This window comes from Stappia sp. P2PMeth1 (assembly GCF_900185735.1).
Classification (GTDB): Bacteria; Pseudomonadota; Alphaproteobacteria; order Rhizobiales; family Stappiaceae; genus Stappia.
In genome coordinates this window covers 1-56,589 of the sequence record NZ_FYAW01000008.1, presented here as the reverse complement: position 1 = coordinate 56,589, position 56,589 = coordinate 1, and the positions used below count along the sequence as shown (strand labels likewise).

Below are 56,589 nucleotides of genomic sequence, written 5' to 3'. Positions count from 1 at the left end.
CCGAGATCGCCGGTACGCTCGGCATCGTCCTGCATGACCACATCATCGTCGGACGCGACGGTCATGCAAGCTTCAAGGGCCTGCAACTCCTCTAGGCCTAACCCCGGCTGGGCCGAAAACACCCGCTGTTTCAAGGGCGTGCGCCTGCCATTGAGGCAGCGTGGCCGAAGTTGAAGCTTGATCGCTCGCAGGTGGCGGCGTAGCGTTCCCTTGGTCGAGACGGTGAGGCAGGGCTCACCCGACACAGGAGGCCCGGCCACGTCTGTGCGCCCGGGAGGAGGGCTTGATCAACCTTACCTTTCTGGAGACGTTCGTCTGGGTGGCGCGGCTGAAGAGTTTCACGCTGGCCGCCGAACGGCTGAATGCCACGCAAGCGGCGGTCTCCTCACGCATCGCCGCGCTGGAAGCGGAACTCGGCGTAAAACTCTTCGTCCGGGAACACCGGCGCCTGTCGCTGACGCCGCAGGGAGTCGAAGCCCTGGCCCGCGCCGAACCGCTGCTGAGAAACGCCCGCGTCTTCGTCGACGAGGTCAGTGGCACTCAGGGCATCCGGGGAACCTTGCGGATCGGCGTGATCGACACGATCACCTACACCTGGCTGATCGACCTGATCCGCGCCGCCAAGGACACCTATCCCGACCTTACCCTGGAGTTTTCCGCGGAAACGAGCCTCAAGCTGGTGGAACTGCTGCGCGCCGGAGAGATCGATCTGGCACTTATCATGGGACCGTTGCTCGAGCCCAGCTACGCCAATATCGAGCTCTGCACCTATTCCTGCCATTGGGTCGCCTCTCCCAACCTCCGTTTCCCGCCAGGGCCCGTCAGCCTGGAACGCCTCGCGGACTATCCAGTGATTTGCTTCCCCAAGAACAGCCAGCCGCACGCGCATATCACCCGCTTCTTCCAACAGAACGGGCTCGAGACCGCGCGTTTTTTCGCCGCCAACTCGCTCGCGACGATCATCCGCATGACCATCGACGGGATCGGTGTCGCCACCATCCCGCCGATCGTCGCCCCACGTGAACTTGCTCGCAAGGAACTGGTGCTGATCGAGGCCGAGCAACCCATCCCACCCATGCGCTTCCACGCCACCTGGTTCGACGGACCGGCGCGGCTCGTCCCGGCCACCATCGCGGAGCTCGCGCGGGACATCGCCCAGGATTTCGTGCAACGCGCCGACCCTGCTCTCGCCTGAGCGCGGTTCTCGCCACCTACGTCCCGTCTCGGCCGGACCGGCCAAGGCGATACGGTCTTCTCCAGGCGAGGCCCCACCATTAGCCTGCAAAAGAAATTCTTATGAAGATCCCAAAAATTTCCCGTTGGACACCGGATCGGGGAGGCTGAACCATGCTTGTCGGAAACAGTTCATGAAAGAGGCTGAACGTGAAAGTCGCCCTGATACAGATGAATTCCCAGTCCGACAAGCAGGCAAACATCGCCCAGGCTGAAGCGCTCGTCGCCGAGGCAGCGAAGGACGGGCCAGACCTTATCGTCCTTCCCGAATATTGGGCGATGCTGGGCGAAGGCCCCGAAGAATTCCACGCCAGCGCCGAGGAATTCCCGGACGGCGACGCCTATCGCGCGATGCAGGACATGGCACGCCGCCACGGCATCACGCTGCATGGCGGATCGATTGTCGAGAAGGCCGGAAACGCCCATCACAACACCACGCTGGTCTTCGCCCCCGATGGCAGCGAACTCGCGCGCTATCGCAAGATCCACCTGTTCGACGTCGACGTTCCCGGCGGCATGAGCTATCGCGAAAGTGCCACGATCGCGGCCGGCGACCAGGTCGTCACCTATGAGGTGAACGGCACCACCGTCGGCTGCGCGATCTGCTACGACATCCGCTTCCCCGAGCTGTTCCGCGCCCTGCGCGACAAGGGAGCGGAGGTGATCGTCCTGCCGGCCGCCTTCACCCTGATGACCGGCAAGGACCACTGGGAGGTTCTCGCCCGCGCCCGCGCCATCGAGACCGGAACCCATTTCCTCGCCGTCGGCCAGTTCGGCACGCATGCCGGCGGCAAGAAGGCCTGCTACGGCCATTCGATGCTGATCGATCCCTGGGGCCATGTGGTGGCACAGGTGGGCGACCATACCGGACATGTCACCGGCAGGATCGACGATGCCTACGCAGCGAAGGTGCGCGCGTCGATCCCCGTCCACAATCATCACGTCCTTTGAAGGAGCCGCGGCCATGTTCGACCTGCGCCCGATGCCCGACCAGATTGATCCCGCGCTGATCGCAAAACTCGAGAAGGTGGAAACCGCCACTGTCGGCCATGTGCTGCACAGCCAGTTCGCCGATATCGGCCTGCGTGCCGTCCTGCCCGAGAAGCGGGTGGCCGGAACGGCGGTGACCCTTCGTATTCCCGGCGCGGATTCCACTCTGCTGCATCATCTGATGTCGCTGGTCCGGCCGGGCGACTTCCTGGTGATCGACCGCTGCGGCGATTCCCATCACGCCTGCTGGGGCGGCGTCATCACCAACGCCGCAAAGCTCGGCGGTGTGGTCGGAGCCGTGATCGACGGTCCGGCGACAGACTTCAACGAGGTGCGCCGGGTCGGCATGCCGCTCTGGTGCCGGGGACCGTCTCCGATCACGACCAAGCTTCTCGGTCTTGAAGGTCTGCTCAACGGGCCCGTCTCGGTCGGCGGCGTCTCGGTCGAGCCGGGCGATGCGGTTCTCGCCGACGAAAGCGGCGTTCTGTTCCTGAAGCCCTGGCAGATCGAGGAGGTCGCCGACCGGGCGCTTGGCATGCAGGAGCGGGAGATCGAACTGCTCGCGCGGTTGGAGAAGGGAGAGCAACTGCCCGAGATTTCCGGGGCGAGCAAGCTGGTGATGAACAAGCTCAGAGCCTGAGACGGAGGCTGCACCGGTACTGGACTAGCGCAAACCAAAGACAAAACGGAGGGGTTTGATAATGTTGAGCTTCAGGATTTCTCTCGCCACTGCCGCGCTGGCGGCATTCGCTTTCGCCGGAAGCAGCACCGCGGCGGTCAGTGCCGAAGTCTGGCGCATGGCGCACAAGATGCCGGCCGAGTCGATCGAGGGCCAGATCTTCCAGGCGGTTGCCGATCGCATCGCCGCCAAGACCGACGGCAAGCTCACGGTCCAGGTCTATCCGGCCGAGCAGCTCGGCAAGGACGAGGCCATCCTTGAGCAGCTCCAACTCGGCACGGTTCACATCTATCCGGAAGGCTCGACCTATCTGCAGAAATGGGTTCCGGAGATCGCCTTCACCGGCTCTCCCTTCCTGTTCGAGAGCCGCGAGCACTGGTCCGCCTTCCAGGGCTCCGATCTCGTCAAGGGCTGGATGACCAAGGTCGAGGCCGAGGCGGGCGTCACCGTCATCGGCGACCCCACCAAGATGGTCCGCGGCCCCTATCGCGTCATGGTCACCAGCAAGCCCGTCACCACGCTCGACGACATCGCCGGCCTGAAGCTGCGCATGCATCCCGACGAGTTGGCGGCGGCCGCCTGGCGGCATCTCGGCGCCGAGGTCCGCACCCTCGCCTGGACGGAGACCTACGAGTCGATCGGACGCGGCATCGTCGAGGCGGTCAACAGTCCCATCGCTCTTGTCGAGTCGATGCGCTTTTACGAAGTCGCCCCGCACATCGTGCGCCATGACGAGTATCCGCAGGGGCTGGCCTTCATGACCAACGCCCGTGCCTGGAACGGGCTCGACGAGACCACGCGCGCGCAGATTCTGGAGGCCTATGACGAGGTCGCGGCAGAGTTCGCCGCCAAGACCGATGCCACCGCGAACGAGTCCCTCGCACGCATGGCGGAAAAAGGCGTGACCTTCACCGTCATGGATACGGGGCCGGTCGTCGCCAAGATGGCCGAGTTCTACACCGGCATGAATGTCGCCGGCACCTTGCCGGAAGGCCTTCTGGACGCGATCAACGCCACCCGGCCCTCGAACTGATGGTCTGGCGCGCCCTTGACGCCGGCCTTGGCTGGGCCGAGCGGCTCTTTCTGGCCGGCGCCAACGGCCTCCTGCTGACGATGTTGGCGATCAACCTCGCCAACATCCTGTCCCGGCTGATCTGGGACAAGGGAATCATCTGGGTCTTCCCGTGGACGGGCGTCCTCTTCGTCTGGGCGATCTTCCTGGCGTTCTTCGTGATCTTCCGCCGCGGACAGGACATCACCATCGATGTGGTGACCAGACGGCTGCCGGCCCGCCCCGCGGCGCTTGTCGCGATCCTTGTCGCGCTCCTCGTCATCGGGCTGATGCTGCTCGTCCTGCGGCAGGCACCGATACTGATCCCGCGCCAGGTCGGGCGGATCGACCTGGTCGGGTTCCAGCGCTACTGGCTGGCCGCCCCGCTTTGGGCGTCCTGCGCCCTGATCGTCCTGCAATACGTCCTGAACCTGCGCCTTGCGGTGATCGGCTTCATCGAGGGCCGCGATCCCCATGCGCTCGCGGAGGCACGCGAATGACGGCCGTCGTCCTTTTCGCCTTGTTCCTGGGGCTCGTCGCCCTGCGCACGCCGATCACCATGGCGATCGGCCTGGCTGTCGTCGCGGCGCTGGTGATGAGCGGCTTTTCGGACATCCTGTGGATCGTGCCGATGAAGGTGCTGGAGAGCGCGTCGAACACCTCACTTCTCGCCATCCCCTTCTTCGTCCTCGCCGGCAACCTGATGAATGCCATCGGGATCACCGAGAAGATCTTCAATCTCGCCAACGCGCTGGTGGGGCATTTCCGCGCCGGACTGGCACAGGTCAACGTGCTGGCTTCCGTCATGCTGGCCGGCGGCACGGGAGCAGCCGTTGCCGACATCGCCGGCCTTGGGGCGGTGGAGATCAAGGCGATGCGGGAGCGCGGCTATACCGCCTCCTTCTCTTCGGCGATCACCGTCGTCTCGGCGATCGTCGCCCCGTTCATTCCGCCCTCCGTGCCGCTCGTGGTCTATGCCTTCCTGTCCAACACCTCCGTCGCCCGCATGTTTCTGGCCGGCGTGGTCCCTGGGCTGCTGATCGCGGCCAGCCTGATGGCGTTCAATCGGGTTCTGGCGACACGGGTGGACTTCCCCCGGCAGCCGCGCGCCAGCGCCAGGGAGATCTGGAAACACACCATCGGCGGCACCTTTGCCCTGGTCGCACCGGCGATCATCATGGGCGGCATTCTCACCGGCACCACCACCGCGTCGGAGGCCGGGGTTCTCGCCTCCGCCTATGTCATTCTTCTCGGGGTATTTTTCCGCACGCTGACCTTCGCCGCCCTGTGGCGGGCGCTCACCGAAACCATCCTGATCACCTCGATGATCATGATCATCATCGGCTTTGCCGGCAGCATGGGCTGGCTTCTGGCGATCGAGCAGATCCCTCAGGATCTCGCCCGGTCCCTGCCCAACCTGATCGATTCCCGGCTGGTGTTCCTGCTGTCGATCATGGCCCTTGTCCTGATGCTCGGCTGCTTCATCGACGGAGTGACGATCAAGCTTCTGCTGGTGCCGATCCTGCTTCCCCTGGTCGATGCCTATGGGATCGACCGGGTGCATTTCGGCATCATCCTGCAGATGTCGCTGATCCTCGGCATCGCCACCCCGCCGCTCGGGATCGGCCTGTTCGTGGTGGCGCGCATCTCGGGGGCGCCGCTCGAAGACATCGTGCGCGCCACGCTGCCCTATTTCATTCCGCTGGTCAGCGCGTTGGCGATGCTGCTGCTGTTTCCGCAGATCTCCCTGTGGCTGCCGAACCTGGTGATGGGGGCCAACTGAGCGACCAGCCGCCCCCCCCCGTCCGGACGCAGTCACGCCAGCAGGATCATCAGCACGCCGGCCGTGATCACCACCATGCCGGCGATCTCGCGCGGCGTGTCCTTCTGCCGGAACAGGCGCAAGGAGACGATCTGGGCAAACACGATCTCGATCAGCGCCAATGCCCGCACAAGCGAGGCGCTTTGCAGGGAAAACGCCAGAAACCAGAACTGGGAAGCCAGCGCGCCGAAGAAACCTGCTGCGAGCGATGAGCGCCAGGCGGCAACGAGCTGGTGCAGGACCGCCCGGTCGAAGACGTACAGATAGAGGCTCACGACGCCTGTCTGCAGGGCGAGCGCGGTCACCAGCGTCGTCGACGCATTGATCAGGAAGTGGCCGTCGCCCAGCGCCAGGATGCCGCCCCGGTAGCAGACCGCCGAAACCGCGAACAGCGCGCCGGAACCGAGGCCAAAGGCCGTCGTCTGCAGCCAGCCATTGGTCCAGTGACCGCGTCCGGGCCAGGACAGCAGCACAACGCCGGCCGTCGCAACGAACACACCGGCCATGGCCACCGGCGTCGGCACTTCGCCCAGCAGCAGCACCGCGAAGCCAAGCACCAGCACCGGCTCGATCTTGGTATAGGTGATCGCCACGACGAAGGAGCGGGTTCTCATCGCCGCCAGCATCATCCCGGTGGCAAAGACCTGCGCCAGCGCCCCGGCCGCCGTCCAGGGCACCTGCGCCAACTCCGAGAACGGCGGCGCTTCGCCGGTGGCGAAGACGGCCATGGCAAGGAAGCCCGCCGCGAAGGGCAGTCCGTAGAAGAACCGGACCTGGGTCGCGCCGACGGTGCCGAGGGTGCCCGTCAGTTCCTTCTGCATGGAGTTGCGGACCGTTTGCGCGGCCGAGGCGATGAGGGTGAAGACAATCCAGAGCCAATCGGAGAACACGCCGTGATCTTCTTGCCGGAGGAGAGTGAGCGAGGGGCGAAACAGCTCCGCCCCCCGATTGAGACCTTTGAATGCGCTCAGGCAGCGCTGCTGGCAGGTTCCGCGCCCGCAAGAACCGGACGTTTAGCCCGCCATGGCGTGATCTGCTCGTAGGCGCTGCCGACGGACAAGACAAGACGGTCGTCGAACGGTTTGCCGACAAGTTGCAGCGACAAGGGCATGCCGGCCTTGGAAAAGCCGTTGCACACGCTCAAGGCCGGGTTGCCGGTGGTGTTGAACGGGGTCGTCAGGGACTTGTGCTTGAACAGCCAGGAATGCGGCGTGGCCTCCAGCCGCCCGGCCGGTTCCGCTGTCGGCATGGCGAGAATGTCGACCGTGTCGAAGACCGCCTGCGTCACGCGCGACAACTGGGTGCGCCAGCGCATCGCCTGCACATAGTCCTCCGCCCGGATCAGCGCGCCGCACTGGATGCGGTAGCGGAGGCTCTCGCCGAGCAGATGCGGCGTTTCCTTCAGCGTCTTGTGATGGATGGAATAGAGTTCGGCCATGGCGATCGTCTTCTTCGCATCCGCATAGCTCTCGAGGCTCGGCAGCTCGACCGGAACCACCCGCGCTCCGGCATCGACCATGGCCGAAAGGGCAGCATCGAATGCCTCTCGCACCTCGGCCGACGACGGCGCCTCCTCCTCGAACCAGCGATAGGGCACGCCGATGGTCAATCCGCTCAGCACCCGCTCGTCGAGTTGGGCAAGATCGCCCGCCACCGACACCTCGCCGCTTCCCGGATCGAGCGGGTCGTGACCCGCGATCACCGCGAGCATCATTGCCACGTCCTGCGAGGCCCAGGCCATCGGTCCGGCATGGTCATGGGTGAAACTGTTCGGCAGGACACCGGTCCGGCTCACCCGCCCGTAGGTCGGCTTCAGCCCGGCAATGCCGCAGACGGCAGCGGGCAGGCGGATCGAACCGCCCGTATCCGTCCCGATGCCCGTCGCCGCCATGCCGGCGGCAATCGCCGCGCCCGTGCCGGAACTCGACCCGGCCGGATGGTTATCCCGGTTCCAGGGGTTGCGCGCCGGCGGCGCCACCACGTCCCAGGACGGCCCGCCATGGGCAAACTCCCAGGTTGTCGCCTTGCCGAGAAGCACCGCGCCACCAGCGCGCAGACGCGCCTCCAGGGTCGCGTCCTTCGTCGGTATGTGCTGGGCCAGACTGCGCGACTGGCCGGTGGTCAGGATGCCCTCGGTCTCGACGATGTCCTTGAGGCAATAGGGAATGCCGTGCATCGGTCCCCGGTCGAGTCCCGCAGCGAATTCGCGTTCGGCGCGCCCGGCATCGGCCATGGCGCGCTCTATCGTCACGGTGATGTAGCTGTCGATGAGGTGATCGAGCGCCTCGATGCGATCAAGATAGGCGCGGGTCAGTTCCACCGGGGAGAGCTTGCCGCTGCGAAACAGCGCGGCCGCCTCGGATGCGGTTATGAAATGCAGGTCGGACATGGATGAATCCCCCTCGTCATGCGCTCGGAGCAAGGTCCGTTGTGTCAGAACTTGAGCGGTGAGTAGACATGCGCAGGCTCGTCAGCGAACCCGAAGTCGCGGTTGAGCCGGTCGAGCATCGCCTTGACGTGCTGATAGGCGTCAAACATCTCCTCGAACTGCTGGTCGCTCGGATCGAGGCCGGCATTGCGCACGAGAACCCGAAGGTCCTCACGGCTTACGATTGCGGTGTCGGCATCTGTCATCGTCTGAATCTCCTTTGGTGCCTCGGCGCCATCCCCGGCGGAGATGATCGCGCGTTTTGTACACAATACAGACAACCTGTCGCATCTTGCCGGAGCAGCCACAGCCGAGGGGAGAATGCCACCCCATGCTGCAATGCAAGATAGAAGGTGGGAAGAGTTGCGACACAAAAGCGTCAACTCACCGAAAAAACATAGATTAGCTCTGCGCTTAGGGCATGCCTGATTTTCTCGCAGGCGCACAATTGCTGCGGCGCAAATTCCCGCCACTCGCAACGCTCAATTTCTAAGCCCTTGAGATTCTGCGATCTTTCGTCGATTTAATGTGCACAATATTTCCTCAAACATAATTATTGTATTCAATTATCGCCGTTTCTAGGCTTGAGGCATGGGGTCACGCCGTCAGGCAGGCCGTTGCCCCCACCCATCAGAGCAGGGGAGTCCACTGTGCCAATCAATCCGAACAGAGCAGAACAGGCTGGGCCGCTCGCAAGCGCGACTACGCTCCTCCATCGCCTCGCCAGGACCAGCGCTCTTGCCGTCTTTCTGGCCACCGGAGCCATCCAGATCCTGCCGGCAGGCGCCGAAGAGAGCGTGTTGCGGGTTGCGATGACCGTCGCAGACGTCCCGCTGACCACAGGCCAGGCCAATCAGGGCGGCGAGGGAACCCGTTTCATCGGCCTCGCCCTCTATGACCCGCTCATCGCCTGGGACCTGTCCAAGGCCGACATGCCCTCGGTCCTGCGGCCGGGTCTCGCCACCGACTGGTCGGTCGACGAGGAGACGCAGACGATCTGGACCTTCAAGCTGCGCGAGGGCGTCACGTTCCACGACGGCTCGCCGTTTACCGCCGAGGCGGTGGTCTGGAACCTCGACAAGCTGATCAACAAGGACTCGCCGCAATACGACACCGCGCAGGCGGCACAGGCCTCGCAGTGGTTCGGTGCCATTGCCTCCTATGAGGTCCTCGACGATCTGACGGTCGCCATTCGCACCAAGGAGCCGGACGCGACCTTCCCCTACCAGATTTCCGGCATCGTCTACTCCAGCCCCGCGCAGTGGGAGGCGCTCGGCGGCGACTGGGGCAAGTTTGCCGAACAACCCTCCGGCACCGGCCCCTGGAAGCTGGAAAAGCTCGTCCCGCGCGAACGCGCCGAACTGGTCCGCAATGCGGACTACTGGGATCCCGAGCGGATAACCGCGTCCGACCGCATGATCCTCCTGTGCATGCCCGACACGTCCACCCGTGTCGCGGCTCTGCTGTCCGGTCAGGTCGACTTCATCGAGGCGCCCCCGCCCGATGCCGTGCCGCGGCTGCAGTCCTCCGGCATGCAGATCGTCACCAATGTCTACCCGCATATCTGGCCCTATCAGCTCAGCTATGAGGAAGGCTCTCCCTTCCGCGATCTGCGGGTCCGCAAGGCCGCCAACCTTGCCATCGATCGCGAGGGCCTCGCCCAGTTCCTCGGCGGGCTGGCGGTCCCGGCAAAGGGTCAGGTCAACGAGGGGCATCCCTGGTTCGGCAAGCCGACCTTCGAGATCGGCTACGATCCGCAGACCGCCAAGACCCTGCTTCAGGAGATCGGCCACGGCCCCGACAACCCGCTCCCGGTCAAGTTCCTGATCTCCACGGCCGGCTCCGGCCAGATGCAACCGCTGCCGATGAACGAGTTCATCGAGGAGAACCTCAACGCCGTCGGCTTCAAGGTCGAGTTCGAGGTCTTCGAATGGGAAGCCCTCAGGGCACGTCGGCGGGCCGGGGCCATGGCGCCGGAAAACGCCGGCGCCCATGGGCTCAACAATTCCTGGGCCTTCTGGGACCCCAACATCGCCCTGATCAAGACCTCCGGCAGCGATGAGACGCCTCCGGGCGGCTTCAACTGGGGCGGCTATTCCAACCCTGCCGCCGACGCGGTCATCGCTAAGGCCAAGGTCGCCTTCGACCCGAAGGAACAGGACGCGCTCCTGGCCGAGCTGCACCAGATCATCGTCGACGACGCGATGTGGATCTGGGTGGTGCACGACCTCAACCCGCGCGCGCTCGCTCCCAACGTCAAGGGGTTCGTCCAGGCCCAGAACTGGTTCCAGGACATGACGCCGGTCTACGTCGAGAAGTAGCGCCGTCCCCGGCCGGATCTCCGGTCGGGGAGCCAAGTCCTCCGGCCGGGAAACGCCCGGCCGGGCGGCCACGGCAACGACGTCCGTGTCCCTGTTCGCCGCCACGTCCGCCGCGCACCCCGCGTCCCGCAGCCCGATCGAAGGACATTCGCGATGCTCTTCTATGTCATCCGCCGCCTGCTCTACGCCGTCCCGATCACGATCGGCGTGACGATCGTCTGTTTTTCGCTGATCCATCTGGCCCCGGGCGATCCCCTCAGCACCGTGTTGCCCGACAATGCCTCGCCCGAGGTCGCGGCCCAGATCCGGGCGGCCTACGGCTTCGACAAGCCGCTGCCGATCCAGTATCTCGTCTGGCTCGGCAACGTCGCCCAGGGCGATTTCGGCGTGTCGGTGCAGTCCCGTCGCCCGGTCCTCGGCGACGTTCTGCCGGCGGTCCGCAACACGATGATCCTCGCCTTCGCGGCCGTGCTGCTCGGCTTCAGCTTCGGCATCCTTGCCGGTGCCGTCGCCGGCCATGTCGAGGGCAGCCTTCTCGACAAGGCCGTGACCGCCTTCGCCATCACCGGCGTCAGCGTTCCGCACTACTGGCTCGGCCTCGTCCTTGTCGTCGTCTTTGCCGTCAACCTCGGCATGCTGCCGGCAATGGGCATGGGACCGGGAGGTCAAAGCGGCTTCACCATCGACTGGGCGCATCTGAAGCACCTCATCCTGCCGGCGATCACCCTGGCCGTGATCCCGGCCGGTATCATTGCCCGCTCCGTTCGGGCCACCGTGGCCGAGGTCCGCAAGCGCGAATTCGTCTCCGCCCTGCGCGCCAAGGGCATGCCGAGGCCCCGCATCTTCCTGCATGTCGCCAAGAACGCCGCGCCCGTGGTCCTTGCCGTCTCGGGGCTTCAGTTCGCCCAGCTTCTCGGCGGCTCGATCCTCGTGGAGATGGTCTTCTCCTGGCCCGGCACCGGGTTCCTGATGAACAGCGCCATCTTCACGCGCGACCTGCCCGTCCTCCAGGGCACGATCCTCGTGCTCTCCCTCTTCTTCGTCCTGATCAACCTGATCGTCGACGTCCTGCAGGTCGTCTTCGACCCGCGCATCAAGCGCGCGTGACGGGCAGCCACACGGAGACCAAGCCATGGCCCATGCCACGACAGATACCGCTCTTGCCGGCTCGTACGGAGCCGCGGCGGCGGCCGCCGCCAAGACGCCCGGCTATTGGGGCGGCGTATGGCGCAAGCTCCGGCGCGACCCGGTCACCGTCGTCTGCATGGCGGTCGTGCTCCTGATCGTGCTGGCCGCGATCTTCGCTCCCTTCGTCGCACCCAACGACCCTTACGCGACCAGTATGACGCGCCGGCTGAAGCCGATCGGCACCGACGGCCACCTTCTCGGCACCGACGAACTCGGCCGCGACATGCTCTCCCGGCTGATCTATGGCGGTCGCATCTCGCTGTTCACCGGTCTGACGCCGGTCTTCCTGGCGACACTGATCGGCGGCGGGCTGGGACTTCTTGCCGGCTATTTCGGCGGCCTGGTCAACACCGCCGTGATGCGCACCATGGACGTCTTCTATGCCTTTCCCTCCGTGCTGCTCGCCGTCGCCATCTCCGGCGCCCTCGGCGCCGGCCTGCTCAACGTTCTGATCGCCTTGACGGTGGTCTTCATCCCGCCGATCTGCCGCATCGCCGAAAGCGTCACCACCCAGATCCGCACGGAAGACTATGTCGACGCGGCCCGCGCGACCGGCGCCTCCACCCCGCGCATCATCGGCACGCATATCCTGCCCAACGTGCTCGGCCCGGTGTTCATCTACGCCTCCAGTCTGATCAGCGTCTCCATCGTCGTCGCCTCGGGCCTGGCGTTTCTCGGTCTCGGCGTCAGCCCGCCGCAGGCCGATTGGGGTCTGATGCTGAACACGCTGCGCCAGGCGATCTACATCGCCCCGGTCAACGCGGTCGTTCCCGGCGTGATGATCTTCATCACCTCCATGTGCTTCAACATGATGAGCGACGGGTTGCGCTCCGCCATGGACGTCAAGGACTAGGAGCCAGCCATGCACGACACCTCGCAAGCCGCCACGCTGCCCATCGCCGACGACACCCGAGACCGCGGCGGCCCCATGCAGCCCCTGCTCATCGTCGAGGATCTCAAGAAGCACTTTCCCATCGGTGGCGGCTTCCTGCGCAAGGCTCCCTCGGTCGTGCGCGCCGTCGACGGGGTCAGCTTCCATGTCGACAAGGGCAGGACCCTCGGCATCGTCGGGGAGTCCGGCTGCGGCAAGTCCACGACCGCCCGCCTGCTCACCCATCTGATCCCGCCCGATGCCGGTTCCATCGTCTTTGACGGCGACCCGGTCGGCCCCTATGGCGGCATCACCGTCGCGGACCTGCGCAAGCAGATGCAGATGGTGTTCCAGGACTCCTACTCCTCCCTCAACCCGCGCCTGCCCATCGTCGATTCCATCGCCTTCGGCCCCAAGGCCCATGGGACGCCGACGCGCAAGGCCCGGGCCGATGCCGAGGAACTTCTCGGCCTGGTCGGCCTCAATCCGCGCCAGTTCGCGCGCCGCTATCCGCACCAGCTTTCCGGTGGCCAGCGCCAGCGCGTCAACATCGCCCGCGCCCTCGCCATGAAGCCGCGTCTCGTCGTTCTCGATGAAGCCGTCTCGGCGCTCGACAAGTCGGTGGAAGCCCAGGTTCTCAACCTGCTCGCCCGGCTCAAGGAGCAATTCAGCCTCACCTATATCTTCATCTCCCACGACCTCAACGTGGTCCAGTACATCTCAGACCGGGTGCTTGTGATGTATCTCGGCGAGGTGGTGGAGATCGGCGACGTGGACGATCTCTACAGCGCACCAAGCCACCCCTATACCCAGGCGCTGCTGTCCTCTCGCCCCTCGATGGATCCCGCCCGCAGGCGGATCGCCCCGCCGCTGACGGGCGATCCCCCGAACCCGGTCAACCCGCCGAGCGGCTGCCGCTTCCGCACCCGCTGCCCCCTCGCGGAGCCGGTCTGCGCCGCCAGAGCGCCCGAACTCGCCGCCCTACCGGATCGGCCGGGCCAGAGCGTTGCCTGCCACGCGCGAGGCGTCGGCACCGGCCACAGCCTGTCCCCCGCAGCCTGAACGCACCCGCAGCCTGAACGCAAAGGAGACGTCCATGCCCGCAAGCCCCGCTCTGTCCAGGCAGCCCTGGCTTCCCAAGCGCTGGCGGTCCACCGGCAGCCGGCTGGAGGCGCTTGTCGCGCCGACGCCCGCTCCCGCGCCGGTACCGTCCGAACGCATTCTCCATGTGGAGGATCTGGGTGTCCGTTTCGTCTCCCGCGACGGCGACGTGTCGATCCTCAACGGCGTCACCTTCTCCCTCGACCGTGGCGAGGTTCTGTGCCTTCTGGGCGAATCCGGTTCCGGCAAGAGCGTCACCCTGCGCACCCTGCTCGGCATTCTGCCGCCGACCGCCCGCGTCAGCGGCAGGATGGACGTCGACGGGCAGAACCTCGTCGGCGCCAGCGAAAGCGAATTGCGCCGCGTCCGCGGCTCGAAGATCGCGATGATCTTCCAGGAACCGGCCACCGCGCTCGATCCGGTCTTCACCATCGGCCACCAGATCGGCGAGACGCTGGTCGAGCACAAGAGCTTGTCCTGGGCCGATGCCCGTGCCCGGGCTCTGCAATTGCTGGAGCTTGTCCAGATTCCCTCCGCGCGCCAGCGGCTCGATGCCTATCCGCACGAATTGTCGGGCGGCCTCAAGCAGCGGGCGATGATCGCGCTCGCCCTGTCCTGCGACCCCAAGCTCCTGCTTGCCGACGAACCGACGACGGCCCTCGACGCGACGGTGCAGATCCAGGTGCTGCTCCTGCTGCGCGAGCTGCAGCGCGAGTTGGGCATGGCAACGGTTTTCGTCACCCATGACCTTGGTGTCGCCTGCGAAATCGCCGACCGGGTCGGGGTGATGTATGCCGGCCGCCTCGTCGAGGGGGCCGACGTTGCCGCCATCATCAAGGACCCGCTTCACCCCTACACCCAGGCCCTGATGCGGTCCACGGTGCAGGCCGGCATGCGCGGCAAGGTGCTCGACGCGATCCCCGGATCGCCCCCCGACCTCGCCATGCTGCCGCCCGGCTGCAGCTTCGCGCCGCGCTGCCGCCATGCCCGCGCCCATTGTCTCGCGGTCGCGCCGGACCTGATCCGGCTCCCCGGCGCGGGGGCGGGACATTCGCCGCGCGACATGCGCTGTCACATTCACGGCGATGAGGAAGCCTATCGTGTCTCTGCTCCCGTCACGGCCTGAGCGGCAACCCGCCCTCCGGCTGAATCCCCGCGACCTTGCCTTCGTCGCCCTCGGCCAGGTTGCCGGCGGCGTCGGCGGTGCCATCGCCTGGTGGATCGGCGTTCCGCTGCCCTGGCTGATCGGGGCGCTGGCCATGGTCGCGACCCTTTCGATGCTCGGCCTGCCGCTCGGCACGCGGCGGAGCCTGCGCGATGCCGGGGTTCTCGTATTGCTGACCGGCATCGGTCTCACCTTCACCCCCCAGGCGGCGGAAACCAGCCTGCGGCTGCTACCGATGATCCTGCTCGCCGCCCTCGCGACGCTGCTGATCGGCTGCATTGCCTCGCTGCTGCTGGCGCGCCTCAGCAACATCGACCGCACGACGGCCTTCTTCTGCTCCGTGCCGGGCGGTCCGGCGGAAATGAGCGTTCTCGGCGCGCGGCAGGGCGCGAACATGCCCCCCATCGCCATCTGCCAGCTCATGCGCATCGTCACGCTGGTGGTGGTGATCCCGCCGACAATGGTCCTGCTCGACTTGCATGGCGAACATGTCTGGACATTCTCGGCGGACCCGTTCCACCTGCCGGGCTTCCTGGTGACTATGGGCCTGTCGCTCGCCCTGGCGCTGATGCTGCGGTGGATGAACGTGACGGCCGCCTTCATCGTCGGGCCGCTCGCCGTCGGCATCGCGCTCGGTGCCAGCGACGCACATCTGTCGTCGGTTCCGGCGGAACTGATGATGGCCTGCCAGGTGCTGATGGGCGCCTATCTCGGTGCGCAGTTCCGCCGGGATGTCCTGCGCAGCATGAAGCGTTTCCTGCCGGCGGCGCTGATGAACGTGCTGCTCGTCACGCTCGCCTGCGCCACGCTCGGCTTCCTGCTCCATCTCGTCGACGACGAGAGCATCGCCACCATGGTGCTGGCCACCGCCCCGGGCAGCGTCACCGAAATGTCGATCACCGCGCAGGCGCTCGGCTTCAACGTCCCCGTGGTCACCGCCTTCCATGTCATCCGAATCCTGATCCTGGTCATGCTGATCTCGCCGGCCTTCACGGCGATGCGCGCCATCGGTCTGATCCCGGCCTGCCATGCCGGCCGTCCCGCATCCCCCATCCCGCCGCAGCCCGCCCCCCAGTCGGCGCTGCAACCCCTGCCCCAGTCGCTGTCGAAGGACGCCGAGAAATGAGCCAAACGACCGCAGCAGCCGCGCCGTCGCCCGTTATGCCCGACCATCCGCCGACGGCTGCCGCCGCCGCCCGGGAGATCGCCGCAGGCCGCCTGTCGCCGGTGGATCTGGTCGAGGCGTGCCTCAGGCGTATCGAGGCCGTCGACGGGACAATCCACAGCTTCGTCTATGTCGATGCCGAGCGCGCGCTCGCGGCGGCGCGCCACGCCGAGGCCGAGATCGCGGCCGGGCGCTCGCGCGGGCCGCTGCACGGCATTCCCTTCGCCGCCAAGGACAATTACGACGCTGCCGGTCTGCCGACCTGCGGCGGCTCCCGGCTCATGGCCGGGACGGTGGCCGACCGTGACGCGACCCTCGTGGCGGCGATGAAGAACGCCGGTGCGATCCTGCTCGGCAAGCTGTCGACCTGGGAATACGGCACCGGCAACGGCGGGGAGTATTTCGACCTGCCGATCCCGACGACGCGCAACCCATGGGACACCCAGCGTTTCGCCGGCGGCTCGTCGACAGGCGCCGGCGCCGCGGTTGCCGCCGGCACGACCGTCATCGCGCTCGGCTCCGACACGACAGGCTCGGTGCGCCTGCCGGCCTCAGCCTGCGGCGTGGTGGGTCTTCGGCCAACCCACGGCCTGCTCGACAAGGCCGGCATGATCGCCAACTGCTATTCGATGGACGTGCCCGGTCCGCTCGCATGGACGGTGGAGGACGCGGCTCTCGTGCTGCGCGCGCTTGCCGGCCCGTCGGCCACGGTCGCTCCCGCCCCGACCCGCCCCGCCTCGCTTTCGGGGCTTCGCATCGGCGTCATCCTCGACCCCGGTCCGGGCATGGCCGGTCCCGACGCCGCCCTCGTCACCGCCTTCACCGAGGGACTTACGGTGCTCGAGGAGCTCGGCGCCGAGCTTTTCGAGATTTCCCTTCCCGTGCCTGCGGCCGAATGCTTCCTCGCCGCCTCGGTCATCGGCTCCAGCGAGTCCGCCGCAATCCACGAGGCCGAGCTTCGCGAACGCCCGCAGGACATGGGTTTCGCCCTGCGCGACAAGCTCATGCGCGGGGCGATGACCCGGGCAAGCGATTATCTCGCCGCGCAGCGCGTGCGCCGGATGGTCGCCGATGCCCTCGACCGGACCATCCGGACCTATGACGCGGTGGTGACCTTCGGCGCCTTTCATGTCGCCCCGCGCCTTGGCGTCGAGCCCGAGATGACGGCCTTCACCGCCGACACGATGCTCACACCCTTTTCGCTCTCCGGGCATCCGTCCCTGGTGCAATGCAACGGCTTCACGGGCTCGGGTCTGCCGCTTCACTGGCAGATCGTCGGCCGTCGCTTCGCGGAAGCCGACATCCTGAAGATCGCGGCCGCCTACGAAGCGGCGACCACCTGGAGACTGAGGAGACCGACGCTATGAAAGCCATGCCCAAGCTTGCGCCCGCCGCGCCCGAACTCGTGCATCTGACGATCACGGAGGCGTCCCGCCTGATCGCCGCGCGTCGCCTGTCGCCGGTCGAACTGGTGGAGGCGTTTCTCGCGCGCATCGCCGCGACGGAGGACCGTCTCCACGCCTATATCACCGTGCTTGGCGACGAGGCGCTGGCGGCCGCGCGCCAGGCGGAGGCCGACATCGCCGCCGGCCGCTACAAGGGGCCGCTGCACGGTATTCCCTTCGCCGTAAAGGACAACTACCACGTCGTCGGCGTGCGCACGACCGGCGCCTCGCGCCTGATGCTGGACTATGTTGCCGACGAGACCGCAACGGCCATCGAGCGCCTGACCGCCGCCGGCGCGATCCTGCTCGGCAAGCTCAACACCTGGGAATACGGCACAGGCACCGGCGAGATCCATGACGATCTGCCCTTCCCGCTCGCCCGCAACCCCTGGAACACCGACCGCTTCACCGGCGGCTCCTCGACCGGGGCGGGCGTTGCGGTCGCGGCCGGCAGTGCCATGTTCGCGCTTGGCTCGGACACCGGCGGCTCGGTGCGTCTGCCGGCCGCGGCCGCCGGCGTTCAGGGCATGAAGGCAACCTACGGCGTGGTCAGCCGGGCCGGCATCCTGCCGAACTGCTGGTCGCTGGACGTCGCCGGCCCGCTCACCTGGACCTGCGAGGACAACGCCCTCGTTCTGCGCACCATCGCCGGCCATGACCCGCGCGATCCCGGATCGGCAGACAGGCTCGTCCCCGACTACCTGCAAGGGATCGGCGCCGGCATTGCCGGCATGGTGATCGGCGTGATCCGCGACCTCGGCCCGGATGCCCCCTCGATGCAGCCGGACACCAGGGCGAACCTGGAGGCCATGGAGGCGGTGCTGGAGGACCTCGGCGCAACGCTTGTCGAGATCTCGCTGCCGGCCCCCCTGTCGGGCTATCGCCAGATCGTCGGCGCGATCAACTGGGGCGAATCCTATTCGATCCATGAGCGCGATTTTCTCGAGCGCGCCGACCTGATGGGCAAGGCCCTGCGCGACAAGATGACCGCCGGCTTCACCATGCGCGCCGTCGACTATATCGCCGCCCAGCGCCGCCGGCGCGAACTCGCCCAGTCGACCGACGCCGTCATCAGCGCCTGCGATGCCGTGCTCGCCCCTTGCACGTTCCTGACCGCGCCGACCTTCGACGACCAGGAGACGCTGACGAAATTCACCTTCGGGGCGGCCACCTCGATCTTCAACGCCACCGGGCACCCGGCTCTCTCGATCTGCAACGGCTTCGATGCGGACGGCATGCCCACCAGCGCGCAGATCGTCGGCCGCTGGTTCGACGAGGCGACCGTTTACCGGGTCGCCCGCGCCTATGAAGCGGCGACGCCCTGGCGCGCCGAACGTCCGGTTCTCTAGTCCTGTCCTGCAAGGAGCTTATCCCATGACCGACACCACCCCCTGGACCATCGACGAAATCGCCGCCTATGCCGCGCGCTATGGCCTCACCAGGCTGGAACCTGCGCATCTGGAGCGCATGCGCGAGATCGCCGACAAGGTCGCCCTGGCCAGCGCCGCCATCCCTCGCATGCCGCGCAAGAGCGATGAGCCGGCCCCGGTCTTCCGTGTTCCGCTGACCTGACGCCCTGCCCGCCAAACCTCTCCCTGTTGCACGAGGACTGCCATGGAAGCCTGTCGACTGACTGCAAGCGAGGCGGCCCGCCTCATCGAAAAGGGCGAACTGAGCGTCGAGGACCTGACCCGGTCCTGTCTCACCCGCATCAGCGAGCGGGACCCGGCGGTCAAGGCGTGGACCTATGTCGATCCGGACGCTGCGATCCGGCGCGCCCGCGAACTCGACAAGATCCGCGTCGCGCGCGGCTCGCTCGGGCCCCTTCACGGCCTGCCCTTCGGCATCAAGGACATGATCGACACGGCGGACATGCCGACCACCAACAACTCGCCGGCCTATTTCGACAACCGGCCGAGCCATGACGCGGATTGCGTCAGGGTCATCCGGGCCACCGGCGGCCTCGTCCTCGGCAAGACCGACACGGTGGAATTCGCCGCCGGAGGTCGCAAGGCCCTGACCCATCACCCGATGAAGCCGGGCACCACGCCGGGCGGCTCGTCCTCGGGATCGGGCGCGGCGGTCGGCGACTTTCAGGTGCCGCTCGCCCTTGGCACCCAGACCGGCGGTTCGCTGATCCGGCCCGCCTCGTTCAACGGCGTCTATGCCTTGAAGCCCACCCTCGGGGTCGTCTCGTGGTCCGGCGCGCGGCAATATTCGCCCTCGCTCGACACGCTCGGTTGGTATGGGCGCTCGCCGAAGGATCTCACCCTGGTGGCCAGGGCCTTCCGCCTTCCCGGCATCGACGATGCGGAGCCGGAGAGCATCGGCACGCTGAAGATCGGCGTCGTCCGCAGCCACAACTGGAGCCATGCGGCAGCGGAAGGCGTCGAGGCGCTGGAGCTCGCCGGCCGGCGCCTGGGCGGGGCCGGCGCGACGGTCTTCGATCTCGACCTGCCCGAGGAGTTCTCCGCCCTCAACGACGCCCAGTGGGCGATCATGACGATGGAGGGACGAGCACAGTTCCTCGCCGAATATCTCTCGGGCCATGCCCTCCTGCACCAGGACTTCCGGGACAAGGTGGAGAACCGCGAGGGCATCACACCGGAAACCTATCTCGGCTTCGTCAATCTTGCCGCCCGCTGCCGAGCGCTTTTCGACGGATTGTTCGGCGGTCAGCTCGACGCCATCGTGACGCTCGCCGCGCCCGGCGAGGCGCCTCCCGGTCTGGACACCACCGGCAACTGGGTGATGAATGCAATGTGGACCCTGCTGCATGCGCCCTGCGTTGCCATTCCCTGCCACAGCGGACCGAACGGGCTGCCCGTCGGCGTGCAGATCGTCGGACCCCGGCTGTCGGATGCCCGCATGCTCGCCATCGCCGAGGCCATCGCCCCGGCCCTCGACGACAAACTGGTCGCCTGACCGGAATACAACAGGGCAACACTTGGTCGGATTGCGTACGTTGCCAGCCCTGGCTCCAGCTTGTATAAGGCAGCCCACTCGCAACAAGACGATGGGTCAGGGAGAACCAGGTGGCAACGCGCGGTCAGGAAGTGAAGACGAAACTGCGGGAGCGCCTGATCAACGGGCACTACGAACCCGGCTCGCGGCTCAACGAGGTCGATCTCGCGTCGGAACTCGGCACCTCGCGCACCCCCGTGCGCGCGGCGCTGAACCATCTGGCGAGCGACGGTCTCGTCGTCTATCGGCCCAATGCCGGCTTCGTGGTCCGCGCCTTCAACGCGGACTACATCGCCGGCGTGTATGACGTCCGCAGCTCGCTGGAAGGGCTGGCGGCCCGCCTTGCCGCCGAGGCCGGCGTCAGCGACGAGGCCCGCGGCACCCTGCATCGCCTCGTCGCGGAAACGGACGAGGTGATCGCCCGCGGACCCGACGGACCCGACGCGATCCGCAAGCTGAGCGACCTCAACAACGCCTTCCACCAGGCGATCATTTGCGCCGCGCGCAACGAGCACCTGGCGGAGATGCTCGACCGCACCCGCAATCTGCCGCGCATCGAGACGATCAAACGCGACGTCTTCGACTTCGCCTTCATCGCCCGCGCCCACGAGGATCACGAGTACATCCTCAAGGCGATCCTGCAGGGCCAGGGCGCCCGTGCCGAAGCCCTGTCGCAGGAGCATGTCCGCCGCGGCTCCCAGCGCATGCTGGAGTATTTCCGCGAGCAGGAAATGTCCGAAGCCGAGCGGCGGCGCCCGCGCAGCAAGGGCCGGATGGTCGCGGTCTAGGGCCTGCCCCCAGGGCCCGGCCCCAGGAACGAGGGCCCTTCCGCACCTCCATCCTCCCGACGCGTCCCAGGCGCCTGCCCGGCCGCGCGGCAATACCCGCGCGATCGACCATCCGCCGCACCGAAGCCCTTGTCCGACCGCCGGCGAGAGGCCCCGCGCAACCGCCGAAGTTGCACACATTTATCTTGCCTTTTCAAATATTGTATTCAATCTGAACGGGACGCCCGCCTGTCGGCCCGAGTGGCCGGCGTGCCGTCGATGTTCCCGCCTGCCCTGTCGGCAGCCCGCTTCAACTGGTCCGTTTACGCCCATGAACAGCCTCCTTCCGGCGCACGCCACGGTGCGTCATGGCATCTGCTGGATGATCCTGAGCACGGCCTGCATCTCCTGCGGCAACGCAGTGATCCCGAAGGTGGCCTCCGACCTGCATCCTTTCCAGATCGGCTTCCTGACCAACGCCGCCATCTTCCTGCTGGTCTGGCCTGCGCTGCGGCTTCCGGCCCCGCCGCAGCACCGCACGCGGCGCATAAGGCTTTACGTGATCGCGGCCGCCTTCGGCGGGTTTTCCAACCTGTCGTGGTTCTACGGCCTCGCCCATGTGCCGCTTGCCGAGGCGACCGCCATCAGCTTCGCGGCGCCGATCATCGTCACCGCCTGTGCGGGTCTGCTCTTCGGCGAACAGGTGCATCCGCTCGGTTGGGCCGCGATCTTCGCCGGGTTTCTCGGCGTGCTGCTGATCGTCAAGCCGGGCTTTGCCGTCGTCGATGGCGGCACGATCGCGGTGCTCCTGGCGACCGTCGGCATGTCCGGCCTCTACATCCTGTCGAAACAGATCATGGGCGTGGACAGCACCCGCCGCGCCGCCGCCATGATGACGCTGAGCCCGATGCTGGTCGGCTTCCTGCCGGCCGTCTGGGTGTGGGGGCTGCCCTCGGTCGCCACGCTGGTCTGGATCGCCCTGATCGCCGGCCTGATGTACACCGGGCGCGTGACCATGCTTCTCGCCTTCCGGGCCGCACCGGCCAGCACGGTGATGCAGTTCGACTTCGCACGCCTGCCCTTCAGCGCCGCAATCGCCTATTTCGCCTTTGGCGAAATCCCGGACGCTGTCGCCATGGCCGGGGCCGGATTGATCATCGCCTCCTGTCTCGTCGTGGGATACCGCAGCGGCGCGCGGCCTGCCGCCCTCGACCCTTGATCCAGGACAAGACCCCGCCGGCTTCTGCCACCGTGATGCGGCACGCGCCGCGGCCGAGATGCCATTGGCGGACCGCCCGACCGCCGGCGGACCCTGCGAGTCTTACGTAGCGACACCCTGTCGCACATCGTCGTTGACCTGCATCAACGTTCTGCCACATGCGAGGTCTATGCTGGTCCAGCGGTCGTGGACGACCGCACTTTGCCGGACGCCGAACGGCACCGGCCAACAGGGAGGGAACAGAAGAGTGGCCAAGACCCGCAAGACCGTTTCCGAGGACGCCGTCAACGTGTCCCTCACGCCTTTCGAGACCGTCTACTGCAACCCGATGCTGCTCGTCGGGCGGATGCAGTCCGAGGCATTGCGCGCGACGCTGGAGCGCCAGGTCGAGATGGTCGACTTCCTTCGCCTGCGGATCGAGAAGGACATGCGTCTCGCCGAACGGCTGTTGCAGGCGCGTGAGCCGGGCGAGGTTGTCTCGGCCTGCACCGAATTCTGCAGCGAGGCCGTCGAGGACTACGCGCGGGAAGCCTTCCGCAACGCCAATCTCGTTCCCGAGGTTACCTCCGAAGCCGTGGAGCAGGTTGCCCGCGAAGCGGAAGAGATCTCCGACGAACTCAAGGCGGCCGCTCTCGTCGTCGCCTGACGGGACACGGTCCCTATCTCACGCTGCCGGCAGATCGCGGACATGTTCCGCGATCATCGCCTCTTCGTCCGTGGCGATCACCCGAACCTCAACCGCGCTGTCCGGCGCCGAGATGATCTCCGCACCGTCCGCGTTCGCCGTCTCGTCGAGACGCAAGCCCAGCCAGCCGAGCCGCTCGCAGACGCGCGCGCGGATTTCCGGCGCGTTTTCGCCGATGCCGGCGGTGAAGACCAGCCCGTCGAGCCCACCGAGAATGCTTGCCAGGGCACCCGCCTCCCGCACGATGCGGTGAATGAAGACGTCGACCGCTTCCGCCGCCGCCGGCTCACCGCTCTCCAGCAGCACCCGCATGTCGTTGGAAATGCCCGACAGGCCCAGCAGGCCGGAGCGCGTGTAGAGCAGGCGCTCGGCCTCGTCGACGGACAGCCCCTCCCAGCGCATCAGGTGGAGCAGCGCGCCGGGATCCAGCGCGCCGCAGCGCGTCCCCATGACCAGCCCGTCGAGAGCCGTGAAGCCCATCGTCGTGTCGATGCTCTCTCCGCCCTTCAACGCGCACAGGCTGGCGCCATTGCCCAGATGCGCGGCGATCACCCGCCCGGCATAGAGACGCGGCGACAGCACCGCCAGTCGCCGGGCGACATATTCGTAGGAAAGCCCGTGGAAGCCATAGCGGCGAATGCCCCGGCTCTCGAACTCGCGCGGCAGCGCGAAGCGCGTCGCCACCGTGGGGATCGTCCGGTGGAAGGCGGTGTCGAAACACACGACCTGACGCATATCCGGCCGTGCAAGGGCGATTTCGGGGATCGGCGCCAGGTTGTGCGGCACATGCAGCGGCGCCAGTTCCGCCAGTTCGCCGAGAAGGGCGAGCAATTCCGGCGTCACCTCCTCCGGCATCCGGTGTCCGGCTCCGCCATGCACCACCCGGTGGCCGATGCCGATGAGCCTGCGCCCTGCCAGTTCCCCGTCGATCCGCGCCAGCAGATGCCCGAGCGAGGCATCGAACCGCGCCTCGCTCCAGACTTCGTTCACGATCGTCACGCCATCGGCATCCCTCAGCCGGAACCGCTGCGCCGCCCCGTCCTGGCGCAACTCGCCGCGTCGCCAAGGCAGCAACGCCCCGGTCGCCACAAGGTCGAAGATCGCCAGCTTGAGGCTCGATGACCCCGCATTCAGGGTCAGGATCGCGCCAACCGTCGGGCCACCGCTCACGCTGAGCCCTCGCCGCCGGCCGCTGCCGCGATCCGCACCCGGGCGAGCTTTGCCGCCACGGCGCAGGAGGCGAGCCGCGTGCGTTCGGCATCGGCCCGGCTGGTCAGGATGATCGGCACCCGGGCACCGAGCACCACGCCGGCCGCGTCGGCGCCGGCAAGGAAGGTCAATTGCTTGGCCAGGATGTTTCCGGCCTCAAGGTCCGGCACGACCAGGATGTCGGCCTCTCCCGCCACCGGCGAGACGATGCCCTTTTCCCGTGCCGCCTGCAGGTTCACCGCATTGTCGAACGCCAGCGGCCCGTCGACCAGCCCGCCGGTGATCTGGCCGCGTTCGGCCATCTTGCACAGGGCAGCGGCATCCAGCGTCGAGGCGAGCTTCGGGTTGATCGTCTCCACCGCCGAGAGGATCGCCACTTTCGGCAGTGCAATTCCCATCGCATGGGCGAGATCGATGGCGTTCTGGATGATGTCGCGCTTGATGGCGAGATCCGGCGCGATGTTCACCGCCGCATCGGTCACCAGCAGCGGCCGGGGGTGCCCCGGCACGTCCATCAGATAGACATGCGACAGCCGCCGCTCGGTTCGCAGCCCCTTCGCCCGGTCGAGGACCGCGCGCAGCAACTCGTCGGTATGCAGCGAGCCCTTCATCAGCAGCGAGGCCTCGCCGCATCTGACCAGCGCCACCGCCTCCTCGGCCGCCGCATGGCTGTGCGGCGCCTCCACCAGGCGGAACCGGTCGAGGGCAACGCCCGCCTCCGCGGCCGCCTGCTCGATCTTCTTGCGCGCCCCCACAAGCACCGGTTCGATAATTCCCGCGTCCGCCGCCTCGGCCACCGCGGCAATCGCCGAGGCGCTGCAGGGATGCGCGACAGCGGCGACTGGCGGCACGGTCGAAGCCGCCTCCGCCATCAGCGCACGGAAGCGCTCATGCCGGCTCATCCGGATATCGGGCAGTTCCGCGCGCGGACGGCGGATCTTTTCTTTGGGCGCCTGCACCCGCACCCGGCCCGACGCGATCACCCGCCCCGTATCCGTCCGGCAGGTGCAGGCGAGCACGAGTTCGCGCGTTGACGGCTCCCGCTCCAGCACCTCGAGCGACAGCAGCAGCGTGTCGCCGGCCGCGACCCCGCTGTGGAAGGAGAGTTCCTGTGCCGTCATCACCGTCCCTGGGCCGGGCAGTTCCGTCGCCAGCAGCAGCGACAGCAGGCCAGTGACCAGCGGTCCCGGCGCAGCACCTCCGCCGACAAGGGAGCCGCCCGGCATCGCCCCGCCGGAAATCACCGCCAGCAGATCGATATCCTGCTGGACCAGGGTGCGGCGCATCATCGTGCTGTCGCCGGCCGCGATCTCGTCGAAAGTCCGGTTCTCCACCATGTCCCGGTTGGTGGCGCCTGTTCGTATGTCCATCGGAAGATCGGTTCCGGCTCGCTGGTGTTGGAGGTCGGTCTGGCGACCTGTCATGGGCTGGCCGGGCCATGCACCCGGAAGATCGTCGTGCCCAAGCATGTATGCCCCCTCCCCGGACGCGCAATCCGTCAATCTCCGGACCCCGGCGACGGCGGCGGCCCCGGACGCTGCCAGGCCTCGGCGCAATCCATCTAACCCATTGTCAAATAAAGATCTTTCGACAAAGCCCTTTACGCGGATTAACCAATTGTTGGTGGTCATTTGTTAACAGGAGCCGTGCAACCTTCGGTCGATCTTAAGAGGCCTGCATGGTAGCGACACGAACGGACACCGGCACCCGACTCGCCAACGCCATCCTGTTCCCCGTTGTGGGGCTGGTTCTGCTCGCCATCGCCTTCTCGGTGGCGCTGATCGTCTACACCTCGCGCTCCGCCGACATCGCCGCCCTCAACAGTGAACGGTCGCTCCTGAAGGGCAGTACCAATCTGCAGCTCGAGCTTCTGGCCAAGGAACAGGAGGGCGCTGCGGTCTGGGACCAGTCCTTCTTCTACTCGCGTCCCGAGACGCTGAGCACCGACTGGCTCGACAGCAATGTCGGCCTCTGGCTTTTCTCCAACTACGGACACGACCAGGCCGTCATTCTCGATATCCACGGACGCCCGATCTACAACTCCGTGCGCGGGAAACGGCACCCGGTCGAGGAGACCTCGGGTCTGCTGGAAGACATCGAGCCGCTCATTGCCGGCGTCCGCGCCCGCTTCATCGCCAGCTTCAACCGCCTGCCGTCCGGCCTCTACTACATCGAGCGGCCGCCGAGCGGCTTCACGCGGTCCCTGCACGAAACCGGCATGACGGTCTTCGAAGGCGTGCCGGCGCTGGTTTCGGTGACGGCGATCGGCCCCGAGCTCAAGCAGTTCCTGTCCGCCCGCCGCGCACCCGCGGTGCTGATCAGCCTGAAGAAGCTCGATCCCGCGCGGCTCCAGGGGCTGGCCGAGCGCTCCGGCGTGCGCGGCCTGCGGTCGGTTGCCGACCCCGATGGCGCCTTCGCCAGCATGGAACTGCGCGATCCCCGCAACGCGCCCATCGGCTATCTCGTCTGGCAGGCGCAGAACCCCGGTTCCTCGATCCTCTACGGCGTCGGGCCGGTTCTGTTCTTCCTGGCCGCCACCATCGCCGGTCTCACTGGCCTGGTGCTCTACTACACCCGCCAGAACACCCGACGCCTTGCCGAGAGCGAGGCGCGTGCCCAGCATGCCGCCCTGCACGACAGCCTGACCGGCCTTGCCAATCGCGACTATTTCGCCACCAGTTTCCGCGAGGAACTGGCAAGCTGGCAGGTCGGCAAGGGGTTGCTCGGCGTCATCTACATCGACCTCGACCACTTCAAGGACATCAACGACACGCTGGGACACGCTGCCGGCGACGAGGTGATCCGCGAGGCGGCGCGCCGGCTGCGGGTATTGGTGCCGGAGGGCGCGACGCTCGCGCGCATCAGCGGCGACGAGTTCGCCCTGCTGCTGCCCGGCTGCGAGTCCCGCGAGCGCATCGAGCAGATGCTGAAGCGCATACAGGACCGGTTTGCCGTGCCGATGTATATCGGCGGCAACCATCTGCATATCAGCCTCAGCGTCGGCGCGGCCATCGCCCCGCACGACAGCCTGTCGATGGGCGAGTTGCTCCGCAAGGCCGACATCGCCCTGTATTCGGCAAAGGCGGGCGGGCGCGGCCGCTGGGCGTTTTTCGATGCATGCATGGAAGAACACGTGCGCACCCGCGAGAACCTCGCCCATGCGCTGCGCGAGGCCATCACCAACAACAGGCTCGGCGTCGTCTATCAGCCGCAGACCACCATCGACGGCACCAAGGTCCTGTCCGTCGAGGCCCTGCTGCGCTGGACCGACGCGGAGATGGGCGTCATCAGCCCGTCCACCTTCGTGCCGATCGCCGAGGAAACCGGCCTCATCAATGATCTCGGCCTCTATGTGCTGCGCCGCGCCTGCGAGGACGCCGCCGCCTGGCCGCATCTGGGCCTTGCGGTCAATGTCTCGCCGACCCAGTTCCGCCATCCGCGCTTCATCGAGGATCTGCGCGACACGCTGGAGGCCTGCGGTTTCGAGCCGTCGCGGCTGGAGATCGAGGTGACGGAGTCGGTTTTCGCCGACAACGACATCGACATTCTCAAGATCCTCACCCAGGTGCAGGACATGGGTGTTCGGGTTGCCCTCGACGATTTCGGCGTCGGCTATTCGAGCCTCAGCTATCTGCGCCGCTTCCCCTTCGACACGCTGAAGATCGACCGCTCCTTCATCGCCGACCTGGAAGTCGCCCCGCATGCCCATGCAATCCTGTCGACAATCATCGATCTCGGCGAGGCGCTCGGCATGAAGGTGGTCGCGGAAGGCATCGAGACCCGCCAGCAGGCAATGATCCTGCAGCGGACCAATTGCGACCGCCTGCAGGGCTTCTACCTGTCGCGGCCCGTGCCGTCGGCGCGGATCGCCGAGGCGGAGGCGCGCCTGTCCGGCGAGAGTCAGGTGGCGGTGTCGCTCAGGGCGTAAGCCGTCCGCGCAATTCCGCGTCCAGCCGGGCGATCGCGGTGAACGGACCGCCCGCCCCGGCAAGCGCCGCATCGATATCGCAGGTCGCTCGTCCGACCGTGCCGAAGCGCCGCATCACCGCATCCTCCACCCAGTGCCGCTGTTGCCGCCGCCGACGGTGGTCGAGCTCTCCCGACGTCTCGAGCCGCGCCGCGTGGGCATCGCAGGCCGCGACAGCCTCGGCGATGCCCTGTTCCGCTGTCGCCGAGACCGTCAGCACCTCGGGCAGCGCCGCTCCCGCCGGGCGGGCCAGCGACAGCGCCCCCTGCACGTCGGCGGCCGCGCGCCGCGCCAGCGCGCCCATGTCCGCCTTGGTGACCAGCACCAGGTCGGGCAGTTCCATCACCCCGGCTTTCATGAATTGCAGACTGTCGCCCGAGCCCGGCTGGATGCACAGGGCGAGCGTGTCGGCGACATGGGCGACATCGGCCTCGGACTGGCCGATGCCGACCGATTCGACGATCACCCGGTCCATCACAGCCCGCATCAGGACGACGGCGGCGATGGCGTGGTCGGAGAGCCCGCCAAGCCGGTCCCGCGCCGCCATCGAGCGCACAAAGACGCCCATGTCCTCCGGATCGGTGGACAGCCGCGTGCGGTCGCCGAGCAGCGCCCCGCCGGTGATCTGCGAGGACGGATCGACGGCGATCACGCCGACGCTCTCGCCCCGCCCCCGATAGGCACGGATCAAGGCGTTGGTCAGCGTCGACTTGCCGACCCCCGGCGGGCCGGTGAGGCCGAGGACGCGGCCGCGCCCGGCCTGCACGGCCGTGTCGAGCAGATGCAGGAACGCGGGCTCGTCGCCATCGGTCTCGATGGCCGAGAGCGTCCGGGCGAGCGCCGCCTTGCCGCCGGCGGCAAGCTCTCCGATCGTCGCCGGCCGCCGGACCGCCATGGCCTCAGGCCGCTTTCTTCGCCTTCACCGCCGCCTGCGCCGCCGCCAGCCGGGCGATCGGCACGCGGAACGGCGAGCAGGACACATAGTCGAGCCCGACACTCTCGCAGAAGGTGATCGAGGCCGGGTCGCCGCCATGCTCGCCGCAGATGCCGAGCTTGAGACCCGGCCGCGCCGCCCGGCCGCGGTCGGCGCCGATGCGGATCAGCTCGCCGACGCCCTCCTGGTCGAGCGACACGAAGGGATCGCGCTCGACGATGCCCATCCGCTGATAGATGCCGAGGAAAGACGCCGCATCGTCCCGCGAGATGCCGAAGGCGGTCTGCGTCAGATCGTTGGTGCCGAAGGAGAAGAACTCGGCCGTCTCCGCGATCTCGCCGGCCCGCAGACAGGCGCGCGGCAGCTCGATCATCGTGCCGACCTGATAGTCGACGGTGACGCCCGTCTCCTGCGCCACCGCCTTGGCCATCGCGTCGATGCGCGCGCGCACCAGGTCCAGTTCGGCCTTGACGCCGACCAGCGGCACCATGATCTCCGGCGTCACCGGCGCTCCGGTCGTCTTGCCGGCAGCCACCGCGCCCTCGAAGATGGCGCGCGCCTGCATCTCGGCGATTTCCGGATAGGTGACGAGCAGCCGGCAGCCGCGATGGCCGAGCATCGGATTGAATTCATTGAGATCCTGCGCCCGCTGCCGCAGCACCTCGCTGTCGACGCCCATCACCGCCGCCACCTCGGCGATCTCCTCCTCGCTATGCGGCAGGAACTCGTGCAGCGGCGGGTCGAGCAGGCGGATCGTCACGGGCAGGCCCTGCATGATCTCGAACAGCTCGGTGAAATCGCCGCGCTGCATCGGCAGCAGCTTGTCCAGCGCCGCGCGCCGGCCCTGCTCGGTCTCCGAAAGGATCATCTCGCGCACCGCGACGATACGTTCGCCTTCGAAGAACATGTGTTCGGTGCGGCACAGGCCGATGCCTTCCGCGCCGAAGCCGCGCGCCGCGCGCGCGTCCGCCGGCGTCTCGGCATTGGTGCGCACCGCCATCCGGCGATGGGTGTCGGCCCATTCCATCAGCCGGGCGAATTCGCCCGACATTTCCGGCTGCAGCATCGCCACCTCGCCGACCAGCACCTGGCCGGTGGTGCCGTCGATGGTGATGATGTCGCCCTTCGCGAGCTTGCGACCGGCGACCGTCAGCGTTGCCGTGCGATAGTCGATCCTGAGCGCGCCGGCGCCCGAGACGCAGGGCTTGCCCATGCCGCGCGCCACCACCGCCGCGTGGCTGGTCATGCCGCCGCGCGTCGTCAGGATGCCTTCGGCCGCATGCATGCCGTGGATGTCTTCCGGGCTGGTCTCGACGCGCACCAGGATCACCTTGCGTCCCGCGGCCTTCGCCTCTTCCGCCTCGTCGGAGGAGAAGACGATGGCGCCCGATGCCGCGCCCGGCGAGGCCGGCAGGCCGGTCGCGATCACGTCGCGCTCCGCCTTCGGATCGATCATCGGGTGCAGCAACTGGTCGAGCGCTGCCGGATCCACCCGCATCACCGCTTCCTCGGAGGAGATCAGCCCCTCGTCGGCCATGTCGACGGCGATCTTCAGCGCGGCGCGCGCCGTACGCTTGCCCGAGCGCGTCTGCAGCATCCACAGCCGGCCGCGCTCGATGGTGAACTCCAGGTCCTGCATCTCGCGATAATGGCCTTCCAGCCGGTCGCAGATCTCGGTGAACTGGGCAAACGCCTCCGGCATCGCCTGTTCCAGCGACAGCGCCTCGGAGCCGGCGGCGATGCGCGCCGCCTCGGTGAGGTCCTGCGGCGTGCGGATGCCGGCGACCACGTCCTCGCCCTGGGCGTTGATCAGGAACTCGCCATAAAGCGCCTTCTCGCCGGTCGACGGATTGCGGGTGAAGGCGACGCCGGTGGCCGACTCCTCACCCATGTTGCCGAAGACCATCGCCTGCACGTTGACCGCCGTGCCCCAGTCGTTGGGAATGTCGTGCAGCCGGCGATAGGTGATCGCCCGCGCGCTTTCCCAGGACAGGAACACCGCGCCGATGGCGCCCCAGAGCTGCTCGTGCGGATCCTGCGGGAAGGGCGTGCCGAGTTCGTCCTCGACCAGGGTCTTGTAGCTGGCGATGACCTGCTGCCAGTCTTCGGCCGTCAGGTCGGTGTCGAGGTCGCGGCCGTGCTCGTTCTTGAACTCCTCGAGGATCTCCTCGAAGGCGTGGTGGTCGAGGCCCATCACCACGTCGGAATACATCTGGATGAAGCGGCGGTAGCTGTCATAGGCGAAGCGCGGGTCGCCGGCGGCGGCGGCCAGCGCCGGCACCGTCTCGTCGTTGAGGCCGAGATTGAGCACCGTGTCCATCATGCCCGGCATGGAGACGCGGGCGCCCGAACGGACCGAGACCAGCAGCGGGTTGGACGTGTCGCCGAAGCGGCGCCCGGTGATCCGGCCGACCTCCTCCAGCGCCGCGTCGACCTGTTCACGCAGCCCGTCGGGATAGGTCTTGTCGTGGGTGTCGAACCAGGTGCAGACCTCGGTGGTGATGGTAAAGCCTGGCGGCACCGGCAGCCCCAGATTGCTCATCTCGGCCAGGTTGGCTCCCTTGCCGCCGAGCAGGTTCCTCATTCCGGCAGAGCCCTCGGCCTTGCCGTCACCGAAACCGAACACCCATTTGGTCATGCCGCCTGCATCCTCTCGCTTCGGGGCTTGCACCCCGGAGGCGCCGGGCCCCGCGCTTGAGGTCGCGCGCGCCTCCCTCCCCGGATGCCCCTCCCCTTAAATGATGCAGTGCACGAAACAAAGGTTTTTTGCGCGCCCGGCCCCTTTCGTTATTGCCGCAGCCTATGGAGCCTCGCTTCCGCCGGCCCGCGGATCCCATTGCCGCAGCGGCCCGCGCACCCCATATCGCGGGAGCGCCGCAAAGCCTGAGCCGGCTTCGCGGGCGCGCCGGGCGGTCGCGCTTGCAGGCGGGACATATTGCGGCCATCCTCGCACGCAAGATCATGCGGATGACTCGCCACATTCGCGCCAAGGCAGACACCCAGATCCAGACGCCGAGCTCAGGCGCCGGGTCAGGCACCCGGATCGGTGCAAAAGCAGGGGCATTGAGACACTCCGGATGACCACACGCCGCCTCACCCGTTCCGCCCGCCGCGGCAAGCTCGCCTGCAGCGTCGCGCTGCTGGCCCTCGTCGCCCTCGCCGCTCCCCAGGCCGTCGCCGAGACCCAGGCCCAGGCAATCGGCACTGTCACGGGAACGCCGGAAGGACTGCCGATCACCCTGAGCGGCAGCTATCTCGCCGGCCGGCTGGCGGGCCAGAGCAACGACATCGGCAATGCCGCCGCCTTCTTCGGCGAGGCGCTGCTGGTCGATCCCGGCAACCCTTTCCTGCTCGACCGCACCTTCGTGCTGAAGCTCGCCAATGGCGATCTCGCCGAGGCGCTGGAACTGGCGGAACGGCTGAAGGGCGAACAGGCGGACCACTTCCTTGCCGGGCTGATGCTGGCGGTGGAGGAGATGCGCGCCGGCAACTACGCCAAGGCCGGCGAATACCTGTCCGACGGCGGGCGCGGCCCGCTGGCGGAACTGGCTTCCGGCCTCATGTCCGCCTGGCTGCTTGCCGCCCGCGGCGAGACCGACGAGGCGCTGGCGCGGATCTCGCGGCTTTCCGGGCCGAGCTGGTACACCGTCTTCGTCACCTATCATTCCGGCCTGATCCAGGATCAGGCCGGCCGCGCTGCGGAAGCGGAAGACAACTTCCGCGCGGCCTATGAGGCCGACCGCGGCGCCTTGCGGGTCGTCAATGCCTACGCGCTGTCGCTCTATCGCAACGGCGACAAGGACGCGGCGCTGAAGGTGCTGGACGATTTCAACGCCATGCTGCCCAACCATCCGGGACTGCTCGCCACGCGCAGAAAAGTCGAGGCCGGCGAGACACTTGGCACCATTGTCCGGAGCCCCGAGGTCGGCGCGGCCGAGGTTCTCTACGGGCTCGGCGCGGCGATCGGCCGTGACGGCGGCGAGGAACTCGCCGCCACCTTCCTGCAGCTTTCGCTGCATCTCGACGAGGAGGCCGATGTCGCCGCCATCGCGCTGGCCGGCCTGTTCGACCGGATGGGCCGTTTCGAACGCTCCATCGAGGTGCTTTCGGGCGTGCCGGACACTTCGCCGCTGAAGCGCGACGCCGAGATCCAGGTCGGCATAAATTACAATGCGCTGGAGAATCTCGAAGAGTCCCGCGCCCATCTGGCGGCGCTGGTCGAGAGCGATCCGAGCGACCTCGACGCGGTCACCGCACTCGGCAACGTGCTGCGCTCGCACAAGCTCTTCGAGGAGGCCGAGGAGGCCTACAGCAAGGGCATCGCCACCATTTCCGAGCCGCAACCGCAGCATTGGACGATCTACTATTATCGCGGTATCTGCCGGGAAAGACTGAAGAAATGGGATCAGGCCGAGGCCGATTTCCGCCTCTCCCTGGAGCTGTCGCCCGATCAGCCGCTGGTGCTGAACTACCTCGGATATTCGCTTGTCGATCAGGGTCTCAAGCTGCCCGAGGCGCTCGACATGATCCGCAAGGCGGTGGAGCTGCGCCCGCGCGACGGCTACATCGTCGACAGTCTCGGCTGGGCCTACTACAAGCTGCATCGCTATGAGGACGCCGTCGTCGAGCTGGAGAAGGCCGTGGAGCTGCGGCCGCAGGATTCGGTGATCAACGACCATCTCGGCGATGCCTATTGGAAGGTCGGGCGCCGCCTCGAGGCACGGTTTCAGTGGAACCACGCCCGCGACCTCGATCCGGAGCCCGAAGAGCTGCCGAAGATCCTGGAGAAGATCGAAAACGGCCTGCCGGAGCCCGGCGAAGCGCCCGCCGCCAAGGCCGAGCCGAAGCAGAACGGCGGCTGACGCCGCCATGTGTCCCCCCGCATCGACGGGCGGTTCCCCCAGCCAGTCCGGCGCCGGGTCGCAGGCGGACAAGCCGGCGCCCACAGAGCCGGCCGCAGCACGGCTTGCCCGCGCCAAGCTGAACTATGCCCTGCACGTCACCGGTCGCCGCGCCGATGGCTACCATATGCTGCAAAGCCTTGTCGCCTTTGCCGAATTCGGCGACACGCTGTCGGCCGTCACCGGGGCCCCCGGCCTCTCGCTGGCGCTCGAAGGCCCCTTCGCGAGCGCCCTGTCCCCGCAGGCACCTGACGCCTCGACCGGGGATAACCTGGTGCTGCGGGCCGTGCGCGCGCTCGCCGAAAACCTCGGCGGAGGTCCTCCCTCCCTCGCCTTTACCCTCGACAAGCGCCTGCCGGTCGCCTCCGGCATCGGCGGCGGCTCGGCCGACGCCGCCGCCGCGCTGCATCTCGCGTTTGCGGCGATGACCGGCCGTCCGGCGGGCGCGGGCGACATGGCGCGGCTGGAAAAAATTGCGGAACGGCTCGGCGCCGACGTGCCGATGTGCCTGGCCTCGAAGCCGGCGCTGGTCTCCGGCACCGGCACCGAAGTCGCATCTCTTCCCCGCTTTCCGGGCCATGCGGTGCTGCTGGCAAATCCGGGCTTACCCGTTGCAACGCCTGATGTTTTCGCCCGTCTGGCCTGCCGCGAGAACCCGCCGCTCTCCCCGCTTGGCGAGAGCGATCTCGCCTCCTTCGACGCGCTGATTGCCTGGCTCGAGGGCAGCCGCAACGACCTCGAAGCGCCGGCGCTGACCGTGGCGCCGCAGATCGCCGAGGTGCTGGCCGCGCTGCGCTCGGCGCCCGGCGCGCGCCTTGCCCGCATGTCGGGATCGGGCGCGACATGCTTTGCCCTGTTCGCGGGGATAGAGGAGGCCGAGCGGGAGGCCCGCCGCTTGGCTGCGCGTCATCCCGCATGGTGGGTGCAGGCCGCACCGGTCGCTGCGGTCGGCTGAGCGCCGGGCCGCGATATCCTCCCCGTCGCAAATCTTCTCCCGCGCGCCGTTTTTCGGAATGTCCCCGGCGCGCGATCGCGACAACACTTGGACAACCCGCGACACTCCGCTATCGCGTGGACCTGTTTTCCTCGCAGCCGGGAATCACCGCCGATGAGCGCCTTTGCCCTGACCGTCACCTGCCGCTCGACCCGTGGCATCGTCGCCGCCATCTCCACCTATCTGGCGGAGAACGGCTGCAACATCACCGACAGCGCCCAGTTCGACGACCGCGAGACCGGGAATTTCTTCATGCGCGTCAGCTTCAACAGCGAGACCGGCGCGACGCTGGAGACGCTTTCAAGCGGCTTCGCGAGCCGTGCCGAGGTCTTCGGAATGGACTTCGCGTTCCATGACGAAACGGCGCAAATGAAGGTTTTAATTATGGTTTCTCGGTTCGGGCACTGCCTGAACGACATTTTGTACCGGTGGCGGATCGGGGCGCTGCCGATCGATATCGTCGGCGTGATCTCCAACCATCTGGACTACCAGAAGCTGGTGGTGAACCACGATATCCCCTTCCACTACATCAAGGTGACGAAGGACAACAAGGCGGAGGCCGAGGCCCGCCAGATGGCGATCGTCGAGGAAACCGGCGCGGAACTGGTGGTTCTGGCCCGCTACATGCAGGTGCTGTCGACGCGCATGTGCGAGGAAATGGCCGGGCGGGTGATCAACATCCACCATTCTTTCCTCCCCAGCTTCAAGGGCGCCAACCCGTACAAGCAGGCCTTCGCGCGCGGCGTCAAGCTGATCGGCGCGACCTCCCACTATGTCACCAGCGATCTCGACGAGGGGCCGATCATCGAGCAGGACACGGTGCGCGTCACCCATGCCCAGTCGCCCGAGGATTACGTCTCGCTCGGCCGCGACGTGGAGAGCCAGGTGCTCGCCCGCGCCATCCACGCGCATATCCACCGGCGGGTTTTCCTCAACGGAAACAAGACGGTGGTCTTCCCGGCGAGCCCGGGCAGCTACGCCTCGGAGCGGATGGGCTGAGAGGATAACCAGCCCCGACGGGGCTGGTGCCGCCACGGGGACAACCTGCCCCGCGAAGGTCAGCGGGGCGGTTGCAAATTTCGAGACGGATTTTGCAAAAAACCGTCTCGAAATCGCTCAATTTCGAGAATCGCGTCTCAAAAACCTCAGTTGACGCGGGCGATGCAGAAATCGACCGCCTCGGCCAGCGCCTCGCGCTGCCCGCTCGCCGGTAATCCCCGCAGCGCCTCCAGCGCCTCAGCCCCGAAGGCACGGGCCCGCTCCACCGTCTCGGAGAGCGCCCCGGTCTCGCGCATGATCGCGATAGCGCGGTCGAGATCGCCCTCGCGCACGTCGCGCTCCTCGAGGCAGCGCGACCAGAATTCGCGGTCCTCCGGCTTGCCCCGGCGGATGGCGAGGATAACCGGCAGGGTGATCTTGCCTTCGCGCAGGTCGTCGCCGGTGTCCTTGCCAAGATCCGCGGCCGAGCCGCCATAGTCGAGCGCATCGTCGACGAGCTGGAAGGCAAGGCCGAGCGCCATGCCATAGGCGCGGGCATGGGCGCGGTCGGCGTCGGAGGCCCCGGCGATCACCGGGCCGACCTCGGCGGCAGCGGCAAAGAGCGCCGCCGTCTTCGCCTCGATGACCTGCATGTAGCGCTCTTCGGTGGTCTCCAGGTCCTGCGCCGCGCCGAGCTGCATCACCTCGCCTTCGGCGATGACGGCCGAGGCGCTGGCCAGGATCCGCAGCGCCTCCAGCGAGCCGACATCGACCATCATCTTGAAGGCCTGGCCGAGCAGGTAGTCGCCGACCAGGACGCTTGCCTGATTGCCCCACAGTTTGCGCGCCGCCAGCTTGCCGCGCCGCATGTCGCTCTCGTCGACGACATCGTCATGCAGCAGCGTCGCGGTGTGCATGAACTCGACGCTGGCGGCGAGCCCGACATGGCCCTCGCCCGCATAGCCGAACATGTCGGCCATGGCGAGGGTCAGCATCGGCCGCAGCCGCTTGCCGCCCGACGAGATCAGGTGGCGGGCGATCTCCGGGATCAGCTCGACATTCGACCCCGCCTTGGACAGGATGAGCTGGTTGACGGCCTCCATGCCGCCGGCGGTGAGGTCGACCAGGGTCTGGATGCTGGCCGGTTCTGACCGGGTTTCGCGCAAGGGAACCACCACGCCCACGTTGAACAACCTCGTATAAGGTAAGAGACGGGCGGGACAATAGGTCCGCCCCATGCCCACGGCAAGCCGTCTTTCGCAAGAAGCACTGTTGACCAAACCGGCCGGATGCCGCACAGGCGGGGAGCCGGCAAAGGTCGCTTCGCGCGGTCCGGTCCTGTAAGCTGCGGCCCCTGACCGCCCCAACGACCAAGGACGACATGGTTCCTCTGCTCAAGACCAACGATATGGTCCTGATTTCCTATGTCGAGGCGCTTCTGGACGAGGCCGGCATCGGCCATCTCGTGCTCGACGGCAACATGAGCATCCTGGAAGGCTCGATCGGCATCATCGCCCGCCGGGTGATGGTCACCGAGGACGACCTCGATGCGGCCGTTCGCCTCATGCGCGAGGCCGACCTTGCCCATGAACTGGACGCCGACACGCTGGCCCGCCACGCAAGGGCCGGCGGGAGCGAGGCCCCGTGAGCGGCGACAGTCAGGACGCGGCCGAGGTCGAAGCCCCGCCCGCGCCGGGGTCCATTACGCCGGGACCTGTCGAGCAGGCCTTGCAGGAGAGCGCGGAGATCACCCGGGACGCCTTTCTCGGCGGGCTGGTGCAGGTGCTGCAGCCGGCGCGCGGCGCCCACCGCGCCGGGCTGGACGCGGTCTATCTGGCGGCCGCCGTGCCCCCGGCCACGCGCGGGCGCGTCGTCGATCTCGGCTCGGGCGTCGGCACCGCCGGCTTTTGCCTCGCCGCGCGCCTGCGCGAGGTGGAGGTGGTGCTGGTCGACCGCGACCGGGCGGCGCTCGATCTGGCGCAGCAGGCGCTAGCCCTCCCCGACAATGCCGGTTTCGCGCCAAGGGTCACCATCCTGGAAGCGGACATTGCCGCGCGCGGGCGCGAGCGCCACGCCGCCGGCCTGACGCCCGGCCTTGCCGACCATGCCATCATCAACCCGCCCTACTATGCCGACGGGCGCTTCCGCGCCTCGCCCGCCGCCCCGCGCGCCGGGGCGCATGTGCTGGACACGCGCGGGCTTGAGCCCTGGGTGCGGGTCGCAACCGACATCGTGCGCGAGGGCGGCACGCTGACCATGATCTTCCGCGCCGACGGGCTGGCCGAGATCCTGCAGCTCCTGCCCGGCCGCTTCGGCGCCATCGACATCATTCCGCTGCGCCCGCGCCCTGAGGCCGCGGCAACCCGCATCCTGGTGCGCGCCGTGCGGGCGAGCCGGGCGCCGCTGCGCCTCTTGCCGGGCTTCGTGCTGCACGAAGGCGCCGGCTCCGATTTCACCCCCGAGGCGCGCGCGATCATGCGCGACGGCGCCGGCCTGCCGCCGCCCCCGCCCCGTTGAGGGGACCGACGCCGACGGGGTGCCGATCCGTCAGTGGATCGGGAACTCCGCGTCGAGGATGCGCCAGTCGCTCGGCCCGATCAGGTCGCGATGGGAAATGCGCACCGAATGCAGCCGGCCCTCGATGTCGCGCTCCCAGAACCGCAGGAAGCGGCTGAGCTCGGGGAAGGTCGGCGCCTTGTCCAGCGTCTGCCAGAGGAAGGTCTGCAGCAGCCGCGGATGGTCGGGCATGTGATAGAGGATCTGGGCCGTGAGCAGGCCGTAGCCCTCGAGCTGGCGGGAAAAATCCGATGAGATCATGACCGGAACCTTTCGTAGCCTCTCCCTGCGTCAAGTGTCCGCAGGTGACGGTTAAGGGAGGGTTAATTGGGGGGTTAACCCAAGCGTTCCGCCGCCAACCCTCCCCCTTGGCCCTAAGGACACCTGACAAGCCCGGCCCGCCCGCACTATGGTGCGGGAAACAGCCCGGCGCGAAAGACGCGCGGGCACGCAAGGACCAGGAGCCCAGATGACCGCGCAGCCCCTCCCGGACACAATCGACGCGACGCGCGCCCTGCTCGACGGCCAGGGCTATGTCGCCGACCGCTCGCTGGCGACCGTGCTGCTGCTGGCGCTCAAGCTGAAACGGCCGCTGTTCCTGGAAGGCGAGGCCGGCGTCGGCAAGACCGAGATCGCCAAGGTGCTGTCGCAGGCGCTGGGGCGCGAGCTGATCCGCCTGCAATGCTACGAGGGGCTGGACGTCTCCACCGCCGTCTATGAATGGAACTACGCCGCGCAGATGGTCGAGATCCGCGTGTCGGAAGCCGCCGGCGACACCGATCACGATGAATTGTCCAGATCGGTCTTCGCCGAACGCTTCCTGATCAAGCGCCCGGTGCTGAAGGCGCTGGAGCCGTCGCTCGCCGGTCCGCCGGTGTTCCTGATCGACGAGCTCGACCGGGCCGACGAGGCGTTCGAGGCCTTCCTGCTGGAAGTGCTGTCGGACAACCAGGTGACGATCCCGGAACTGGGCACGATCCGCGCGCAGGAGCCGCCCATCGTCATCATCACCACCAACCGCACCCGCGAGATCCACGACGCGCTGAAGCGGCGCTGCCTCTATCACTGGGTCGACTATCCGGACGCGGAGCGCGAGCTGGAGATCGTCCGCCGCAAGGTGCCGGGCGCCGGCGAGCGGCTGGCGAGCGAACTCGTCGCCTTCGTGCAGGCGCTGCGCACGGACGAGGACCTGTTCAAGCAGCCGGGCGTTGCCGAAACGCTGGACTGGGCGACCGCGCTGACCGAGCTGGACCAGATCGCGCTGGACCCGGACATGGTCTCCGACACGCTGGGCGTGCTGCTGAAATACCAGGACGACATCGAGCGCGTGCGCGGCTCGCGCGCCCGCAAGATGATCGAGGACATCCAGCACGCCTATGACCGCAGGGCAAGCGGGCAGGACTGAGCCGATGACCGACGACCTCGCGACGCTGCGGGAGCAGGCCGGCGGGCGCATCGCCGACAATATCGTGCAGTTCGCCCGGACCCTGCGCCGCGCCGGCCTGCCGGTCGGCCCGGCCAGCGTCGTCGATGCGGTGCGCGCGGTCGAGGTCGCCGGCCTGCGCAGCCGCGAGGACCTCTACTGGACGCTGCACGCGGTCTTCGTGCGCAAGCGCGAGCAGCGCGCCGTCTTCGACGAGGCCTTCCGCATCTACTGGCGCTCGCGCGGGCTGATCGAGAAGCTGCTGTCGATCCTCTCGCCGGTGGCGCCGGCGCGCGCCGCGCCGGACAAGCCCAAGGCCGGCCAGACCCGCGTCGCCCAGGCGTTTCAGGCAACGCGCGAGCGCCAGCCGCAGCACGAGCGCGAGGAAGTGGTGGTCGACGCCCGCTTCACCGTGTCGGGCCGCGAGCTGCTGCAGCGCAAGGACTTCGCCCAGATGAACGCGGCCGAGATCCACGCCGCCAAGGACGCGCTGCGGCGCATGGTGCTGCCGATGGAGAAGGTGCGGCTGCGCCGGCTGGTCAGCGCGCCGCGCGGGCGCATCGACCCGCGCCGGACCTTGCGCGCCTCGCTGCGCACCGGCGGCGACATGATCGAGCTGCGCCACCGGCGCCACGACCTGAAGCGCCCGCCGATCGTCGCGCTTTGCGACATTTCCGGCTCGATGAGCCAGTACACCCGCATCCTGCTGCATTTCATGCATGCGCTGACCGAGGAGCGGCGCAACGTCCACACCTTCCTGTTCGGCACCAGGCTGACCAATGTCACGCGGCAATTGCGGATGAAGGACCCGGACGAGGCGCTCGCCGCCTGCACCCAAGGGGTGGAGGACTGGTCCGGCGGCACCCGCATCGCCACCGCGCTCGCCGCCTTCAACCGGCACTGGTCGCGCCGGGTGCTGTCCGGGGGCCCCATCGTGCTGCTCGTCACCGACGGGCTGGAGCGCGACAGCGACGAGGACCTGGAGCGCGAGATCGACCGGCTGCACCGCTCCTGCCGGCGGCTGATTTGGCTGAACCCGCTGCTGCGCTTCGAGGGGTTCGAGGCGCGGGCGAGAGGCGTGCGGGCGATGCTGCCGCATGTCGACGAGTTCCGCGCCGTGCATTCGCTGGAGGCGGTGGCGGACCTGTGCACCGCGCTCAGTGGCGGGCGCGGGCGCGGCGGCCAGATGACCGATCCGCGCGCCTGGCTGCGCCGGGCAGACGCGCATGCGGCGCAGGACGCGGCGCGGCTGGCGGCGCCCTGACCCGCTACCCGAAGACCCGCTACCCGAAGACCCGTTACCCGAAGATCAGGCGCCAGACCAGCGGCACCAGCAGCGCCGTGGCGATGGCATTGAGCCCCATGGCAAGGCCGGAAAAGGCGCCGGCGGTCTCGTTGACCAGCAGCGCGCGCGAGGTGCCGATGCCATGGGCGGCCGTGCCGATGGCAAAGCCGCGCGCCCGCCAGTCGCGAATGCGCGCCAGATCCAGCACCAGGGGCCCGAGCGCCGCGCCGAGGATGCCGGTGAGGATGACCAGGACGGCGGTGAGCGAGGGCAGCCCGCCGAGCGGCTCGGCAATGCCCATGGCGACCGGCGCGGTGGCGGATTTCGGCGCCAGCGAGGCCAGCGTCTGGCGCGAGGCGCCGAGCAGCGAGGCGACCGCCAGCGCCGAGAGCGCGGCGGTGAGCGAGCCGGCCAGCAGGCTGACGCCGATGGCCAGCGCCGAGCGGCGCACCCGCGCGAACTGGCGATAGAGCGGAATGGCGAGCGCCACCGTCGCCGGCCCCAGCAAAAAGTGCACGAACTTGGCGCCGTCGAAATAGACCGGATAGGCGGTGCCGCTGACAAGCAGCACGGCGCCGATCAGCAGCACCGCCACCAGCACCGGATTGACCAGGGGGTGAAAGCCGGCCCGGCGGTAGAGGAAGAAGCCGAGCTGATAGGCGGCAAGGGTGAGCGTCAGCGCAGCAAGCGGGCTCGCCGAGAGATAGACCCAGATCTGCGATAGCGGCTCGCTCATGGCGCGCCTGCCTCGGGACCGGAGGGGCCGTCCGCCTCCCGCCGCGCCAGCCGGCTCATGACAAGGCCGGTGACCAGCACCGTCAGCAAGGTGGAGACGACGAGCGCGGCGGTGATCGCCAGCCCCTCGCGCCCGATCAGGCCGAGATGCACGACGACGCCGACGCCGGCCGGCACGAAGAGCAGCGCAAGGTTCTTGAGCAGCGCATCGCCGACCCGGCCGAGATCCTCCCCCACCCCGCCGCGGACGGCGAGCAGCAGGAACAGAAGGATCATGCCGAGCACCGGGCCGGGCACCGGCAGCCCGCCCGCCGTGACCGCAAGTTCGCCGGCAAGCTGGCAGCACAATATCAGCGTCAGGGCCCCGATCATTCGCCCGATCCCCCAATCTTCGATCCGCCCACAGTGCCCCCACAGTGCAGGCCCGCCGTCCCGCCGGCAAGGCCCGCGCGCGCGGCGCACCGCTGTCGCAGGGGAAGCGGAAGGTTCTCGGGAAAATTACGTAAATGTGAACAGTCGAGAGAAGGCAGAGCCGGGAGAAGGACTTGATCGCACCAAGACCGTCGCCATGTCTTTTTCAGCGAAAGCGGAGAAAGCGCAGACAGATCGCTGGACGGACGAGATGCGACTGACCGAGCCCCATGACCCTGCCCGACCCCGGCGCGCGAGGATGCTGCTGCCGGCGCTGATCGTCTTCGTGCTCGGCGCCGCGACCTTGATGGTGCTCGGCGCCGGCCTCGTCGACATGACGCGCAAGGACGCGACGCTGGCCCGGCCGATGGAGACGGCGCCCCCGGCGCGGCTCGGCTGACGGAAGCGTCAGTTGACCGCGATCAGTTGACGGCAATCACTGGCGTGTTGACGCCGACCCGGCGGAACAGGTCGGCGATGTCGCGATTGTGCATGCGGATGCAGCCATAGGACACCGGACGGCCGATCGAGTCCGGCCGGTTGGTGCCGTGGATGGCGTATTCGCCCCCGGCGAGCGTCATCGCGGCAACGCCCATCGGATTGTTCGGCGCCCCGCCCGCGATCACCGCCGGCAGATGCGGCAGGTCGCGCTTGACGTCGGCGGGCGGTGCCCAGGCCGGACGCACATGCATGCCGGTGATATAGGTGCGGCCCGCCCAGGCCTTGCCGCGCTTGCCCACCGCCACCGAATAGCGCAGGGCGGTGCCGCCCGGCTGCACCAGATAGAGCCGCTTCTCGCTGTTGCGGATGACGATGGTGCCCGGCGCGACACGGACGTCGGCAAAGGCGACGACTTCCGGCGCGGCCCATGCCGAATGGCTCCACAGCGCCACCCCGATCGCCATGTAGATGGCGACCATCCCCCAGACCACCTTGCCCATCGCCCACTCCGGTATTGGTTTACCGAATATTTACGCATTGGCGCTGGCGGTTAAAGGGTTTGCGGGAATCGCCGCCGCGAATCGATTCGCATGGTTACCGGTTAAGGTTTACGCGCCGGCCGAACTTGAGGTCCGAAACACGAAAAACCCCGCCCGGACGAACCGGGCGGGGCGAAAATCAGCAGTGAGCCGAAAGGCTTACTGCATGTAGTCGTAGTTGCCGTCCTTCCACTCGTAGAAGACGTAGCCCGGCAGGGTCACGTCGCCGACGTCGTTGAAGGAGAGGTTGCCGAGAACGGTGGCGAACTCCATCTCGTTCAGCTTGCCGACCACCGCGTCGAAGTCGGTGGAACCGGCGGCCTTGGCGGCCTCGGCCCAGGCCTGGATCGCGGCATAGGTGTAGAGCGAGTAGCCCTCGGCGGTGCGGCCGGCGGCCTCAAGCGCGGCGACGACCGGCGCGGCAACCTCGCTCTTGCGCGGATCCGGCGAGAAGGTCATCAGCGTGCCGGCACCGACATCGCCGGTGATCGACCAGTACTCGTCGGTGACCAGCGCGTCGCCGGAGACGAGGATGGTGGCCATGCCCTGCTCGGCCATCTGGCGCTTGATGAGGCCGGCTTCCGTGTGGTAGCCGCCGACATAGAGCACGTCGATGTTCTCGGACTTCAGCTTGGAGACGAGCGCGGTGTAGTCCTTCTCGCCGGCCGTATAGGCCTCGTAGAGGGCTTCCTGCTTGCCGGCCTCGTTCATGTACTTCTTGGTCTCGTCGGCAAGGCCTTTGCCATAGGCGGTCTTGTCGTGGATGATGGCGATGTTCTTGTCGCCGAACTTCTCGGCGAGGAAGGCACCGGCCACCTGGCCCTGCTGGTCGTCACGGCCGCAGGTGCGGAACACGCCCGGACCCGGACGCTCGTCGGTGAACTTCGGGTTGGTCGAGGCCGGAGAGATCTGGACGATGCCCTCCTCGGCATAGACCTGGCTCGCCGGGATCGACGACCCCGAGCAGAAGTGACCGGCGACGAAGACGACGCCCGAGCCGACGAACTGGTTGGCAACCGCCACGGCCTGCTTCGGATCGCAGGCATCGTCACCGACCTGCAGCACCAGCTTCTCGCCGTTGATGCCGCCCGCCGCGTTGATGTCCTCGATCGCCTGCTCGGCACCGGCCTTCATCTGCGCGCCGAACGAGGCGTACTGGCCGGTCATCGGACCGGCGGTCGCGATGACGATGTCGGCCATCGCCGCGCTCGACAGGCCGAGGCCCGCGACGGTGGCAACGCTCGCCAAAAGAAGCTTCTTCATAAGGTACTCTCCCCTTGCTCCAGATGCATTCCCGGTCCACCCCGGACCGGTGCTGAACCACTCTGGTCGTGCGGGCTTTGCGCCCGCTGCCGCCCCTTCCGGAGCGGCCATGTACCGAAACACTATCGCCTTTTTCGGCAAAGTCGAGCGTTTCGGATTCCGCGGCGGAAAGGCGCACCCTCCCGCGAAACGTGCCCTGTCAGGCGATGCTGTCGTCCGCCCCCGGACGCAGCCGCCAGCCGAACGGGCCGGTCTTCTCGTAGAGCCAGCGATACTGGCTGGTCATCTGGTTGGTGCGCGTCACCCGCCAGCCGGCGAGCGCCAGCGCCACCAGATAGACGAAGGCGATCAGCCAGTGCTGCACCGACAGCAGCGTGCCGCCATACAGCGCGAAGCTGAGGAAGCGCACCGCCAGCGACAGCAGGAAAATGAACCAGACCAGGACGAACAGCGGACGCCAGGTCAGGGCACAGGCCCGGCCCGTCGACCAGGCGGCGGCGCCGCCGAGCACCAGGGTCAGGATGATGAACCCCGCAAGGGTCGTGTCATAGAGGAATCCCATCAGGACCTCCCGTTGGCCGCCGGCCCGGCCCCATGGGGCGCAGGTGCCGGCGAGAATGAGAACACGGGTTCGGGCCGCCGGGCCGAGGCGCCGGCGGCCGCCGGATCAGTGCCGGCCGCCTTCGAGATAGGCCGCCTTGACCTCTTCCCTCGACAGCAGCTCCTTGCCGGTGCCCGACATGGTGATGACGCCGTTGACCATCACATAGCCGCGATGCGCCAGCTTGAGGGCGTGATAGGCGTTCTGCTCGACCAGGAAGACGGTGAGGCCCTCCTTGCGGTTCAGCTCGGCGATGGCGTCGAAGATCTGCTTGACGATCAGCGGCGCCAGGCCGAGGGACGGCTCGTCGAGCAGCAGCAGCCGCGGCCGGCCCATCAGGGCGCGGGCGATCGCCAGCATCTGCTGCTCGCCGCCCGACAGCGTGCCGCCGCGCTGCTCCCGCCGCTCCTTGAGACGGGGAAACAGGGCGAAGACCTTTTCCAGATCGCCGGAAAAGTGCTTCGGGTCGACCACCGCCGCGCCCATCTGCAGGTTCTCCATCACCGACATACGCGGGAAGATGCGGCGACCTTCCGGCGACTGGGCGATGTCCATCCGCATGATCTCGTGCGTCGGCATGCGGGTGATGTCGATGCCGTTGTAGTGGATCGAGCCGTTGCGCGCCTGCGGCGTGCCGCAGATCGTCATCATCAGGGTCGACTTGCCGGCGCCGTTGGCGCCGATCAGGGTGACGATCTCGCCCTCGTTGACATCCATGTCGACGCCGCGCAGCGCGACGATCTTGCCGTAATAAGTCTCGACACCGCGAATCTGGAGGAGGGGTTGGTTCTCGCTCACAGGCCCACCTCTTCTTCCACCTGTTCGACCTCGTCATCGGCAACGCCGAGATAGGCGGCAATGACCTTCGGGTCGTTCTTCACTTCGTCCGGCGTGCCGTCGGAGATCTTCTCGCCATAATCAAGCACCACCACATGGTCGGAAATCTCCATGACCACCGACATGTCGTGCTCGATCAGCAGCACCGAGGTCTTGTGCTCGTCGCGGATGTAATGCAGCAGCGTGTTCAGCTCCGCGCTCTCGCGCGGATTGAGGCCCGCCGCCGGCTCGTCGAGGCACAGCAGCTCCGGCATGGTGCACATGGCGCGGGCGATCTCGAGCCGCCGCTGGTCGCCATAGGGCAGGTCCGCCGCCGGCGCGTCGGCCCGGTCGATCAGGTTGGTGCGCTCGAGCCAGTACTTGGCCCGCTCCACCGCGCCGGCCTCCGCCTTGCGGAAACCGCCGATGCCGAGCAGGCCGCCGACGGTGTAGCCGGAGGCCACCATCAGCGGGTTGTGCTGCGCCACCATCAGGTTTTCCAGCAAGGTCATGCCGCCGAACAGACGGATGTTCTGGAAGGTGCGCGCGACCCCGGCCTCGGCCGAGATCTTGAAGTCGGGCATCCGCTCCAGCAGGTAGTGCTCGCCGGTGCGCCGCTTCATGGTGATGCGCCCCTCGGTCGGCTTGTAGAAGCCGGTGGCGCAGTTGAAGACCGTGGTCTTGCCGGCGCCGTTGGGTCCGATCAGGGCGGTGATGTCGCCGCGCCCGACATTGAACGAGAGGTCGTGCACCGCGATCAGGCCGCCGAAGCGCATGGTCACGTGTTCGATGCGAAGAACGGGATCGTTGTTCCAGCGGGTCATCCGTGGCCCTCCTGAACCAGATCGGCGGAAATGCCCTTGGCCTTCTTGCGGTCAAGCGCGATGGAGGGAGCGCGGGTCGAGATCAGGCCGCGCGGCTTCCACACCATGATGACGACCATCAACAGGCCGAACACCAGCATCCGGTACTCCTCGAACTGACGGAAGAACTCGAAGCCGCCGATCATCACCACCGCGGCGATGACGACGCCGATCTGCGAGCCGAGGCCGCCGAGCACGACGATCGCCAGGATCACCGCCGATTCGATGAAGGTGAAGCTCTCCGGCGACACGAAGCCCTGGCGGGTGGCGAAGAAGGAGCCCGCGAAGCCGCCGAACATGGCGCCGATCGCGAAGGCGGTCAGCTTGGTGTTGGTGGTGTTGATGCCGAGCGAGCGGCAGGCGATCTCGTCCTCGCGCAAGGCCTCCCAGGCCCGCCCGACCGGCAGCTTGCGCAGCCGCATGGTGACGAAATTGGTCACCAGCGCCATCACCAGGATCAGGTAGTAGAGGAAGACGATGCGGTGGATGGAGTTAAACTCCAGCCCGAAGAAGTGGGCAAAGCCGCCCTCGCCGCGCTCGAACTCCAGGCCGAAGAAGCTCGGACGGGGAATGCCGGAGAGCCCGTTCGGCCCGCCGGTGAACTCGTACCAGTTGAGCAGCACCACGCGGATGATCTCGCCGAAGGCCAGCGTCACGATGGCGAGATAGTCGCCCCGCAGACGCAGCACCGGGAAGCCGAGGATGATGCCCCAGAAGGCGGCGAGGATGCCCGCGAGCGGCAGGCAGATCCAGAACGAAAAGCCGAAATACTGGGCCAGCAGCGCGTAGGAATAGGCGCCGACCGCGTAGAAGGCGACATAGCCGAGGTCGAGCAGGCCGGCGAGGCCGACCACGATGTTGAGCCCCCAGCCGAGCATCACATAGGTGGTGACGAGGATCGCCAGGTCCAGATACTGCCGCGAGCCGCGCGTGCCGAGGAAATACATCAGCAGGAACGGCAGGGTCACGGCGAGCAGGAACAGCAGCGGCGTGATCAGGTGGGAGAAGCGGGAGGCGGACGCCTGGCTGGGCACCAGCCCGCTCAGGAAGCCGGTGACCGGCCTCTCGCTCTTCCAGACGAAGAGATTGAGCGCCAACCGGCCGAAGAAGACGATGCCGACGGCGATGGCGACGGCGCTCCAGCGGTACTGGATCGACAGTCCGCCGATCCCGACCTCGGTCTTCATGCCGATGAGCATGGCGAACAGGCCGAAAGCGACCAGCGCGCCCAGGGCGGCGTCCTTCACGGAGCCGGCGAGCAAATCCTGTTTCTGTGCGGCCATGGTCTCAGACCTTCTCGACTTCGGGTTTGCCCAGGAGCCCCTCGGGCATGAAGATCAGCACGATGGCAAGGATCGAGAACGCGGCGACATCCTTGTATTCAAGGGAGAAGTAGCCGGACCAGAAGGTCTCGATGAGGCCGATCAGCAGACCGCCGAGCATGGCGCCGGGCAGCGAGCCGATGCCGCCGAGCACGGCCGCGGTGAAGGCCTTAACGCCGGCCAGGAAGCCGATATAGAAGTCGATGACGCCATAATAGAGCAGGAACATCAGGCCGGCGACGGCGGCCAGCGACGCACCCATGACGAAGGTCAGCGAGATCGTCCGGTCGACATTGACGCCGAGCAGCGCCGCCATCTTGCGGTCCTGTTCGCAGGCCCGCTGGGCGCGGCCGAGCGGCGTCCTGGTGATCAGGAAGGTGAAGCCGGCCATCAGCAGCACCGTCGCGACGATGATCAGGATCTGCATATAGCTGATCTGGACGACGAAATTGCCGCCGGGACCGACCGTCTCCCACAGCTTGATATTGCCGCCCAGCAGCGGCTGCAGCGGCTTGGTGCGCGCGCCCTGCGAGATCTGCACGAAGTTCTGCAGCGCGATCGAGGCGCCGATGGCGGTGATCAGCGGCGCCAGACGGAAGGAGCCGCGCAGCGGCCGGTAGGCGATCCGCTCCACCGTCCAGCCCCAGACGGCGGTCAGCGCCATGGCGATGACCAGCACCAGGCCGAGCGCCAGGATCAGCAGCAGCAAGGGCGTCGCCGCGGTGATGCCGAGCGCGATGATGACGATGAGCGCGATGAAGGATCCGACCATGAAGATATCTCCATGGGCGAAGTTGATCATGCCGATGATCCCGTAGACCATCGTGTAGCCAATGGCGATCAGGCCGTAGATCGACCCGAGCGTTACGCCATTGATCAATTGCTGGATAAAGTAGTCCATAGGCCCTGTGGTCCCCCTGAAGGACTGGCGGCTTCGCCGTTCTCAGTCCGCAGCACCGCCGACAGTGCGGCTGTGCATGATGTCATTTCCTTACCAAGCCCCTGTGGGCGGCACAATTCCCCTCGAAATCCGGCACTTAGAAAAGAACATCTTTCCTCTTGCCCGGCAAACGGAATGCGATTGTTCCTCCACTGCGCCGCAAGGCGTCCCCGCGCGGAAAATACCGTCCGGCGACGCGCCGCGGCGCGCGAGGCGCGCCCGGCAGGAAGCGGACAGATCCATGGCGGGATATCGAAGCGGCTGCGTGGCTCCTCCCTGCGCACCGTTAACGTTGGGGAAAAAAGTCACAAGGAAACGACAGTTTCAATTGAAACTTACCGACATGATCGTTAGAAAATCTAACAATGAACATCGGCAACCTCCCTCCCCTCAATGCGCTCAGGGCCTTGGCCGCCCTCGCCCAGACCGGCCGGGTCGGCCTGGCCGCCGACGAACTCGGCGTCACCCATGCCGCCGTCAGCCATCATCTGCGCAATCTGGAGGACTGGTTCGGCGTCGCCTTGGTCCGGCGCGTCGGACGCCGCGTCGAGCTGACGGCGGAGGCCGAGCGCATCGCCGACGCGACCCAGGGCGCGCTGCAGCGCATCGGCGAGGTCTGCCACGACGTGCTGGAAACGGTGCGCCGGCCGGAACTGTCCATCGCCTGCGTGCCCTCCTTCGGCACGCGCTACCTGATCCCCCGTCTCGTCGACTTCGCGGAAGTGGCGCCGAACCTGCGGCTCAGCCTGCTCTACGCCCAGCACGGGCTGGCACAGGACGCCGACATTTCGATCGACTGGTTCGACACGCCGCCGGTGGCCGAGCGCTACGCGGTGCGGCTGCGGCTCCTGTCCGGCCACACGCGGCCGGTCTGCAGCCCGGCGCATCTCGCCGCGCACGGCCCCTTCGACACGCCGGAAAAGCTCGCCGGCGCCCGCCTGCTGCATGACGAGACCCGCAAGGACTGGCGCGACTGGCTGGCGGAAAACGGCCTGCCGCAGGACCTCGCCGGCCAGGGCCCGGTGTTCAGCGACTTCAACCTTTTGGTCAGCGCCGTCGTCGCCGGCCACGGGGTGGCGCTCTGCGTCGAAACGATGATCGAGGCGGAGCTGCAGCGCGGCGACCTGATCCCGCTCACCGACACGCTGGGCAGCCGCGACCGCGGCTACTGGCTGACCGCCACCCAGCCGCCGGGCCCGGCCGCCCAGAGCTTCATCGCGTGGATCGCCGAGCGCATGCCCGGCGGCGTCGCCGGCACGCCGGACCCCGGACGCGCCGAAAATCCGCACGCCGCCCCGTGAAACCACTTCGAAACCGCCCTAGGTTAGCATCACGCTTGAAAGGCGCAGGCCTTGGCGCAGCAACAGGGACGGGCACGGTCGGGCCATCAGCATGGCCGCTAGGACCGGAGGGGACGACATGACGAACAGCTCGGCCTTCAGGACGGGAGGCATCGGCGGCGACGGCGCGCAGCCGGTCGACCGCTTCGCCTTTCGCGAGGCGATGAGCCGGCTCGGCGCCGCCGTCCACATCGCCACCACCGACGGGCCGGCCGGACGCGGCGGCACCACCGTCTCGGCCGTCACCTCGGTCTCCGACGCCCCGCCGACGGTGCTGGTCTGCGTCAACCGTCAGGCCCGCATCAACGCGGCGATCAAGGCCAACGGCCTCTTCGCCATCAACACGCTGCCGGCCGAGGCGCAGGAGCTGTCCGACGCCTTCGCCGGCAAGGGCGACCTTGGCTTCGACGACCGATTCGCGCTGGCCGACTGGCACAGGCTGGTGACCGGCTCGCCGATCCTGCGCGGGGCGCGCGTCGCGCTCGACTGCCGGGTGACCGAGGTCAGCGAGATCGGCACCCATTCGGTGATCTTCGGCGAGATCGTCGGCATCGAGCTCGGCGCGCGCGGGCCGGCGCTGATCTATCTCGACCGCGCCTATCACCGCATCTGACGCGCCCCAACCGGACGAGGCTTCCTTGCGCAACCTGATCACCGACGTGCCCGGCCTTGCGGTCGGCAATGCCGCCTGCGAGCGCCTGAAATCCGGCGTCACCGTGCTTGTCGCCGACGCGCCGCTGCGCGCCTCCGTGGCGATCCATGGCGGGGCGCCGGGCACCCGCGAGGCGGCCCTCCTCGATCCGCGCTTCACGGTGGAGAGCGTCGACGCGCTGGTGCTGTCGGGCGGCTCGGCCTTCGGGCTCGATGCGGCCTCCGGCGTGCAGATGGCGCTGGCAGCGCAAGGGCGCGGCTTTGCGGTGGGCACGGCGCGCGTGCCGATCGTGCCGGGAGCGATCCTCTTCGACCTCTTGAACGGCGGCGACAAGGACTGGGGCGACACCAACCCCTATGGCGCGCTCGGCCGCAAGGCGCTGGCCGAGGCCGCGCCCGACTTCGAGATCGGCAGCCATGGCGCCGGCGCCGGCGCGACGACGGCAACGCTGAAAGGCGGCCTCGGCTCGGCCTCGGCGACGCTGTCGTCAGGGGCGACGATCGGCGCGCTGGTCGCGGTCAATGCGCTCGGCAGCGCGGTGCTGGGGGACGGCCCGCATTTCTGGGCCGCGCCCTTCGAGAAGGGGAGCGAATTCGGCGGCCTCGGCTGGCCGGCGGCACTGCCCGCCCTGCCCGACCGGCCGCGCACCAAGCTCGACGGCCTCAGCGAGGGGGCCAACACCACCATCGCCATCGTCGCGACGGACCTGGCGCTCTCCAAGGCCGAGCTGCAGCGGCTGGCGGTCGCGACCCATGACGGCTTCGCCCGCGCCCTGTGGCCGGCGCATACGCCGCTCGACGGCGACCTGATCTTCGCCGCCTCGACGGCGGCGCGCGAGATGCGCGATCCCCTCGCCGAGACGGTGGAGATCGGCGCGGTGGCCGCCGCGGTGATGAGCCGGGCGATCGCCCGCGCGGTCCATGCGGCCAGCCCCGCCCCCGGCGACCTGCTCCCGACCTGGGCTGAGCGCTTCGGCGGATAGAGCGAAAGGAACGCGGCGGATTACTCCGCCGCCTCCAGGATCGGCGCGCCCTCGCCCTGCGGCGCAAGCTGGGCGAGCAGCGCCGCGCGCCGGGCCATCGCCTTGGCGTGGTTCGCCTCCTTCACCGGCCCGAAGCCGCGCACCGTATCGGCAATGCGGGCAAGCTCCACCAGCAGGCCGTAATTCGCCGTGCCGACGAGGCCGGCGATGCGCCCGGCATCGGCAAGGCAGAGGCTGGCGAACTCCCGCTCCATCCGCCGCTCTTCGGTGCGGCCGAACGGATCGAAGGCGGTACCGCGCAGGCGCTTCGCCCTCGCCAGCAGGCGGAAGGCGGTGAAGATCCACGGGCCGAAGGCGATCTTGCGCGGACGCCCGGTGCGCGCATCGAGCGTGCGCGAGATCAGCGGCGGTGCCAAGAGCACCTTGAGCTTGCGCGGACTGTCGAACTGCGCCTCCAGCCGGGCGCGGAAGTCGGGCTGCGAATAAAGCCGCGCGACCTCGTACTCGTCCTTGTAGGCCATCGCCCGGTAAAGCCCCTCGGCGAGCGTGCGCGTCAGCCGCAAGGTGCCGTTGCCGGCACGCTCGTCGGCGGCGCGCACCTTCGCCACCGCCTCGCGGAAGCGCTGCGCGTAAGGCCCGTCCTGATAGGCGGCAAGCTCATTGCCGAGGAAGGCGATCCGCGTGTCGAGATCCATCTCCTTCGCCGGATCGACGGCATTCGCCGCCGGCAGCGCCGACAGGATCTTCTCCGGTGCTGCGAACAGCACCCGTCCGGCATGGAAGGCGGCAAGATTCTTGTCGACCGCCGCGCCGTTGAGGCGGATCGCGGTGTCGAGCGCGGAGGTCGAGAGCGGCAGGCGGCCGGCCTGATGCGCCATGCCGACCAGCATCATGTTGGCATAGATGGCATCGCCGAACAGCGCCTCGGCGATGCGGGCACTGTCATGGCCGGCGAACAGCGGGCAGGCCTCCTCCAGCGTCTTCAGCATCCGCGCCTCGTCGAAGGACAGCGTCTGCTTCATCACGAATTCGGCCGTCGGCGCGACCCGCGAATTGGCGAAGCCCGCCGTGCGCTGCCGGTCGATCAGCGCAAGCTGCTCGGCATTGGTCGCCACCACCATGTCGGAGGCGAGCAGCACGTCGAGGCTGGCGGTCGGGATGCGCGGCCCCTCGATGGCCCGGTCCGCGGTGGAAAAGCGCAGATGCGAGGTCACCGGGCCGCCCTTCTGGGCAAGGCCGGTCATGTCCAGCGTCGAGGCCTGCTTGCCGTCGACATGCGCGGCCATGGCGAGCACCGCCGCCGTGGTGGTGACGCCGGCCCCGCCAATGCCGGCGATCAGCAGGTTGAGCGTCGTCTCCAGCCCCGCGACCTCCGCCTCGGGCAGGTCGGCGATGAGCGCTGCAAGATCGAGCCCCGCCGCCGCGGCCCGGCGCAGCGAAGCGCCCTCCACCTCGACGAAGGACGGGCAGAAGCCCTTGGCGCAGGAAAAGTCCTTGTTGCAGGACGACTGGTTGATCCGCCGCTTCTCGCCGAAGGGCGTCGCCAGCGGCTCGACGGAGATGCAGTTCGACTGCACCGAACAGTCGCCGCAGCCCTCGCAGACCCGCTCGTTGATAAAGAGGCGCATGTCCGGATCGGCAAGGCTGCCGCGCTTGCGGCGGCGGCGCTTTTCGGCCGCGCAGGTCTGGTCGTAGATCAGCACGGTGACGCCGGCGACCTGTTGCAGCTCCTCCTGCACGCGCATCAGCTCGTCGCGGTGGAACACCTCGCTGCCCGGCGCAAGGTCATGGCGGCCGAGATAGGCGTCCGGCTCTTCGCTGACGACGACGACGCGCTCGACGCCCTCGGCCTCCAACTGCCGGGTGAGCTGCGGCACGGTCAGGGTGCCGTCGACCGGCTGGCCGCCGGTCATCGCCACCGCGTCGTTGTAGAGGATCTTGTAGGTGATCGGCACCCTGGAGGCGACGGCCTGGCGGATCGCCAGGATGCCGGAGTGGAAATAGGTGCCGTCGCCGACATTGGCGAAGACATGCCTGTCGCGGGCGAAATCGGCCTGGCCGACCCACAGCACGCCCTCGCCGCCCATGGCGATCTGGCCGTCGGTGGTGCGGCCCGGAATCTCGGTCATCGCATGGCAGCCGATGCCCGGCATGGCGCGCGCGCCCTCCGGCACCACGGTGGAGGAGGAATGCGGGCAGCCGGAACAGAAATACGGCACCCGCGCGGCCCGCTCGGCATGGCCCTGCGACCACATCACCTGCCGGTTCATCCGCTCGGCGACGGCGCGCATCTCGCCGGTGACGAAGTCATGCGGCAGGAAGGCGAGCAGCGCCGGGATGATCTCGGCGACGGCGAGTTCCAGGAGGTCGGAGAGGAAGGGGCTGCCATGCGGCGTCATCTTGCCCCAGATCGCCGGACGGGCATGGTCCGGCCAGCCATAGGCGATCTCCTTGATCTGCGGCTCGAGGAAGGCGCGCTTGTGCTCGACGACGAGCAGCCGCTCCAGCCCGCGGGCGAAATTCGACAGGCCGATCGGCTCCAGCGGCCAGGGCATCGCCACCTTGTAGAGGGCAAGGCCGATGTCGCGGGCCCGCTCCTCGGTGAGGCCGATCAGTTCGAACGCCTGGCGCAGGTCGCGATAGGCCTTGCCGGTGGCAACGATGCCGATGCGCGCCCGGCTGGCGCCGAAGGCGACGCGGTCGAGCCCGTTGGCCCGCACATAGGCGCGCGCCGCGGGAATGCGCACGTCGCGCAGCAGCCGCTCGGTCTCGAGGCGATTGCCGAGCAGCATCACCCGGTTGAGATCGTCGTGCCGGCGCGGGTCGCGGTCCTCGGGAACGACGAAATCGAGCCGCGTCGGATCGACCGAGATCGTCGCCGAGGCGTCCATCGTGTCGGCAAGGCAGATCAGCCCGCTCCACAGCCCGCTGAAGCGCGACAGCGCCAGGCCGTGCAGCCCGTAATCGAGCACGTCCTGGATGTCGGACGGGTTGAGCACCGGCATCTCGACATGCTGGAAGAAGAATTCCGACTGCGCCGGCAGGATCGAGGACTTGGCGAGATGATCATCGCCCGCCAGCGCCAGCACGCCGCCATGGGCCGCCGTGCCGCTGGCATTGGCCTGGCGCAGCACGTCGCCGGCCCGGTCGACGCCCGGCGCCTTGCCGTACCAGATGCCGAAGACGCCGTCATAGTCGCTGCCCTTGCCGTGATGGGCGACCTTCTGGCTGCCCCACACGGCGGTGGCGCCAAGCTCCTCGTTGACGCCGGGCTTGAAGATGATATCGCAAGGGGCAAGGTGGCGCCTTGCGCGGGTCAGCTCGGTGTCGAAGCCGGCGAGCGGCGAGCCGCGATAGCCGGAGACGAAACCGCCGGTCTTCAGCCCGCGCGCCCGGTCGCGCCGGGACTGGTCGAGCGCGAGGCGCACGAGGGCCTGGATGCCGGTCAGGTAGACACGGCCGCGATCGGCCACATATTTGTCGTCGAGGGAGACAGAGCGCGTGATGGCGTTCATGGGACGGCCTCCTCTTCCGTCGGGGTGGGTCCGCGCAAGGGGGCCGAAAGGCCCGCGCCCGGCGCAGTCTTCTACCCTCCAATATGCTCCTTCTTCCGGTGAAATTCTGTGCTATCCTGCCGCAAACAACCCATATAACGGCACGGAATTTCCCCTCGACACCACATGAGCGAAAAAAACCTTCTGGACCCTTCCGACATCCGCGTGCTGCAGATCCTGCAACGCGATGCCTCCCTCTCCATCGCCGAAGTCGCCCGCGAGGCGGGCATGAGCCAGACCCCCTGCTGGCGGCGCATCAAGAAGCTCAAGGAAAGCGGCGTCATCCGCCAGATCGTCGCGGTGGTCGACCGGGAAGCGGTCGGCCTCGGCTTCGTCGCCTATGCCTTCGTCAAGCTGGCGGTGCCCAGCCGCGAGAACATGGAAACCTTCGACAAGCTGCTGCAGCGCTGGCCGGAGGTGGTGATCTGCGAGCGCATCACCGGCGCGGTCGACTACCTGATCAAGGTCGTCGCCAGCGACATCAAGGCCTATGACGACTTCCTGCGGCTGAAGCTGCTCGACAACACGCTGGTTTCCGACGTGCAGTCGCGCATCGTCGTCAGCACGGTGAAGCACACGGTGGCGCTGCCGATTCGCGAGACGTGAGCGGCGGGGCTGCCGTTGCGGGCGGACGGGGAGAAGGGTCGGTGCGCCCTCGCCGACGCTCTGGCAGCCAATGGGCACTGGACTTGCTTCGCAAAAGTGGAGAGGGGTTTTGTTATCCGCCCATTTTTTCGAACTGGACGGGGCTGATGTATCCAAGCGCCGAGTGGCGTCTTGAGGGATTGT

52 protein-coding genes (1 of these 52 only partly in view) are annotated in these 56,589 nt (G+C 67.7%); 33 read left to right on the top strand and 19 right to left on the bottom strand.

The genetic code is table 11. From position 1 onward, the window contains the following. The 7 genes from radC to P2PM1_RS02360 form a co-directional block, all read left to right on the top strand. Positions 1-95 carry the end of a DNA repair protein RadC gene (radC, locus tag P2PM1_RS02390; protein WP_186386395.1) on the top strand. 616 nt of this gene lie to the left of the window's left edge, so 95 of the gene's 711 nt are visible here — the last part of the coding sequence; the start codon falls outside the window, past its left edge; the stop codon is at positions 93-95. 188 nt (positions 96-283) lie between these two features. Then, entirely contained in the window at positions 284-1,195 is a 912-nt protein-coding gene (locus tag P2PM1_RS02385; protein WP_186386394.1) for a LysR family transcriptional regulator, read from the top strand. Between the two features lie 188 nt (positions 1,196-1,383). Then, positions 1,384-2,184 carry a carbon-nitrogen hydrolase family protein gene (locus P2PM1_RS02380; protein ID WP_186386393.1) on the top strand — a complete coding sequence of 267 codons (801 nt, stop codon included), beginning with the start codon at positions 1,384-1,386 and terminating at the stop codon, positions 2,182-2,184. A 13-nt stretch (positions 2,185-2,197) separates the two neighbouring features. Continuing rightward, the gene (locus P2PM1_RS02375) at positions 2,198-2,863 is read left to right on the top strand and encodes an RraA family protein (protein ID WP_186386392.1); all 666 of its coding nucleotides are present in this window, start codon (positions 2,198-2,200) and stop codon (positions 2,861-2,863) included. A gap of 61 nt (positions 2,864-2,924) precedes the next feature. Next, on the top strand, positions 2,925-3,935 hold the full coding sequence (locus P2PM1_RS02370) for a TRAP transporter substrate-binding protein (RefSeq protein WP_186386391.1): 1,011 nt from the start codon (positions 2,925-2,927) through the stop codon (positions 3,933-3,935). Next, the gene (locus tag P2PM1_RS02365) at positions 3,935-4,453 is read left to right on the top strand and encodes a TRAP transporter small permease (RefSeq protein ID WP_186386390.1); all 519 of its coding nucleotides are present in this window, start codon (positions 3,935-3,937) and stop codon (positions 4,451-4,453) included. The genes P2PM1_RS02370 and P2PM1_RS02365 overlap by 1 nt, the downstream gene beginning before the upstream one ends. Next, positions 4,450-5,736 carry a TRAP transporter large permease gene (locus P2PM1_RS02360; protein ID WP_186386389.1) on the top strand — a complete coding sequence of 429 codons (1,287 nt, stop codon included), beginning with the start codon at positions 4,450-4,452 and terminating at the stop codon, positions 5,734-5,736. The genes P2PM1_RS02365 and P2PM1_RS02360 overlap by 4 nt, the downstream gene beginning before the upstream one ends. Positions 5,737-5,768: 32 nt before the next feature. Here the strand turns inward: P2PM1_RS02360 and P2PM1_RS02355 are convergent, their stop codons facing one another. The 3 genes from P2PM1_RS02355 to P2PM1_RS02345 all read right to left on the bottom strand — a co-directional run bounded on the left by P2PM1_RS02355 (position 5,769) and on the right by P2PM1_RS02345 (position 8,409). Next, positions 5,769-6,665, bottom strand: coding sequence for a DMT family transporter (locus P2PM1_RS02355; protein ID WP_186386388.1), 897 nt, complete (start codon positions 6,663-6,665; stop codon positions 5,769-5,771). A gap of 77 nt (positions 6,666-6,742) precedes the next feature. Continuing rightward, positions 6,743-8,164 carry an amidase gene (locus P2PM1_RS02350; RefSeq protein WP_186398005.1) on the bottom strand — a complete coding sequence of 474 codons (1,422 nt, stop codon included), beginning with the start codon at positions 8,162-8,164 and terminating at the stop codon, positions 6,743-6,745. 44 nt (positions 8,165-8,208) lie between these two features. Next, complete coding sequence (locus P2PM1_RS02345; RefSeq protein WP_186386386.1) at positions 8,209-8,409, bottom strand: hypothetical protein; 201 nt, start codon at positions 8,407-8,409, stop codon at positions 8,209-8,211. Positions 8,410-9,015: 606 nt separating this feature from the next. On the opposite strand from P2PM1_RS02345, the gene P2PM1_RS02340 reads away from it, so the two are divergent. The 13 genes from P2PM1_RS02340 to P2PM1_RS02280 all read left to right on the top strand — a co-directional run bounded on the left by P2PM1_RS02340 (position 9,016) and on the right by P2PM1_RS02280 (position 23,055). Next, a complete protein-coding gene (locus P2PM1_RS02340; protein WP_186398004.1) occupies positions 9,016-10,524 on the top strand; it encodes an ABC transporter substrate-binding protein in 1,509 nt (502 codons plus the stop codon). A 153-nt stretch (positions 10,525-10,677) separates the two neighbouring features. Beyond that, on the top strand, positions 10,678-11,631 hold the full coding sequence (locus tag P2PM1_RS02335; RefSeq protein WP_186386385.1) for an ABC transporter permease: 954 nt from the start codon (positions 10,678-10,680) through the stop codon (positions 11,629-11,631). A gap of 25 nt (positions 11,632-11,656) precedes the next feature. Continuing rightward, complete coding sequence (locus tag P2PM1_RS02330; RefSeq protein WP_186386384.1) at positions 11,657-12,565, top strand: ABC transporter permease; 909 nt, start codon at positions 11,657-11,659, stop codon at positions 12,563-12,565. A gap of 9 nt (positions 12,566-12,574) precedes the next feature. Beyond that, on the top strand, positions 12,575-13,645 hold the full coding sequence (locus P2PM1_RS02325; RefSeq protein WP_186398003.1) for an ABC transporter ATP-binding protein: 1,071 nt from the start codon (positions 12,575-12,577) through the stop codon (positions 13,643-13,645). A gap of 34 nt (positions 13,646-13,679) precedes the next feature. Next, complete coding sequence (locus tag P2PM1_RS02320) at positions 13,680-14,810, top strand: ABC transporter ATP-binding protein (RefSeq protein WP_186398002.1); 1,131 nt, start codon at positions 13,680-13,682, stop codon at positions 14,808-14,810. Continuing rightward, entirely contained in the window at positions 14,785-15,975 is a 1,191-nt protein-coding gene (locus P2PM1_RS02315; RefSeq protein WP_186398001.1) for an AbrB family transcriptional regulator, read from the top strand. The genes P2PM1_RS02320 and P2PM1_RS02315 overlap by 26 nt, the downstream gene beginning before the upstream one ends. Then, a complete protein-coding gene (locus P2PM1_RS02310; RefSeq protein ID WP_186398000.1) occupies positions 15,972-17,381 on the top strand; it encodes an amidase in 1,410 nt (469 codons plus the stop codon). The genes P2PM1_RS02315 and P2PM1_RS02310 overlap by 4 nt, the downstream gene beginning before the upstream one ends. After that, on the top strand, positions 17,378-18,808 hold the full coding sequence (locus tag P2PM1_RS02305) for an amidase (RefSeq protein WP_186397999.1): 1,431 nt from the start codon (positions 17,378-17,380) through the stop codon (positions 18,806-18,808). Before P2PM1_RS02310 ends, P2PM1_RS02305 begins: the two co-directional genes overlap by 4 nt. Positions 18,809-18,833: 25 nt before the next feature. Beyond that, complete coding sequence (locus P2PM1_RS02300; RefSeq protein WP_186386378.1) at positions 18,834-19,031, top strand: hypothetical protein; 198 nt, start codon at positions 18,834-18,836, stop codon at positions 19,029-19,031. Positions 19,032-19,073: 42 nt separating this feature from the next. Next, positions 19,074-20,384, top strand: a complete 1,311-nt coding sequence (locus P2PM1_RS02295; RefSeq protein ID WP_186397998.1) for an amidase — start codon at positions 19,074-19,076, stop codon at positions 20,382-20,384. A gap of 110 nt (positions 20,385-20,494) precedes the next feature. After that, positions 20,495-21,211, top strand: a complete 717-nt coding sequence (locus P2PM1_RS02290; protein ID WP_186386376.1) for a GntR family transcriptional regulator — start codon at positions 20,495-20,497, stop codon at positions 21,209-21,211. Between the two features lie 310 nt (positions 21,212-21,521). Next, a complete protein-coding gene (locus tag P2PM1_RS02285) occupies positions 21,522-22,409 on the top strand; it encodes a DMT family transporter (RefSeq protein ID WP_186397997.1) in 888 nt (295 codons plus the stop codon). A gap of 247 nt (positions 22,410-22,656) precedes the next feature. Next, positions 22,657-23,055: a hypothetical protein gene (locus tag P2PM1_RS02280; protein WP_186386374.1), complete on the top strand. Its 399-nt coding sequence runs from the start codon at positions 22,657-22,659 to the stop codon at positions 23,053-23,055. Positions 23,056-23,073: 18 nt separating this feature from the next. On the opposite strand, the gene P2PM1_RS02275 is transcribed toward P2PM1_RS02280, so the two are convergent. Together P2PM1_RS02275 and P2PM1_RS02270 are read right to left on the bottom strand one after the other, a co-directional pair. After that, a complete protein-coding gene (locus tag P2PM1_RS02275; RefSeq protein WP_186397996.1) occupies positions 23,074-24,264 on the bottom strand; it encodes an acetate/propionate family kinase in 1,191 nt (396 codons plus the stop codon). Continuing rightward, a complete protein-coding gene (locus tag P2PM1_RS02270) occupies positions 24,261-25,673 on the bottom strand; it encodes a bifunctional enoyl-CoA hydratase/phosphate acetyltransferase (protein ID WP_244301384.1) in 1,413 nt (470 codons plus the stop codon). The genes P2PM1_RS02275 and P2PM1_RS02270 overlap by 4 nt, the downstream gene beginning before the upstream one ends. A 308-nt stretch (positions 25,674-25,981) precedes the next feature. Here P2PM1_RS02270 and P2PM1_RS02265 point away from each other — a divergent pair, with 308 nt between their 5' ends. After that, positions 25,982-28,231, top strand: coding sequence for a bifunctional diguanylate cyclase/phosphodiesterase (locus P2PM1_RS02265; RefSeq protein WP_186397995.1), 2,250 nt, complete (start codon positions 25,982-25,984; stop codon positions 28,229-28,231). On the opposite strand, the gene P2PM1_RS02260 is transcribed toward P2PM1_RS02265, so the two are convergent. Continuing rightward, positions 28,221-29,165 (bottom strand): ArgK/MeaB family GTPase, encoded by a 945-nt coding sequence (locus tag P2PM1_RS02260; protein ID WP_186386371.1) that lies wholly within the window; start codon positions 29,163-29,165, stop codon positions 28,221-28,223. The genes P2PM1_RS02265 and P2PM1_RS02260 overlap by 11 nt on opposite strands. A gap of 4 nt (positions 29,166-29,169) precedes the next feature. Beyond that, complete coding sequence (gene ppdK, locus P2PM1_RS02255; protein WP_186397994.1) at positions 29,170-31,842, bottom strand: pyruvate, phosphate dikinase; 2,673 nt, start codon at positions 31,840-31,842, stop codon at positions 29,170-29,172. A 439-nt stretch (positions 31,843-32,281) separates the two neighbouring features. Here ppdK and P2PM1_RS02250 point away from each other — a divergent pair, with 439 nt between their 5' ends. The 3 genes from P2PM1_RS02250 (at position 32,282) to purU (ending at position 36,098) form a co-directional block, all read left to right on the top strand. Continuing rightward, a complete protein-coding gene (locus tag P2PM1_RS02250) occupies positions 32,282-34,066 on the top strand; it encodes a tetratricopeptide repeat protein (RefSeq protein WP_186397993.1) in 1,785 nt (594 codons plus the stop codon). Positions 34,067-34,073: 7 nt separating this feature from the next. Then, positions 34,074-35,060, top strand: coding sequence for a 4-(cytidine 5'-diphospho)-2-C-methyl-D-erythritol kinase (locus P2PM1_RS02245; RefSeq protein ID WP_186397992.1), 987 nt, complete (start codon positions 34,074-34,076; stop codon positions 35,058-35,060). Positions 35,061-35,213: 153 nt separating this feature from the next. Beyond that, complete coding sequence (gene purU, locus P2PM1_RS02240; protein ID WP_186397991.1) at positions 35,214-36,098, top strand: formyltetrahydrofolate deformylase; 885 nt, start codon at positions 35,214-35,216, stop codon at positions 36,096-36,098. Positions 36,099-36,244: 146 nt separating this feature from the next. Here purU and P2PM1_RS02235 read toward each other — a convergent pair whose 3' ends face one another. After that, positions 36,245-37,261, bottom strand: a complete 1,017-nt coding sequence (locus P2PM1_RS02235; protein WP_186386366.1) for a polyprenyl synthetase family protein — start codon at positions 37,259-37,261, stop codon at positions 36,245-36,247. Between the two features lie 197 nt (positions 37,262-37,458). Here P2PM1_RS02235 and P2PM1_RS02230 point away from each other — a divergent pair, with 197 nt between their 5' ends. Together P2PM1_RS02230 and P2PM1_RS02225 are read left to right on the top strand one after the other, a co-directional pair. Continuing rightward, on the top strand, positions 37,459-37,725 hold the full coding sequence (locus P2PM1_RS02230; protein ID WP_186386365.1) for a DUF2007 domain-containing protein: 267 nt from the start codon (positions 37,459-37,461) through the stop codon (positions 37,723-37,725). Then, positions 37,722-38,594 carry a methyltransferase gene (locus P2PM1_RS02225; RefSeq protein WP_208985168.1) on the top strand — a complete coding sequence of 291 codons (873 nt, stop codon included), beginning with the start codon at positions 37,722-37,724 and terminating at the stop codon, positions 38,592-38,594. The genes P2PM1_RS02230 and P2PM1_RS02225 overlap by 4 nt, the downstream gene beginning before the upstream one ends. 30 nt (positions 38,595-38,624) lie before the next feature. On the opposite strand, the gene P2PM1_RS02220 is transcribed toward P2PM1_RS02225, so the two are convergent. Next, on the bottom strand, positions 38,625-38,894 hold the full coding sequence (locus P2PM1_RS02220; RefSeq protein ID WP_186386364.1) for an usg protein: 270 nt from the start codon (positions 38,892-38,894) through the stop codon (positions 38,625-38,627). Between the two features lie 208 nt (positions 38,895-39,102). On the opposite strand from P2PM1_RS02220, the gene P2PM1_RS02215 reads away from it, so the two are divergent. Further along, positions 39,103-40,038 carry a MoxR family ATPase gene (locus P2PM1_RS02215; RefSeq protein WP_186397990.1) on the top strand — a complete coding sequence of 312 codons (936 nt, stop codon included), beginning with the start codon at positions 39,103-39,105 and terminating at the stop codon, positions 40,036-40,038. Positions 40,039-40,042: 4 nt separating this feature from the next. Then, positions 40,043-41,320: a VWA domain-containing protein gene (locus P2PM1_RS02210; protein WP_186397989.1), complete on the top strand. Its 1,278-nt coding sequence runs from the start codon at positions 40,043-40,045 to the stop codon at positions 41,318-41,320. Between the two features lie 34 nt (positions 41,321-41,354). On the opposite strand, the gene P2PM1_RS02205 is transcribed toward P2PM1_RS02210, so the two are convergent. Further along, entirely contained in the window at positions 41,355-42,077 is a 723-nt protein-coding gene (locus P2PM1_RS02205; protein ID WP_067216807.1) for an LrgB family protein, read from the bottom strand. Further along, a complete protein-coding gene (locus tag P2PM1_RS02200) occupies positions 42,074-42,448 on the bottom strand; it encodes a CidA/LrgA family protein (protein ID WP_186397988.1) in 375 nt (124 codons plus the stop codon). The genes P2PM1_RS02205 and P2PM1_RS02200 overlap by 4 nt, the downstream gene beginning before the upstream one ends. Before the next feature lie 250 nt (positions 42,449-42,698). Between P2PM1_RS02200 and P2PM1_RS02195 the strand changes: the two genes are divergently transcribed. Further along, positions 42,699-42,887: a hypothetical protein gene (locus P2PM1_RS02195; RefSeq protein WP_186397987.1), complete on the top strand. Its 189-nt coding sequence runs from the start codon at positions 42,699-42,701 to the stop codon at positions 42,885-42,887. Positions 42,888-42,909: 22 nt separating this feature from the next. On the opposite strand, the gene P2PM1_RS02190 is transcribed toward P2PM1_RS02195, so the two are convergent. From P2PM1_RS02190 to P2PM1_RS02160, 7 genes are all read right to left on the bottom strand, one after another. Continuing rightward, positions 42,910-43,392, bottom strand: coding sequence for a L,D-transpeptidase (locus tag P2PM1_RS02190; protein ID WP_244301387.1), 483 nt, complete (start codon positions 43,390-43,392; stop codon positions 42,910-42,912). 234 nt (positions 43,393-43,626) lie between these two features. Continuing rightward, complete coding sequence (locus P2PM1_RS02185) at positions 43,627-44,730, bottom strand: branched-chain amino acid ABC transporter substrate-binding protein (RefSeq protein ID WP_186397985.1); 1,104 nt, start codon at positions 44,728-44,730, stop codon at positions 43,627-43,629. Positions 44,731-44,929: 199 nt separating this feature from the next. Continuing rightward, complete coding sequence (locus P2PM1_RS02180; protein ID WP_186397984.1) at positions 44,930-45,292, bottom strand: DUF6867 family protein; 363 nt, start codon at positions 45,290-45,292, stop codon at positions 44,930-44,932. A gap of 105 nt (positions 45,293-45,397) precedes the next feature. Beyond that, positions 45,398-46,129 (bottom strand): ABC transporter ATP-binding protein, encoded by a 732-nt coding sequence (locus tag P2PM1_RS02175; RefSeq protein ID WP_186397983.1) that lies wholly within the window; start codon positions 46,127-46,129, stop codon positions 45,398-45,400. Beyond that, entirely contained in the window at positions 46,126-46,971 is an 846-nt protein-coding gene (locus P2PM1_RS02170) for an ABC transporter ATP-binding protein (protein ID WP_186397982.1), read from the bottom strand. Before P2PM1_RS02170 ends, P2PM1_RS02175 begins: the two co-directional genes overlap by 4 nt. Next, positions 46,968-48,293 carry a high-affinity branched-chain amino acid ABC transporter permease LivM gene (gene livM, locus P2PM1_RS02165; RefSeq protein WP_186386353.1) on the bottom strand — a complete coding sequence of 442 codons (1,326 nt, stop codon included), beginning with the start codon at positions 48,291-48,293 and terminating at the stop codon, positions 46,968-46,970. The genes P2PM1_RS02170 and livM overlap by 4 nt, the downstream gene beginning before the upstream one ends. A gap of 4 nt (positions 48,294-48,297) precedes the next feature. Then, on the bottom strand, positions 48,298-49,233 hold the full coding sequence (locus tag P2PM1_RS02160) for a branched-chain amino acid ABC transporter permease LivH (protein WP_186386352.1): 936 nt from the start codon (positions 49,231-49,233) through the stop codon (positions 48,298-48,300). A gap of 404 nt (positions 49,234-49,637) precedes the next feature. Between P2PM1_RS02160 and P2PM1_RS02155 the strand changes: the two genes are divergently transcribed. The 3 genes from P2PM1_RS02155 (at position 49,638) to P2PM1_RS02145 (ending at position 52,246) form a co-directional block, all read left to right on the top strand. Continuing rightward, a complete protein-coding gene (locus tag P2PM1_RS02155; protein ID WP_186397981.1) occupies positions 49,638-50,573 on the top strand; it encodes a LysR substrate-binding domain-containing protein in 936 nt (311 codons plus the stop codon). Between the two features lie 118 nt (positions 50,574-50,691). After that, on the top strand, positions 50,692-51,225 hold the full coding sequence (locus P2PM1_RS02150; protein WP_208985167.1) for a flavin reductase: 534 nt from the start codon (positions 50,692-50,694) through the stop codon (positions 51,223-51,225). A gap of 25 nt (positions 51,226-51,250) precedes the next feature. After that, complete coding sequence (locus P2PM1_RS02145; protein WP_186397980.1) at positions 51,251-52,246, top strand: P1 family peptidase; 996 nt, start codon at positions 51,251-51,253, stop codon at positions 52,244-52,246. A 20-nt stretch (positions 52,247-52,266) separates the two neighbouring features. Here P2PM1_RS02145 and P2PM1_RS02140 read toward each other — a convergent pair whose 3' ends face one another. Continuing rightward, entirely contained in the window at positions 52,267-55,761 is a 3,495-nt protein-coding gene (locus P2PM1_RS02140; protein WP_186397979.1) for an indolepyruvate ferredoxin oxidoreductase family protein, read from the bottom strand. 165 nt (positions 55,762-55,926) lie between these two features. Between P2PM1_RS02140 and P2PM1_RS02135 the strand changes: the two genes are divergently transcribed. Beyond that, positions 55,927-56,406, top strand: coding sequence for an Lrp/AsnC family transcriptional regulator (locus P2PM1_RS02135; RefSeq protein ID WP_186386348.1), 480 nt, complete (start codon positions 55,927-55,929; stop codon positions 56,404-56,406). The last annotated feature ends 183 nt before the right edge of the window (positions 56,407-56,589 follow it).

Bases quoted from the DNA above. Each gene is read 5' to 3' on its own strand.
- livM (WP_186386353.1), bottom strand. From the start codon at position 48,293: ATGGCCGCACAGAAACAGGATTTGCTCGCCGGCTCCGTGAAGGACGCC.
- P2PM1_RS02245 (WP_186397992.1), top strand. From the start codon at position 34,074: ATGTGTCCCCCCGCATCGACGGGCGGTTCCCCCAGCCAGTCCGGCGCC.
- P2PM1_RS02215 (WP_186397990.1), top strand. From the start codon at position 39,103: ATGACCGCGCAGCCCCTCCCGGACACAATCGACGCGACGCGCGCCCTG.
- P2PM1_RS02320 (WP_186398002.1), top strand. From the start codon at position 13,680: ATGCCCGCAAGCCCCGCTCTGTCCAGGCAGCCCTGGCTTCCCAAGCGC.
- P2PM1_RS02270 (WP_244301384.1), bottom strand. From the start codon at position 25,673: ATGGACATACGAACAGGCGCCACCAACCGGGACATGGTGGAGAACCGG.
- P2PM1_RS02185 (WP_186397985.1), bottom strand. From the start codon at position 44,730: ATGAAGAAGCTTCTTTTGGCGAGCGTTGCCACCGTCGCGGGCCTCGGC.
- P2PM1_RS02285 (WP_186397997.1), top strand. From the start codon at position 21,522: ATGAACAGCCTCCTTCCGGCGCACGCCACGGTGCGTCATGGCATCTGC.
- ppdK (WP_186397994.1), bottom strand. From the start codon at position 31,842: ATGACCAAATGGGTGTTCGGTTTCGGTGACGGCAAGGCCGAGGGCTCT.
- P2PM1_RS02205 (WP_067216807.1), bottom strand. From the start codon at position 42,077: ATGAGCGAGCCGCTATCGCAGATCTGGGTCTATCTCTCGGCGAGCCCG.
- P2PM1_RS02330 (WP_186386384.1), top strand. From the start codon at position 11,657: ATGGCCCATGCCACGACAGATACCGCTCTTGCCGGCTCGTACGGAGCC.
- P2PM1_RS02210 (WP_186397989.1), top strand. From the start codon at position 40,043: ATGACCGACGACCTCGCGACGCTGCGGGAGCAGGCCGGCGGGCGCATC.
- P2PM1_RS02250 (WP_186397993.1), top strand. From the start codon at position 32,282: ATGACCACACGCCGCCTCACCCGTTCCGCCCGCCGCGGCAAGCTCGCC.
- P2PM1_RS02150 (WP_208985167.1), top strand. From the start codon at position 50,692: ATGACGAACAGCTCGGCCTTCAGGACGGGAGGCATCGGCGGCGACGGC.
- P2PM1_RS02340 (WP_186398004.1), top strand. From the start codon at position 9,016: ATGACCGTCGCAGACGTCCCGCTGACCACAGGCCAGGCCAATCAGGGC.
- P2PM1_RS02140 (WP_186397979.1), bottom strand. From the start codon at position 55,761: ATGAACGCCATCACGCGCTCTGTCTCCCTCGACGACAAATATGTGGCC.
- P2PM1_RS02190 (WP_244301387.1), bottom strand. From the start codon at position 43,392: ATGGCGATCGGGGTGGCGCTGTGGAGCCATTCGGCATGGGCCGCGCCG.
- P2PM1_RS02265 (WP_186397995.1), top strand. From the start codon at position 25,982: ATGGTAGCGACACGAACGGACACCGGCACCCGACTCGCCAACGCCATC.
- P2PM1_RS02260 (WP_186386371.1), bottom strand. From the start codon at position 29,165: ATGGCGGTCCGGCGGCCGGCGACGATCGGAGAGCTTGCCGCCGGCGGC.
- P2PM1_RS02365 (WP_186386390.1), top strand. From the start codon at position 3,935: ATGGTCTGGCGCGCCCTTGACGCCGGCCTTGGCTGGGCCGAGCGGCTC.
- purU (WP_186397991.1), top strand. From the start codon at position 35,214: ATGAGCGCCTTTGCCCTGACCGTCACCTGCCGCTCGACCCGTGGCATC.
- P2PM1_RS02360 (WP_186386389.1), top strand. From the start codon at position 4,450: ATGACGGCCGTCGTCCTTTTCGCCTTGTTCCTGGGGCTCGTCGCCCTG.
- P2PM1_RS02300 (WP_186386378.1), top strand. From the start codon at position 18,834: ATGACCGACACCACCCCCTGGACCATCGACGAAATCGCCGCCTATGCC.
- P2PM1_RS02170 (WP_186397982.1), bottom strand. From the start codon at position 46,971: ATGACCCGCTGGAACAACGATCCCGTTCTTCGCATCGAACACGTGACC.
- P2PM1_RS02295 (WP_186397998.1), top strand. From the start codon at position 19,074: ATGGAAGCCTGTCGACTGACTGCAAGCGAGGCGGCCCGCCTCATCGAA.
- P2PM1_RS02325 (WP_186398003.1), top strand. From the start codon at position 12,575: ATGCACGACACCTCGCAAGCCGCCACGCTGCCCATCGCCGACGACACC.
- P2PM1_RS02310 (WP_186398000.1), top strand. From the start codon at position 15,972: ATGAGCCAAACGACCGCAGCAGCCGCGCCGTCGCCCGTTATGCCCGAC.
- P2PM1_RS02305 (WP_186397999.1), top strand. From the start codon at position 17,378: ATGAAAGCCATGCCCAAGCTTGCGCCCGCCGCGCCCGAACTCGTGCAT.
- P2PM1_RS02375 (WP_186386392.1), top strand. From the start codon at position 2,198: ATGTTCGACCTGCGCCCGATGCCCGACCAGATTGATCCCGCGCTGATC.
- P2PM1_RS02160 (WP_186386352.1), bottom strand. From the start codon at position 49,233: ATGGACTACTTTATCCAGCAATTGATCAATGGCGTAACGCTCGGGTCG.
- P2PM1_RS02220 (WP_186386364.1), bottom strand. From the start codon at position 38,894: ATGATCTCATCGGATTTTTCCCGCCAGCTCGAGGGCTACGGCCTGCTC.
- P2PM1_RS02200 (WP_186397988.1), bottom strand. From the start codon at position 42,448: ATGATCGGGGCCCTGACGCTGATATTGTGCTGCCAGCTTGCCGGCGAA.
- P2PM1_RS02335 (WP_186386385.1), top strand. From the start codon at position 10,678: ATGCTCTTCTATGTCATCCGCCGCCTGCTCTACGCCGTCCCGATCACG.
- P2PM1_RS02195 (WP_186397987.1), top strand. From the start codon at position 42,699: ATGCGACTGACCGAGCCCCATGACCCTGCCCGACCCCGGCGCGCGAGG.
- P2PM1_RS02370 (WP_186386391.1), top strand. From the start codon at position 2,925: ATGTTGAGCTTCAGGATTTCTCTCGCCACTGCCGCGCTGGCGGCATTC.
- P2PM1_RS02230 (WP_186386365.1), top strand. From the start codon at position 37,459: ATGGTTCCTCTGCTCAAGACCAACGATATGGTCCTGATTTCCTATGTC.
- P2PM1_RS02180 (WP_186397984.1), bottom strand. From the start codon at position 45,292: ATGGGATTCCTCTATGACACGACCCTTGCGGGGTTCATCATCCTGACC.
- P2PM1_RS02135 (WP_186386348.1), top strand. From the start codon at position 55,927: ATGAGCGAAAAAAACCTTCTGGACCCTTCCGACATCCGCGTGCTGCAG.
- P2PM1_RS02155 (WP_186397981.1), top strand. From the start codon at position 49,638: ATGAACATCGGCAACCTCCCTCCCCTCAATGCGCTCAGGGCCTTGGCC.
- P2PM1_RS02350 (WP_186398005.1), bottom strand. From the start codon at position 8,164: ATGTCCGACCTGCATTTCATAACCGCATCCGAGGCGGCCGCGCTGTTT.
- P2PM1_RS02345 (WP_186386386.1), bottom strand. From the start codon at position 8,409: ATGACAGATGCCGACACCGCAATCGTAAGCCGTGAGGACCTTCGGGTT.